Consider the following 57,089-nt stretch of genomic DNA (forward strand, 5'->3'; position numbering starts at 1 on the left):
GGCGAAGAGAATGAAGCAGCGCAGTGCCGGCAAGCCGGACATTGAGCTGGGCAAGCGAATCCGTCTGCGACGCGTCGAGATGAAGGTCTCGCAGGCCGAGCTCGGCGAGAAGCTCGGCGTCAGTTTCCAGCAGGTCCAGAAGTACGAGAAGGGCGTCAATCGCGTCGGCGCGGCCCGGCTTCAGCAGATCGCCACCGCCCTCGATGTGCCCGTGACCTTCTTCTATGACGGCGACAACAAGGCGCGCGAAGTCGAGAGCCTGCTCTTCCTGGACTCGGCCTTCAGCCTCCGCCTGCTGCGCGCCTACAGCAAGATCAAGGACCAGACGGTGCAGCGTCAGCTCGTCTCGCTGATGGAATCGATCGCAGCGAACGAAGCCTGAGCCGATCGGCGTTCGCGCCTTCCGCCCGATGTTCAATCCGCCGCGTCACGGGGCGCGGCTGGATTGAACGAGACCCGGACGAGATATATCCGGCCCGCGCTTGCGCGGACTTCTCGGGGCGGCATGACCGCCCCTTTTTGTTGACCATTTTTCCCGCCGTCGCCCGCGGTTTTCGCGAACCCATTCCTGCCCTGTCGCGACCCAATCCAGAGACCGCCGTCCGACGTGCCGGGCTCGTGATGCGCCGTGCTTAAGGGAGCCGCAACCGGGAGGCGCTAGCCTCCCGCCGATTTCTCGAATCAGCACGACGAACCGGGGAATTGCCGATGCGAGCGCCCGCCCGGGCCTCGCTCTCATGGGAAGATGGGACACATGTCGAAACGCCATGCGATGATCATTGCCGTCGGCATGCTTGCGAGCGCCTCTGCGCTTGCTCAGACCGAGACGATTGGACAGGCCGGGCCCAAGCCTGCGACTGCGGCTGGCACGGTGCCGGCCACCGCCAATCCGGCCCACGCAGCCGCACCGAAAACTGCCGCGCCAGCGTCCGCTTCGACGGCAGAGAGCCGCTCGGCCGCGGCGCTCGCGCTGACGCACGAGCCGACCTATGACGAGGGCTCCGCCCAGCGCATCAAGGATGCGGCGCTGAGCTATTCCGATCTTGCCGTGCGCGGCGGCTGGCCGGCGATCCCGGCAGACGCCAAATTCGCGCCCGGCGCCCAGGGCGCCAACGACGATATCCTGCGGAAGCGGCTGATCGTCTCCGGCGATCTTGCCGCCGACAAGGCGAGCGGCGCCTTCGACCAGGATCTCGCCGACGCCGTGAAACGCTTCCAGGCCCGCCACGGCCTCGCGCCGACCGGAACGATGACGCCGCGCACGATTGCGGCGATGAACGTGCCGGTGCAGAATCGCATCCGGCAGCTGGAGGCTTCGCTGCAGCGGCTCGAGAACATGAATTTCGGCTTCGGCCAGCGCTATGTCGTCGTCAACATCCCCGCCGCCTTCGCCGAAGCGGTCGAGAACGACGTCGTGGTAAGGCGTTATCGCGTGATCGTCGGCAAGACCGAAAAGCCCTCGCCGACGCTGACGGCCCAGATCAGCAGCGTCGTCCTCAATCCGACCTGGACGGTGCCCTCCTCGATCGCCAAGACCGAGATCTCCGCGCATATGCGCAAGGATCCCACCTATCTGTCGCGCATGCACATGGAAGTGCTCGACGCGCACGACAATCCGATCGACCCGAATTCGGTCGACTGGTCGGGCACGCATACGCCGAACTTCACCGTGCGCCAGCACAACGGCACGTTCAACGCGCTCGGCGCGGTCAAGATCGACATGCCGAATTCCTATTCGGTCTACATGCACGACACCAACCAGCGCAATCTGTTCAGCGATGATTACCACTTCGATTCCCATGGCTGCTCGCGCGTCGACAATGTGCGCGATCTCGCCGCCTGGCTCTTGAAGGACCAGCCGAAATGGAGCCGCGCCGCGATCGACGCGGAAATCGCCAGCGGCCAGCATCTCGACGTCGCCATGGTGAAGAAGGTACCGGTGGCCTGGATCTATCTCACGGCGTGGATGACCAAGGACCAGACCGTCCAGTTCCGCAACGACGTCTATCACCAGGACGAGCAGCTGCTGGAGGCGACCGCCGAAGAGGCGGCCTTCTTCAGCAACGCCGGCAGCCACCCGCTGACCGCGCACATGACGAGATAGATCGCGCCATGCAATCGCGGCACAGGCGGCTGCAAAGCCACGTCCGTTGCCGCGGTTGACCCTGGCCTCGCCCCGGACGAACATTGCGCCTCGCCAACGAAAATGAGCGCGATGTCCGACATGTCCAGCACGACCGAAATTCCCTACGCCGATGGCAAGATCCTCAAGCACACAGCCGGTGGCGTCGGCGTGATCACCTTCAACAATCCCGACAAGCGCAACGCGATGTCGCTGGAGATGTGGGAGGGATTTGGCGAGGCACTGACAGCCTTGCGCGACGACGCTGTCGTGCGCGTCGTGATCCTGCGCGGCGGCGGCGGCAAGGCCTTCGTATCGGGCGCCGACATCAGCCCGTTCGAGAAGAAGCGCCATAACGCCGCCGCTTCCGAGGAATATGGCAAGCGCAGCGCCGCCCAGCGCGCGCTGCTTGCCGATTATCCCAAGCCGACCATTGCCTGCATCCAGGGCTTTTGTCTTGGCGGCGGCATGCAGGTGGCGATGCTTGCCGACATCCGCATCGCCTCCCATGACAGCCAGTTCGGCATTCCCGCGGCGAAGCTCGGCATTGCCTATGGCTACGACGGCCTGAAGCACCTGGTGTCGCTGGTCGGACCGTCCTGGGCCCGACTCCTGATGTATACGGGCATGCGCATCGATGCGTCGGAAGCACTGCGCATCGGGTTGGTCGAGCGCGTGGTTCCAGAGGATCAGCTCTGGGGCGAGACCATGGGCATCGCCGAGACAATCTCGCAAAATGCGCCGCTCGCGATCAAGGCCGCCAAGCTCACCATTGCTCAGGTGCTGAAGGACGAAAGCGGGCGCGACATGGACGCGATCAGGGCGGCCGGCACGGCCTGCATGGACAGCGCGGATTTTCGCGAGGGCCGTCAGGCCTTCATGGAGAAGCGCAAGCCGCAGTTCCAGGGACGGTGATTCCGTTATTGCCACGAAGCGCAGCAACGACGGCAGCCAACGTGAACATGCATTCAGGAAGATTAAATTCCCACGCCCCTGCAACACCATAGCAACCAGCTGATTTGCTGGAGGTTCTCTCGCCATCAAACGAGGGAGATTGCGATGAAACTCAAATTAGCTGTTGTTGGTCTGGCTGCCCTGGGCGGCGCAGCGCTCATATCGGGACAGGCGCTCGCAGCGATGCCGAACGGCATTCCGCAGGCCGACCGTATCGCGAGCGGCCCGGCAGCCACCGTCGATCAGGTGCGCTGGGTGTGTAACCCGTGGGGTCGCTGCTTCTGGCGTCCGAACCATTATGGGGCCTACGGCTTTTACGGCGGTCCGCGACGCTTCTACGGTCCGCGTCCGTGGGGCTGGGGCGGCCACCGCCACTGGCGTCGCTGGTGAATTGCGAGGGGCCGGTGGCAAGGCGTTCGTGTCGGCGCCGACATCAGCCAGTTCGACAAGACACGCCATAACACGGCGCTTCAGAGGAATATGGCAAACGCAGCGCCGTCCAGTCTCATAGGGCCGTGGCTGTCGTCACGGCCCTGTGACTCGCCAACCGGGACTTCTGCAAGATCGCCTTCAAGGCCTGAATGTTTGCGGAGCCCGCTCCCCTGCGCCAGATGAGCACAGTCCACGCCCGATTCTCCGTTCGTCCCAACGGGTGGACGCTCAACAGCCTTTCGTCCGGAAATGTGGTCAGAACGCTTTTGGGGATCAGGGCAACACCCATGCCCGCAACGACGCAGCCCAGCATTGCGTGATACGAAGCCAGCTCGATCATGCGCTCCGGCATTTCGTTTCGCCTTGCGTACCAGTCTTCAAGCCGCTTGCGATGCGGGCATCCGTGTTCGAAGACGATGATGGTACCTGGTAGGTTGCTGCCTTTCTTGACGATCGGCGGATGATCGACAGCCGCAATAATCACCAACTCCTCCTCGAAGGCGGGCGCCTTCTCAAACGGCTCATCGGCGATGGGTTCGGCAACGAGCGCGGCGTCGAGATCGCCGGCGAGAATGGCGCTGGCGAGAACCTGCGGATTGCCGGTGCGAAGCTCCAGAACGACCCCCGGATGTCGCCGGTGGTATTCGCTGAGCAGTCCCGGCAACCTGACAGCCGCCGTGCTTTCCATCGCGCCGAGGCGGAACGTACCGCGTGGCTTTGCGTCTTGCAGGGCATCGCGTGCTTCATCCGCAAGCGCGAGCAAGCGGTTGGCGTAGCCAAACAGCACTTGCCCCTGGGGCGCCAGATGAAGACGCTTACCCTCTCGAATAAAGAGGGCGACGCCGAGATCCTCCTCCAACTGCCGGATACGGGTTGTGACATTGGACTGAACGCGGTGCAGCCGCTCGGCCGCGCGGGTCACGCCGCCTTCGCGCACGACAGCAACGAATATCCGCAGATCCGACAGGTCCATATATCTCTCGTTGAGATCAACTAAATCATATTTATTCATTATATGTGATGATACGCCCCTAGTAAAGGTCGTGCACGGACGACAGCGGTGAACAAGGTTCGTCCCACACAGGAGCTTGTCTGATGATCGTCACTGTCTTTCGCACGCGGATGAATCCCGGCATGCAGGATGAATATGGGCCGATGGCAAAACGCATGAGCGAAATTGCGCGAACAATACCCGGCTACATCTCGCACAAAGGTTTTGTTGCGGACGATGGAGAGCGGGTGACGATCGTCGAATTCGAGACCGAGGAAGCACTTCATCGTTGGCGGATCGATCCCGAGCACGCCAAGGCGAAGCGGCGCGGAGTCGAGGCCTTCTTCAGCGAATTCAAGTTCCAGATTTGCAGCGTGGTTCGGGAGCGAATGTGGACCGCAAAGGCGCCCCGCGAGGTTTGAGGCAGCCATCGACCAGAAAGGTAACGCTTGGAGGTGAAACCTAAAAGGCGGAGCGCAAGTCACGCTCGCTGGGTCGGGGCCACTTCCGCGATCGCGGTAAGAGTTCGACTCGCGGCGAGTCGCCTCGCCCGAATTCAACCTCTCCCCCGCCAGCGGCGGGGCTATCGCATATGACGTCTCAGCGACGCCTGAGCGAACGCCTCGTCCTTCGAGACGACCCCTTCGCGGCCTCCTCAGGATGAGGCTCAGCCCCGTCCGTCTGCGCTGAAATGCTGCCGCATACGCATCCCTCATCCTGCGGGCCCGCCGCAGGCGGGCGTCTCGAAGGATGGCTGCAGCCGAACTTCCAGCCATAAGTTTTCTTCATATGCGACAGCCCTGCCCCCAGCGGGGGCGAGGTGACGCGACCCCGGCGTCCGGTTGCTTCAGAGCGCCGCGAGCACCGCCTTCGTGATGTCGGCCGTGCCGTTGCTGAGCGCCGAACTCGATCGGCTTGAGACCGCCGGCATAGACCTTGTCCACGGCGCGCTCGATGGTCTCGCCGGCCTCTGCCGCGTCCTCGACGCCGTGCCAAGTGGGAAGCCTAGCATTTCGACCTCAAGTCGCTAACATTGTAGCCTTCCACCTATTTTGGCCGCTGGAAGGGCTGAGGACCATGGCATCAAACGAAGGCGATCGGTTCCGGGACGATGTGGCGGCATTCCTACGCGCGGCTTGGAAGGATGTCGATGTCGAGGTGCTAATCGGCCACAAGCGCGTCGACATAGTGTGGAACAGACAGGATTTCGGCAACAAGTCGCGCGTGATCGCCATCGAGTGCAAAAAATACGCACGCGCATTGTCGCTAGAGGAAGTCACCGTCATTTGGGCCGACTACAGTGCGCTCTATGACAACCGCCAAGTCGACGAGATCTGGCTGATCACGAGCAAGGATATCAGTCCAGCGGCAAAAAACTATGTGAACAGTGTTCGCGCGCTCACGTACCTGACGTTCCCTCAGTTGCAGAATTCGATCTTCAACGTTCGGGCCTATCTGCGCAACCTGAAAACGTCCTTCGAAGACGAGGGCATCGAGCGCTACTACGTTGCTTCGCATTGCGACACCGGCATCGAGGCGATCGAGCACATCTCGAACTGGATCAAGACGAAAGGAGGCCCCGCACTAGCCGTGCTGGCAAGCTATGGCATGGGCAAGACGACGACCGCGAGGAAGATCGCGGCGACCCTCGCGAAGGCTCACCTGGCTAACGAGGAGGGCCGAATCCCGATCTACGTGCAACTCCAGGAAATCGTTGGAGAACAGAGCCTGGAGGGCCTGCTGGGCAAGGTGCTCGCGGCGCGGGCACCAATCGACGGGTATCACTTCGATACGTTCATGACCCTCAATAAAAGTGGGCGCTTCCTGGTGATCCTGGATGGCTTCGACGAAATGAAGCACGCAATGACCTGGGATGATTTTCGCGCGACATTCAAGGAGCTGAATCGGCTGGTCACGCCCGAGGCCAAGGTCCTGCTTCTCGGCAGGCCGACGGCGTTCCTCTCCGACGACGAGGAGACGTTCGTGCTGAAGGGCCTTCGTACTTTGGCGGGACGTCAGATCCGCGAACCAGATTGGCCTTCTTACCAGACCATCAAGCTGCTTCCGTTCTCTGCCGAACAATCAGCCGACTTCGTGAAAAGCTATTCGGGATTTCGTATCCAGAACAGCGCCACCGACGACTACATCATCGACGCAGAGGAGCTGGAACGACGAACAGAAATACTCGAGAGCCATGATTTCGGCGACCTGCTTTCACGGCCGGTGCAGGCCAAGATGTTCTGCGAGATGTTCCTGGATAAGTTCGTCAGCCCGCGACCGTACCTAACCGGGGAACTCTACGAAATATTCGTGCAACGGATCATCGAGCGCGAGATCGACAAGCGCCCGGGATCCCCATTCGGGTACGCCGCGCGGCGAAAGTTCGCCGAGGCGATCGCATGGTGGTTGTGGACGACGGCGCAGACCATGAGCATCGACGAGAACCAGATCCCTGATGAGATCGTCAAGCCGTTCGCGCCGAATGCAGAGATCGAACCGGATGCGGTCAGACGGGACCTGGTGTCCGCCTGCTTTCTCGAAAGGAAGGGCAACAAGACTCTGTTCTTTCCTCACAGGTCATTTCAAGAATTTCTCGTCGCATGCTATATGGTGAAGAATGAAATCGATGACATGAACGTCATCTTCGCCGCGGCGACGCGGGACGTATCGAGGTTCGTATCCGAAATACCGGAGGGCGCCGCGACATTCGCGCGCTGGCATCGCGCTCTGCCTCATTACACCGGCACTATACCGCTCCATCTGCTACGGGACATCGTTCGATCTATGAAGGACCAGGGCAAGCAGAGGCCTCGCGTGCAATGCCCTTGGGACGTCGCCATCCAATTCCTGATCTCGTGTGGGGGCGACGACGAGCCGATCACGGTCAAGCTGATCGCGCTGGATGCGGCGTTCAAGGCGTCGAGTTTCTTTGAGGAATACTACAAACGTTCGATTTGCATAGATGTCCTTCTGGTAGCCATCGCTCACGCAACGAGCGACTTCCATTCCGTGATATCGGACCAAATCTTCGGATTTCTTGTCAATCACCTGCAATTGAGGCTGGGAAAGATGCCGGGCGCGGAAGCCGTGTCTCGATTTTCGCCAAGCAGGTATCTCAACAACAGCGATTCGGATCCCTATTGGCACGTCGTACGCAGGAGCTTCAGCCTGACGCCCGCTGAAGGCGGTTCGATCGAGGCGCGATATACGCCTCACGAATTGCTGGCTTTAATTCGGGCGCAATTCCCGCTGTTTCGAATCATAGATATTGAAGGCTTGGAGCGCGTACCGGAGCAGATCATAAGGATCTCCGCCGATCGCACCCGTCCCCACGTCGCCAAAAATCGATTGAATGAAGCCCTGGCCGCCCTCGGATCAACTGGCTGAAAGCTGATCTGGCCCTGGCGACTATAACGCTTCCAGCACCGCCTTCGTGATGTCGGCTGTGCCGTTGCTGCCGCCGAACTCCATCGGCTTGAGGCCGTCGGCATAGACCTTGTCCACCGCACGCTCGATTTGCTCGCCGGCTTCGGCCGCGCCCTCGACACCGTGCTTGTCGGCGAGCCAGTCCAGCATCAGCGCGGTCGACAGGATCATGCCGGTGGGATTGGCCTTGCCCTGCCCCATGATGTCGGGCGCTGTGCCGTGGCAGGGCTGGAACACGGCGTACTTGTCGCCGATGTCGGCCGACGGCGCCATGCCGAGGCCGCCGATCAGGCTCGCGGTGATGTCGGAGACGATGTCGCCGAACATGTTCTCCATCACCATCACGTCGAAATCCCAGGGACGCTTCACCAGCATCGCCGAACAGGCATCGACATAGAGCCGGTCGGTCTTCACCTCCGGATGGCGCTTGGCGATCTCGTCGAAGATGCCGCGGAAGAACGCAAAGGCCTTGAACACGTTCGCCTTGTCGACGCAGGCCAGCGCGCCGGGCTTGCCGCGCGCCTTGCGCCGCTCGGCGAGGCGAAACGAGAACTCGAACAGGCGCTCGGACGTCTTGCGCGTGATCACCATGGTCTCGCGCGCCTCCTCATGGGTGACGACGCCCTTGCCCATCGAGGCGAACAGGCCTTCGGTGGACTCCCTGATCACGACGAGATCGATGCCGCGCTGGTCGGCGCCGACGATCGGGCTCGGCACGCCCGGAATGAGCCGCGCGGGGCGCACACCGGCATAGAGATCGAAGATGAAGCGCAGCTCGATCTGCGGCGCGATCTCGGTGTTGTCAGGATAGCGCACCGACGGCAGGCCGCAGGCGCCGAGCAGGATCGCGTCCGCCTCCTCGCACAGCCTGATGGTGGTATCGGGCATCGATTTGCCGGTGGCCAGATAGTTGGTGGCGCCCGCCGGCGCCTCGGTGAAGCGGAAACTCAGGCCGGATATGGTCTCGATCTTGCGCAGGACTTCGATGGCCGGCGCCATGACTTCGGGACCGATGCCGTCACCGGCGAGCACGGCAATGTGGAAGGCGTTATTTGCGGACATGGGGGAAGCCTCGGGAAAGAGCGAGCCAAGTCGTCATTGCGAGCGAAGCGAAGCAATCCAGAACTGCATCTGCGGAGACATTCTGGATTGCTTCGTCGCTTCGCTCCTCGCAATGACGGAGGATGGAGCGGAAGTTACGGCGTCAGCACCGTGCGGCCGACCACCGCGCCCTGCTGCAACTGCACCAGCGCGTCGTTGGCCTTGGCGAGCGGCTGCCGCGTCACCGGGATCGGCGCTATGTTCTTCGCTCGCACGAGATCGAGCAGCTCCTGCGTCTCGCGCAAATTGCCGACATAGCTGCCCTGGATCGTCACCGCCTTGATCGGAATCAGCGGCAGCGCCCAGGTCGCCCCGCCGCCGAATAGGCCGACGATGACGAGCTTGCCGCCCTTGGTCAGGCAGTCGAAGCCGAGTTGCGTGGTGGCGGCGTTGCCGACCAGATCGAGCACCGCGCGGATGGGGCCACCGGCTTTCTTGGCAAGCTGCTCCAGCGCGTCGGGCGCCTTGGGATCGACGGTCGCGAGCGCGCCGGCTTGCTCCGCGGCTTCGCGTTTCTTCGCGTCGATGTCGACCATGATGGCGCCCTTGCCGCCCATCGCCTTCAGCAGCGACAGCGCCATCAGGCCAAGTCCGCCGGCACCGAACATCACGATCGGCGTGTCGAAGTGCTGCTCGAGCTTCTTCAGCGCGCTGTAGGTCGTGACGCCCGAGCAGGCGTAGGGTGCGGCCGACGCGGGATCGAGGCCTCTCAGATTGAGCAAATAGCGCGGATGCGGCACCAGCATGTGGTCGGAATAACCACCGTCGCAATAGACGCCGAGCGAGCGCGGCGTCAGGCACATGTTCTCGTCGCCGGCTAGACAGGTCGCGCATTTGCCGCAACCGATCCAGGGATAGACCAGCCCGACATCGCCGATCTTCACGTCGCCCTGATCCGACGACTTCACGTCCGGGCCGAAGGCGAGGACCTCGCCGACTGTCTCGTGTCCCATGGTCAGCGGCAAATTGATGCCGCGATCCTTCAGCGACAGCGGCTTGCGACCGTGGCCGAGATCGTAGCCGCCTTCCCAGATGTGGAGGTCGCTATGGCAGACGCCGGCGGCCTTCACCTTGATCAACACCTGCGTGCCCGACGGCTGCGGCGTCGCCTCGTCGAACTCCTGCAGCGGCGCCTTGAAATCGGCGACCTTGAAACTTTTCATTGGCGTCCTCCCGGATACTTTTCTTGTCGTCGCCACCATGGCATGGGCGGCAGGACGAGACAAACTCGGACCTGTCTAGTTGAGGCCGACGGATGATGGCAAGCCGGCCACGCGCAACGCCGCATTGCTCGCTGCACGAAGCTGTCCGTCAACCTTGCCGTCAGATTTGCGCAGCTGTTTTGGCTAACGGAGTTGGTCCACCGTCGGTGAGCCCGATCTCCGCGCGCAGCCGGTCGGTGTGCTCGCCAAGCACGGCCATCGTCTTGCCCGGTGTCGTGTCGGCACCCGTCATCCGGAACGGCAGATTGAGGACCTGGAACGAACCGCCTTCGTCCTCCACAGACGAGAGCGCCTGACGATGCGCGAGCTGCGGATCGGCCAGTGCCTCGGACACAGTGCGGTAGGCCGAGGCCGGCACGCCGGCCGCACCTAACGCGACAAGACAGACATCGGTCGAGAGCTGCCGCGACCAGACCTCGACACCGTCCATCAAGTCGGCCCAATGGTCCCGACGCGCGGCGTAGGTGGAGAAGCGCGGATCGGAGATCCACTCGGGGCGGCCGATCACGCCCATCAGTCCCTGAAACGTCTTCTCGCTGGCCACCGTGATCATGACATAACCGCTCGCCGTCTCGGTCGGCCCGAACATCGGGCGCGGCGGCGGCTTCACGGTGAACTGCGAGTTCTGCAACTCGATCAATGTCAGCGTCAGCATCGATTCCAGCATGGAGACGTCGATGTGCTGGCCGAGCCCAGTCAGGGTGCGCTGGTAGAGCGCCGACGCAATCGCGCCGAACCCGTAGGTGCCGGTGACGACGTCGGCATGGTAGATGCCGCAATAATCCGGGCGGCTGCGGCCGGGCTGGTAGGCGAGATGCGCCATGTCGTAGCCGGATGCCGCATGGATCACCGGCGCGTAGGCCGGCAGCTCGGCCGACGGGCCGCTCTGGCCGTAGCCGGAGATCGAGCAGTAGATCAGCTTCGGGTTGACGGCGCGCATTCTGTCATAGTCGAGCCGCAGCCGGTGCATCACGCCGGGGCGAAAATTCTCGACCAGGATGTCGGCCGTCGCGGCCAGCCGGCGGACCGCCTCGTTGCCCTCTTCGGACTTGAGGTCGAGCACGACGCTCTTCTTCCCGACATTGAGCTGGCCGAACACGGTGCTGCAGCCCTTGCGCAGCGGCGGCCGGGTTCGCATCGTCTCGCCGCCGTCGGTCTCGATCTTGATGACCTCGGCGCCCATGTCGGCGAGCATCCGCGCACAATGGGGACCGGCAATGGTGGTCGAAAAATCCAGGACCCGGAGGCCGGCGAAGGCCTTTGTCGTCGTCCCCTCATGCTTATCTGATAGCTGCATGCCTGCTTGCGTCCTCGGGTCAGTTAGGAACTTATCGAAGTTCTCTGTTGTTCGTGCGCCGACCCTAAAGGGCGGCGGCTGAGTAGGAAAGTCTTTACCGAACGGACGCGTCTGGCGGGCGGCTTTGGGAATTCCGGGGCAACTGGACCCGTTCTTGCATAGCAGCAATCGGGCTCCGGCAGAGGGCAGCAGTTCTTGAGGGTCTTGTTCGTTACGACAGAGATGGACGACTTTGTCCGCGTCGGCGGACTTGGAGCCGTTTCCGCTGCACTCCCCCGAGCCCTCCGTCCTTTCGCTGACATCCGGGTCATGTTGCCCGGCTATCGCGACATCATCGAACAACTCACGCATATTCAGATCGTTGGCCGCTGTCCGCCTTTTGCGGAGATGCCGGCCTGCTCGCTCGGCCGCGCCGCGACCAAGGACGGCCTGCCGGTCTATGTGCTGTTATGCTCGCAACTCTACGACCGGCCCGGCAACCCCTATGGCGACGAGTCCGGGCGCGACTGGCCCGACAACGACATCCGTTTCGCGCGCTTTGCCTCGGCCGCCGCTGAGCTCGCGATGGGCACGCTGGACAAGGATTGGGCAGCCGACCTGATCCATGCCAATGACTGGCAGGCCTCGCTCGTGCCGGCCTACCTCGCGTGGCGCGGCTCCAAGCTGCCGTCGATCCTGACCATCCACAACCTCGCCTATCAGGGCCTCTTCCCGAAGGACTCGCTGCGGCGGATCGGCGCACCGGAGAGCTCCTTCCACATCGACGGCGTCGAGTTCTACGACCAGCTCTCCTTCCTCAAGGCCGGGCTGGTCTACGCATCGCATCTCACCACCGTCAGCGGCACCTACGCGCGGGAGATCACCACGGATGAATTCGGCTGCGGTCTCGAAGGCCTGCTTCGAGTCCGCTCCGACGCGGCCGAGCTCACCGGCATCCTCAACGGGATCGACGAGAGCTGGGACCCGCGTTCCTGCGCCCAGCTTGCCCAGCAGTTCGGCGCCGGCGACTGGGTCGGCAAGAAGGCCAATGCGGATTATGTGCGCAAGCAGTTCGGGCTTGCGGTGTCGCGCGGCCCGATGTTCGGCATCGTCGCCCGGCTGGTGCACCAGAAGGGCATCGACCTCGTGCTGGCGGCGGCCGATGAGATCGTCGATGCCGGCGGGCAGATCGTGGTCACCGGCTCCGGCGAGCCGGCGCTCGAGCAGGCGCTGATCGACGCGCATCGCCGGCGCCCCGACGCGATCGGGGTCGTGATCGGCTTCAACGAGGCCCAGGCGCGCCGCATCTTCGCCGGTAGCGACTTCACCTTGATGCCGTCACGCTTCGAGCCCTGCGGGCTCAGCCAGATGTACGCCCAGCGCTTCGGCTCGCTGCCGATCGGTCACCAGACCGGCGGCCTCGCCGAGACCATTACCGACGGCGAAACCGGCTTCCTGTTCTCAAAACCCTCGCACGAATCCTTCCTCGGCGGCGTCCGCCGCGCCTTCTCCGCCTTCATGGCGCAAGACCAGCTCGACACCATGCGTCGCAGTGCGATGGGACGCTCGTTCTCCTGGAGCATCCCGGCCGGCAGCTACAACGCGCTGTACCGGAAGCTGGCGTCGGTGTGAGGCCTGCGTTTCCTCGTCATTGCGAGCGTAGCGAAGCAATCCAGACTGTTTCCGTGGTAGCAGCCTGGATTGCTTCGTCGCAAGAGCTCCTCGCAATGACGGTGGTTTGTGGCAACGGCGGAGGACTTCACCCCCTCCCGCGCACATCCATCTGCGACCGTCCGATCCAGGCACGGTTAAGACACCGTGTCATCCAGTCCGGCTGCGACTCGCCGCGCAGCCGCGCTTGCCCTTCCTGGTAGGGACCGACGTAGCGCAGCCGGTCTGGCAATCTTGGATAGACCCGCCGTATCCATCGCAGCGCCTTCTCGGCAGATCTGGTGTCGCGCTCATCAAGATCGAACCCGAATCCCACACGCAGGCGTTCCGGCAGCAGGCTTGCCGTGAGCGCGCGATACCAGCGCGGCGGATGCAACCACGGACGGGCGCCGCCAAAGATCTGCCCCGCAATCTCGCGCGCGGCCGGGCTGACGGTCAGCGTGTCCGACTGCGTCATTGCCGCGGTGTAGGCCGCAAAGCCCGACCAGTCCGCCGGCAGATCGTGCACCGTCAATCCGAACAGAGCACCGAACAAGCGGCTCTCGGTCCAGTAGCGTTCGCGATCCTCCGCCGAGAGCGGTGGCAAAACCAGATCATGCGCCATCAGCGCGGTCTCGACCAGCGTGGCATGAACCCAGCGCAGCGACGGGACGTCGTTGGCACAGTAGCGCGAGCCTGCCGCGAACGGACCGACGGTCTCGGGCATCTCGCCGACGATCATGCTGTGGCGCCGGTGCAATTGCCGCGACGACAACAGCGCACGGTCAAGCGAGCCGAACACCATGGCAAAGACGATGTCGAAGGTGCGGTGAAATCGTCCGATCGGATCGGCGAAGGTTTTCGAATGCTCGGCGATGGCGGCAGCGACCCAGGGATGCGCCAGCTGCAGCAACAGCGCACGACCGGCACCGAGAAAGATGACGGCCTCTCGGTCGATCTGCCATGTCACCGTGTCAGGACCAAACACGCCGGCAACCGGTCCTGCCGCATCGGCGCAGACGTGATCGAGCGCCAGCTCCAGATCGCTTCCCAATACCACTTGCAGGGCCTTTCAGCTGCGGACGAAGACCGACGATCCGCAAGGCCTGTGGCAATTCGATGAACGGGGATGATCGCCTGCGGCTCTACTCCGCCGCCATCGGCATCTCGTCCATATGCTCGTGCAGCACCACGCCCGCAAGCGGATCGAATTCGCCGATCCACGGTTTTCGCGCCAGCACCGACCTCGTGTGGGCATAGCCGGCATGCCAGCGCCGCGTGATCCCCGACGGGCTGAAGTCGATATCCTTGGTATGGGTCTGGCGGTCGAGCTGCGGCGCCAGCAGCCGCACGACATGCATACGGGTCGGACAGCCGTAGCTCATCAGCTCCCTCACCGCGGCATCGCCGCGTTCGCTCTCAGGCAGGCGTTCCGCAAGCTGGTTGATGACATGGCGCAGGCGATGGGCCTGCTGCTGGCGTTCGATCTGGCTCGCGATCCGACTCGAATACATCACATCCTTGTGCCGGTTCAGCACCTCCGCCATCGTGGTCGGCTCGGCGCCGACGGGATTCCACAGATGCACGGAGAAGATCAGCGAATTCTTGCGCGGATTGTCGTCGAACACCGCCTCCGTCGGCGTATTCGAGAGGATGCCTCCGTCCCAATAGAGTTCGCCATCGATCCGCACTGCCGGGAATGCCGGCGGCAATGCGCCTGAAGCCATGACATGCTTCACCGTCAGCACACCGTCGCGGCTGTCGAAATAGCGCATCTGGCTGGTGCCGACATGAGCCGCGCCGACCGTCAGCCGCGGCGCGCAGCGGTTGGCCAGATCGAAATCGACCAGCTCGCGCAGCGTCTTCTCCAGAGGCGCAGTGGAATAGAAGCCGGCATGGTCGGCGCCCAGCGGATAGGCATCCCCGGCATGCGCCAGCGGATTGGGTCGGAAGAACCCAGGAATGCCGTGGGTCACGGCCGACCAATAGGCCAGCTTCTCGTTGAAGCCGGGAAATGTGGTGCCCGAGTCCCAGACCGGCTTCTGCTCCATCCGCTTCCAGAACTCTCGCAGGCGCGCGAGCCGGTGCTCCGGCGCATTACCCGCAATAAGGCTGGCATTGATGGCACCGATCGAGGTGCCGATGATCCAGTCCGGCTCGATACCGGCCTCGTGCAGCGCCTGGTAGACGCCCGCCTGGTAGGAGCCTAACGCGCCGCCGCCTTGAAGCACGAGGACGACCTGCCCCGGCAGGTCCTTGCGCTGGATGTTACTCTGCGTGCCGTTCATGGTTCGCTCCTGATCAGCCTGCACTGCTCCGAGATTTGCTGCCGGCCGCGACTTGTTACGCCGGCTCATGTTAATGCGCGGTCCAGCCGCCGTCGACCGGCAGCGCGACGCCGGTGATCGAAGCCGCCGCGTCAGTCGAGAGGAATACCGTGAGCGCGCCGAGCTCCTCGACCGTAGCAAAGCGCTTGTTGGGCTGTTGCGCCAGCAGCACGTCTCGGATCACCTGATCGCGCGAGATGCCGTGCGCCTTGGCTTGCCCGTCGATCTGCGCCTCGACCAGCGGCGTATAGACATAGCCGGGACAGATCGCGTTGCAGGTAATGCCCTCTTCTGCGGTCTCCAGCGCGGTCACCTTGGTGAGCCCGACGATGCCGTGCTTGGCCGCGACGTAGGCCGCCTTGAACGGCGAGCCGACGAGACCATGCGCGGAGGCGATGTTGATGATCCGGCCGAACCCGTTCTGTCGCATTGCGGGCAGCGCGAGCCGCGTGGTGTGGAAGGCCGACGACAGATTGATCGCGAGGATCTGGTCCCATTTCTCGACCGGAAACTGCTCCAGCGGCGCGACGTGCTGGATGCCGGCATTGTTGATCAGGATATCCAGCCGGCCGGCCTGCGCGACCGTCGCCGCGATCATCTCGGCGATCGAATTCGGCCTCGTCATGTCGGCCGGCGAAAAGCTTGCCTTGACGCCGAACTCCGCCGCGATCTGCTCGCGCGTCCGGTCGAGCTCGGCCGCCACACCAAGGCCGTTCAGCACGATGTCGGCGCCGGCCGTGGCAAGTGCCCGCGCGATACCGAGGCCGATGCCACTGGTTGAGCCCGTGACGAGGGCAACCTTGCCCGCGAGCGCCCGGGCGGCGGACGTCTGCGGCTTCACGGACATATTCATTGGCAAAATGCTCCGACACGATGACTGATGTTGAGCCGACTCTGAGGGATCGCCTGGTTTGACGGAAATGCCCGTTGGCTTCCGAAACCATGCCCGTGCGCTATTGCGGCCGGGATGTCATTCTCCGCCCCGATCGGCTAGCTTCCGCCAGGTCTTGCTGGAGAGCCGATCCATGGAAATGCACCAGGTCCGCTATTTCCTCGCGGTGGCGCAGCTCTTGAACTTCACGCGCGCCGCCGAAGAATGCAACGTGACGCAGCCTTCGCTGACACGCGCGATCAAGCAGCTCGAGGCCGAGCTCGGCGGCGATCTGTTTCGCCGCGAACGGCCCGCAGCGCAATTGACCGAGCTCGGGCAGCGCATGCATCCTCTGCTGAAGCAGTGTTTCGAAGCGGCCACCGGCGCCCGATCGCTGGCCTCTCGTTCCGGAGCGGCGAGATCGGCGCGCTCCGCGTCGCGCTGACGCATTCGATCGACCTGTCGCTCCTCATTCCGCATCTCAACCAGATCAAGCGGCAGTTCAACCGGCTCGAATTCCGCTTCCTGCGCGGCTCGAGTCGTGAAGTGGCCGAGTTCCTGAAGAAGGGCGAGGCCGAGTTAGGGATTGCCGCGGACATCGACGAGGCCTGGGAGCGGCTCGATGTCTGGCCGCTATTCACCGAGAGCTTCGAGCTCGTGGTCAGCGACGGGCACCGCCTGGCCGGCCGCAGCAGCATCGCACTGGACGATCTGCGCGCGGAGCAGCTGCTGAGCCGGACATTTTGCGAGCATTCCGCCCGTATCTCGGCGAGCCTGCGCGAGCACGGCATCGCGGTCGAGCAGGGTCACGAAATCTCGAACGAGCGCGATTTGATCGAGCTGGTCGAGGCCGACATCGGCGTCGCCATGCTGCCGCACACCTCGCCCGTTCCGGAGACGCTGACGCGCGCTGCGGTCGCCGGGCTGGACGCCCGTCGCACCGTTAGCCTCTACGGGGTCGCCGGCCGGCAGCGCACGGCGGTGGCCAATGCCGTTATGCGCATGTTGCGCGGTGCGGATTGGCGGGAGATTGCGGGGTAGCAGCCACGCTCGCTCCTCACTCTTTTAGGCCTCCCTGCTCGCGCCTTCCAACGCTTCAAGCAGATCATCGATCTCCATGCGCTTGCGGAAATCCGGATCGACGAAGCGGGCTTTCACGAGACCGTCGCGACCAACGACAAACACGGCCGGGATCGGCAGCATCCAGCCATCATTGCCGTGGAACCTCGCCATGTCCTGATAGGACAACAGGTGCTGGATCTCGGCACCGAGCCAGATCGCGAGATTGAGCGACAACGCATAGCCGTTGTCGAGGTCGGTCAGGATCGGAAATGGGGCGCCAGCTTCCGCCTTGAGCTGCTGGGTGTATTCCTGCGTCTCCGGCATGATCGCGACAATCCGCGCACCCATGGACTCGATGCTATCAAGCGCCTGGACCACCGCGCGGACATTGAGCCGGCAATAGGGGCACCAATGGCCGCGGAAAAACATCACGGCGACTGGGCCGCTCTCGAGCAGTGAGGACAGCGCGACGAGACGCCCGCTCTCGTCAGGCAACATGAACGACGGCATTGCGTCGCCCGGACGCGGCGCGGTCTCGCCGCCGCCGCCTCCATTCAATCTGGTCACCAGACGATCGACTGCCTCGCCATAGGCCGGGAACACGTCGCGGCTGGCGTCGGCATAGGCGCGGAGTTGCTCGTTCAGCGTGCCATCCATGTCACGGCAGCGCTGGAAGGCGAGTTTGAGCAGCTCGGCATCGGCCGGCGAGAGAGAGGTCATCTTGCGCTCCAGCGTTCAGGGGACGAATATTAGGTGCCCGATCCGGCCGCCCGCAAGGGGCGGCCGTCATGCGCGCGCGATCAGTTCACGTAGAAATTGCCGGTCGGGTCCAGCCGCCCCGAGGTGGAATAAAGCGATCCGTTATCCATGAAGAAGACGGTATTGTCGGGGACCTTCTTGGCGCTCTTCATCATGGCCTCGTGGTTCTTCTCCGCCGGGGCCATCGCCATCGCCGACATCTTGCCGGGACCGCCATACATGTAGGCCATGCCGGCTTTGAAATCCCATGCGGCCTCCGAGAAGGCCGATGTGGCGATGACCGCGAACGCAGCCGTGGCAATCAAGGCCTTTGATAATTTCGTCATGAGATGCTCCTCCGGATTGACGTGAACGCCCGCCAATCGGGCGCCCCGCCATCGAACGCCAAGCGCTCGGGAAGCGGAAATGCCGATCCCCAATCGGTTCGATAGCGAGCGCGTATCGGGCCCGATAGCGCCGGTCTATCGCAGCGAGAGCGAAAGAGCATTTCAGAACGAGCGCCCTCTCGACGAAAGTCCCGACATAGCCGACGACCATTGCGGTTGCGGCCAACACAGGAGACATCCCGATGTTCAGGCATCACACATTGTCGCGCGCGGTCTGGCCCGGCCTTGCCATCCTCGGCGTATTGACACTCTCGGCGCAGCCGGTCTCCGCCGGTGAATGCCCGGCCGACAAGATCAAGCCGAACGCGCAGCAGATGGTCGACTACAAGCCGGTCGGCGTCACCGACGTCACGCTCGGCGCCATCGACCTCGGCAAGCAGCCGGCACACATCGAGGGCCGCGAGCTGCGCTTCCGCAAGCTGACCATCGAGCCCGGCGGCAGCGTGCCCTGGCACAGCCATGACGACCGCCCCGCCCTGATCTTCGTGCAGCAGGGCGAGATCGTCGAACACGCTTCCAACTGCGTCGATCCAATCGTGCACAAGGCCGGCGACATCCGCCCCGAGGTGTCGGGCACCTCGCACTGGTGGAAGAACCTCGGCAAGGAAACGGTCATCCTCTATGTCGGCGACGTCCGCAAGGACCCGCATGACCACAACATGTAACGGGTGCGCGACCCCAGCGCACGCGTGACGGAATGTGGCGCCCGTGATCCCCATGCTGCCCCGCATGCGGGCGCCACATTCATCACAAGGGAGGCCTGCCATGACCGATCTTTCCGCGTCGATCAAACCGACCGCGATGACGATGGACGCGCATTCACCAGGTCTCGCGCTTCGCTCCCTCGTGATCGGCCTCACTGCCTTCCTCACGGTCGTCGACCTGTTCGCGACACAGGCGATCCTGCCTTCGCTGACGCGCCATTACGGCGTCACACCGGCGGCGATGGGCTTTGCCGTCAATGCCAGCACCTTCGGCATGGCGATAGCCAGCCTCGTCGTCGGCTTCTTCAGCCCGCGCATCAACCGGCGGACCGGCATCCTGCTCAGCCTCGCGCTGCTGGCAGTCCCCACCAGCCTGCTGGCGACCGCGCCAAATCTCGCGGTTTTCACCGCTTTGCGGATCGCGCAGGGCCTGTGCATGGCATCCGCCTTCGCGCTAACCCTCGCCTATCTCGGCGAACAATGCAGCACGATGGATGCCGGCGGCGCCTTTGCCGCCTACATCACCGGCAATGTCGCCAGCAACCTGGTCGGCCGGCTGATCTCGGCGGCGGTCGCCGACGGCTTGGGCCTCGCCTGGAATTTTTATTTCTTCGCAGCCCTCAATCTGGCCGGCGCAGTGCTGGTCTGTTTCACCATCGGGCGCGTGCGGCCAATGCACGCGATGATGCCTGCGGGATCTCCCCTCGCCGCCACGATCGCGCACTGGCGCAATCCGCAGTTGCGCGCGGCCTTCGGCATCGGATTTTGCATCCTGTTCGCCTTCATCGGCACCTTCACCTTCGTGAATTTTGTGCTGGTCCAGCCGCCGCTCTCGCTCGGCATGATGGACCTGGGCCTTGTCTATTTCGTCTTCCTGCCGTCGATCGTCACGACCTTGCTGGCCGGCAAGGTGGCCACGCGGCTGGGAGCGCGGCCGACGATCTGGGGTTCGCTGGCCGTCGCCGGGCTGGGCCTGCCGCTGCTGCTGGCGCCGCATCTGGGCGAAGTCGTCACCGGCATGGTTCTGGTTGGCGTCGGCACCTTCTTCGCGCAAGCGGCTGCGACAGGATTCGTAGGACAGGCGGCGACCGACAGCCGCGGCATCGCCAGCGGGACCTATCTTGCCAGCTACTTCTGCGGCGGCCTGGTCGGGACGGCCGTGCTCGGCCGGCTGTTCGACGGGTTCGGCTGGCAGGCGTGCGTCGCGGGTGTCGGCGCTGCCCTTGCTGCGGCTGCCCTGCTGACGCTCGCCTTGAAGCGCTAGCGCTTGACCGGCACCTCCTGCGGCGGCTCGTCGTCGGCGATGGCGCGCCATGCGGCGCCGTCGAGATCGTCGTACTGGCCGCTCCGGAGCGACCAGAGGAAGGCGACCAGACCGGCGAGACCGAGCATCAGCGCCAGCGGCACCAGGATGACCAGGATTTCCATCACGTGATCTCCCGCGAGGCGCTGCGGGCGCGCAGCGAATTCAGCATCACCAGGATCGACGATCCGCTCATGGCGGCAGCCGCAATCAGGGGTGTCACGACGCCGCTGATCGCGACCGGCACCGCGAGGACATTGTAGCCGATCGCAAGCCAGAGATTCTGCCGCATCAGGTGCAGCGCCTTGCGCGAAGCGTCGATGGCGGCGACGACCGGGGCCAGCGGCCGGCCGAGGAAGACGAGATCCGCGGTCGCCTGGCTCAAATGCGCGGCCGAGATCGGCGACATCGAGACGTGCGCTGCCGCCAGCGACGGCGCATCGTTCATGCCGTCGCCGACCATCAGGACCTTCATGCCCCGCTGCTTCAAGACCTCAATCCGCGCGATCTTGTCGGCCGGGGTCACACCGGCCCGCCATTCCGAGATGCCCAGCGCGTGGGCCGCCGCGATCACCGCCGGTTCACGGTCGCCGGAGAGAATCTCGATGCCGATATTGCGCGCCTTCAGCGCCGCGATCACAGCCTGCGCATCGGGACGGAGGCCCTGGCGCACGGAGAGGATGAATTTTTCGCCGCCCTTGCTGAACGCCACGACGGAGGCTTCGGGATCGAGATTTGTCACGTCGGAGACCAGCGTCTCGGCGCCGCAGAAGGACGGATGACCGAGGCGAATCTCGATGCCATCGACCACAGCACGCACGCCCTGGCCGGCCTCCTCGACCGCGCTAACGATCGGCGATCTGGCGTCGGAGGCCTGCGCGACCGCGGCGGCGACCGGATGATGGCTCGACAGCGCGAGCCGCCCGGCAAGCTCGAAGATATCAGCGGGAATATCGGCCGCATTCATCACTTCGAGATCGGGCAGCGTCAGCGTGCCGGTCTTATCGAAGATGACGTGATCGGCTTCCGCGAGACGCTCGATGGCATCGCCGGAATTCAGCAGCACACCCGCCTTGAACATCGCGCCCGAAGCCACCGTCTGCACCGTTGGAATGGCGAGCCCGAGCGCGCAGGGACAGGTAATGATCAGCACCGCGACGCCGGTCACGATCGCATCATGCCAGCCGGCGCCCGCGATGACCCAGCCGAGGATGGTGACGAGCGCGGTGGCATGCACCACTGGCGCGTAGAGTCGCGAAGCGCGGTCGGCGAGCCGCATGTAGCGCGAGCGCGCCTGCAGCGCATTGTCGAGGAGCCGCGTGATCTCGGCAAGCAGCGTCGCCTCCGAGGCCGCGGAGACCCGCACCCGCAAGGTCCCTGAGATGTTCATCGATCCCGCATAGACCGGCGTGCCCTGTTCGGCGGTGACATAGAGCGTCTCGCCGGTGATCAGGCTCTGGTCGATCTCGGAACGGCCCTCGATCACGGTGCCGTCGACCGCGCAGCGCTCGCCGGGCCGCAGCAGCACGATGTCGCCGGGATAGATCGCGGCCACCGGCACTTGAGATATCTCGTCAGGCCCGACGAACTTGGCCGCGGTCTCCGCCTTGAGAGCGGCGAGATTGCCCGCGACCGCGCGGGTCCGTCGCCGCATGTTCTGGTCGAGGAAGCGACCGACCAGGAGGAAAGTGAGCAGCATGATCGCCGCGTCGAAATAGGCGTGCTCGGAGTGGTTGATAGTCTCGACCACGGACATGCCGAGCGCCAGCGTCACGCCGATCGAGATCGGAACGTCCATGTTCGTGGTCCTGGCCGACAGCGCGCGCCAGGCCGAGCGGAAGAACGGCTGGCCGGCATAGGCCGCCGCCGGCAGTGCGATCAGCGCCGACAGCCAGTGGAAGAAATCGCGCTGCTCCGGCAGCATGTCCGAGACGTTGCCGGACCACACCGGGATCGACAGCATCATCACGTTCATGGTGGCGAACGCGGCGACGCCGAGGCAGCGCAGCAGGAAGCGCGATTCGGCGACCTCGCTCGCCTCCGCGCTCTCGGTTTCGTAAGGATAGGCCTTGTAGCCGAGCTCCTCGAGGCGATCGATGAAGCGGCCCGGATCGAGCGTGCCCGCCTTCCATTCCAGTGCAACGCGCCGGTCGGTGAGGTTCACGCGCGCCAGCGTGACGTCGGGAATCGCGGATAGCCCGCGCTCGATCTTGGCCATGCAGCCGGCACAGTGGACACCCTCGACCGCGAGATCGATGTGCTGGACGCCCTCGCCCGCAGTCCGGACGTAATGCGAAAAGTCCCGCGAGACGTGCATGGCAAAATCCTTCAGTTCAGGATCACGCGGTTGCGCGACATGAACACGCGCGTTCCCCGCGCCTCGCCCTCGATCACCAGATCCCACTGGCCCGGCGCGACCGATGCGGCATTGCCGCGATAGAGGCCGATGCCGGCCTCCGAGAGCTCGATGGCGAGATCGGCGCGCTTGTCGGTCGGCCGCTCCAGGCGGCCGCCGAATTTCAGTCCGGCGATCGGCTGTCCGCTTGCATCGCGCGCCTCGACCTGAAGCACGGCGCCGCCATCGGCGCGGCGCTCGACATGCGCGTTGACCTTCCATTTTCGCGCGGTTTGGTCCTGGGCCGCGGAGATCTCACGGTCATAGGCGAGCCCCGCGGCATAGGGGCTGTCGACGTCCGTCCCTGGCAGCGTCGCGATCGCGAGCTTCATCATGGTCGCGTTGACGCCGATCACGACGCCGAAGAAGGCGACCAGCATCAGAAACACCTTGGTTCCGGTCAGCGGCTTGGTTGCCATGGCGAACTCCTGATCCTAAGGCGCGACGAAATTGTCGGTGGCGCTGGCGACTTCGCCGAGCCCGATATCGGTGACGTGAAAGCGAACCGGGATCGACTTTTCCGGATTGCCCTCCACCGGCGCGGTCACGAGCACTCGCAGCTCGCTGGTGGAGTCGCGCGGAACCACGATCATCGGCCGGTCCTGCGTCACTGAATCGATCCCGATGACATGGATCGTCGCATTGACCGGACCGTTCGCGTCGATCGCGATGACTCGGTCGTAGCCGCTCTTGTTGAGCAGCCGCACCGTGTAGGCGTTGCGGATCGATCCGTCGCTGAGCCTGACAGCGACCGGGTTGCGGTCGTGCAGCACGTTGATGTCGAGCAGGCTGCGGGTCGCCAGCGTATAGATCATGATGCCGCCGACCGCCGCGATGATCGCGCTGTAGGCGACGGTGCGAGCCCGGACAATGCGGTAGACCGGCGCCTTGCCTTCCTGGCGGCGCTGGATGTTGACGTCGTTGTCATAGCCGATCAGCCGCTTCGGCCGGCCGATTTTCGTCATCACGTTGTCGCAAGCGTCGATGCAGAGCCCGCACTGGATGCATTCGAGCTGCGGCCCATTGCGGATGTCGATGCCGGTCGGGCACACGGCGACGCATTGATAGCAGTCGACGCAGTCGCCGACTTGCTCGCCGAGCGCGCGCAGCTCAGCTGCCTTCTTCACCGAGGTACGCTTCTCGCCGCGATCGTAACGATAGGTCACGTTGAGCGCCCATTCGTCGGTGAGCGCGGCCTGGATCCGCGGCCACGGACACATATAGGTGCAGACCTGCTCGCGCATGAAGCCGGCGAGCACGTAAGTCGTCGCGGTGAGAATGCCGATCCAGATATAGGCGATCATCGGCGCCTGGAAGGTGACGAGTTCCCTAACCAGCGTCGGTGCGTCGTTGAAATAGAGCACCCAGGCGCCACCGGTCCACCACCCAATCAAAAGCCAGATCGAATGCTTGAGCACGATCTCGGAGATGCGCTCCAGCTTCATCGGGTCGGACGATTTGTCCTTCTTCATCCGCTCGCGCCGGTCGCCCTCGATCAGGCGCTCGACCGCATAGAACAGGTCGGTCCACACCGTCTGCGGACAGAGATAACCGCACCAGATGCGGCCGCCGATCGAGTTCATCAGGAATAGTGCCACCGCGGCGACGATCAGCAGGCCGGTGAAGTAGTAGACCTCCTGCGGCCACAGCTCGATGAAGAAGAAATAAAAGCGACTGTTGGGAAGATCGATCAGCACCGCCTGGCTCGGAGCACCGAGGCCGCGGTTCCAGCGCACGAACGGCAGGAAATAATAGACGCCGAGGCAGAACGCCATCAGGCCCCATTTGATCCGGCGGAAGGTGCCGGAGATGCTCTGGGGATAGACTTTCTTCTGGGCCACATAGAGCGGCCCGTTGTCATCGTCTAATGGGAGCTCTTTTGGGTTCACGGTCCTGTTCATCGCCTGGAGCTTTTCGAGAGGTGCGATAAAACCTAGACCCGACGCCGCCGCGTCAGTTGATCCAGCGCAAGCGGGGGCTTTTTTTATTCGCCCCCGCCTGTGCCGGATTGGCTATTTTCCGCCGCCCAGCGAGTGGACGTAAACTGCCATTGCCTTGATGGTGGCGGGATCGAGCCGCCCTTCCCAGGCCGGCATCACGCCCGCGCGGCCCTGGCTGATGGTCTCGATCAGCGACGCCTCGTCCGAACCATAGAGCCAAATCTTGTCGGTCAGGTTGGGAGCGCCCATCTCCGGGTTGCCCTTGCCGCCGTCGCCATGGCAGGCGACGCAATTCTCCGTGAAGATCTTCTCGCCCTTGGCCGCGTCATAGCCCTTGCGAGTCGGAAGGCCCGACAGTGCCCGAACATAATTGGCGGCCGTGACGATCTCGTCCGGCTTCAGCACGCCGTCCTTGCCGAAGGCGAGCATCTGGCCTTCGTGCCCCTTGGCGTGACCGGAACGTGCGCCGAACTGGATGGTCTGCATGATCTGGTCGAGCGATCCGCCCCACAGCCAGTCGTCGTCGTTGAGGTTCGGATAGCCCTTGGCGCCGGCGCCGCCTGAGCCATGGCACGGCGCGCAATTGTCGCCGAACACGGTCTTGCCCTTGGCTCGCGCGAGCGCCAGCAGGGCTGGATCCTTCTCGATGTCGGCGAGTGAGGCCGCGCCCAGCGCAACCATCTTGGCCCCGCGGATCTTCTCGAGATTGGCGAGCTCGACCGCGACGTCGGCGCGTGTCGAGTAGCCGAACAGGCCGGTGGTATTGCTGGAGATCAGCGGCCAGGCCGGATACACGATCCAGTAGCCGATCGACCAGACGATGGTGAGGTAGAAGCTGATCACCCACCAGCGCGGCAGCGGCGTGTTGAGCTCCTTGATGCCGTCCCACTCATGTCCGGTCGTGGACCTGCCGGAGACGGGATCGATGTCGCTATGATGATCGGTCATGATCTCTTACTCCTCCCGCAACGGCAGGTGTGCCGCTTCGTCGAAAGCTGCCTTGTTACGGGGCCAGAATGCGTAGGCGATGATCGCGACAAAGATCGCGACGAACACCGGCGTCCAGATGGTGGTCACGAGACCGGACGCGAGATTGTCGAGGGTCAGGATGGCTTTCATCGTTGGTGCCTTCTCAGCGAAGATTGGCTTTCTCGTTGTAGATCTTGAAGTCGACCAGCGTGCCGAGCATCTGGAGATACGCGATCAGCGCGTCCATCTCGGTCGGCGTGCCGGCCTTGCCGTCGAAGTTGCGCACCACGGCCTTGGCGTAGCGCTTGGTGAAAGCGTCGGAGCCTGCATTGTCAGGATCGGCCTGGGCCTTCATGTCGGCGCCCGCATTGGCGATCTGGTCGTCGGTGTAGGGCGTGCCGACGGTCCGCAGCGTGCGCATGTGGTCGGCGATCGTGTCCGGATCGACCTCGGTCTGGCTGAGGAACGGATAGCCGGGCATTACCGACTGCGGCACGATTGCGCGCGGGTTGGTCAGATGAGTGACGTGCCAGTCGTCGGAATATTTGGCGCCGACGCGGGCAAGATCGGGACCGGTGCGCTTCGAGCCCCACTGGAACGGATGGTCGTACATGCTCTCGGCGGCCAGCGAGAAATGGCCGTAGCGCTCGACCTCGTCGCGCAAGGGCCGGATCATCTGCGAATGGCAGAGATAGCAGCCCTCGCGAATGTAGACGTTGCGCCCGGCGAGCTCCAGCGGCGTATACGGCCGGATCCCGTCGACTGCCTCGATCGTGCTCTTGAGGTAGAACAGCGGGGTGATCTCGACGAGCCCCCCGATCGCGATCACCAGCAGGATGCCGACGATCAGGATGATCGAGTTCTTTTCGAAGACTTGGTGGCGTGTCCAGAACGACATGGAAAACTCCTCATTCCGCCGGCTGGAGAGCGACGGGCATCTGGACTTCCTGTTCGCCGACGCGAACCGTCATCCAGAGATTATAGGCCATGATCAACGCGCCGATCAGGAACAGCCCGCCGCCGGCAGCGCGGATGATGTAGAAGGGATGCATCGCCTCGACGGTCTCGATGAAGGAATATTCGAGGAAGCCGAGCGAGGTGTAAGCGCGCCACATCAGGCCCTGGAGGATGCCGGACACCCACATCGCCGAGATGTAGAGGACGATGCCGAGCGTCGCGATCCAGAAGTGCCAGTTGACGAGCTTGAGGCTGTAGAGGCCCTTGCGATTCCAGATCCAGGGCACGAGGCAGTAGAGCGCGCCAAAGGAGACGAAGCCGACCCAACCGAGCGCGCCGGAGTGCACGTGGCCGATGGTCCAGTCGGTGTAGTGGCTGAGCGAGTTGACCACCTTGATCGACATCATCGGGCCTTCGAAGGTCGACATGCCGTAAAAGGCGACGGAGACCACGAGCATGCGCAGCACGGGATCGGTGCGCAGCTTGTCCCAGGCGCCCGACAGCGTCATCAGGCCGTTGATCATGCCGCCCCAGGAGGGCATCCACAGCATGATGGAGAAGGTCATGCCGAGCGTCTGGGTCCAGTCCGGCAGCGCCGTGTAGTGCAGATGGTGCGGGCCGGCCCAGATGTAGAGGAAGATCAGCGCCCAGAAGTGGATGATCGAGAGACGGTAGGAGTAAATCGGCCGCTCGGCCCGCTTCGGGATGAAGTAGTACATGATGGCGAGGAAGCCGGCGGTCAGGAAGAAGCCGACCGCGTTGTGGCCGTACCACCACTGGAACATGGCATCCTGGATGCCGCCCCAGGCGATGTAGGATTTCGAGCCGAACACCGAGACCGGCAGCGCGGGGTTGTTGCCGAGATGCAAGACCGCAATCGTCACGATGAAAGCGAGATAGAACCAGTTCGCGACGAAAATGTGCGGCTCCTTGCGCTTGATGATCGTGGCAAGGAAGACCAGAAGATAGGTGACCCAGACGATGGTCAGCCACAGATCGGCGTACCATTCCGGCTCGGCATATTCCTTCGACTGGGTGACGCCGAGCAGATAGCCGGTGCCGGCGATCAGGATGAAGAAATTGTAGCCTACGACGACGAACCAGGGCGCGAGATCGCCTGCAAGGCGAACGCGGCAGCTCTTCTGCACGACGTAGAAGGACGTCGCGATCAGGACGTTGCCGCCAAAGGCGAAGATCACTGCGGACGTGTGCAGCGGACGCAGGCGCCCGAAGCTGGTCCAGGGCAGATCGAAGTTCAGCGCCGGCCACGCCAGTTGCGAGGCGATGATGAGGCCGACGAGAAAGCCGGCAATGCCCCAGAACATCGCCATGACGGAGGAGAACTTGATGGGCCCCATGTTGTAATTGGGGCGCCCATTGATCTCCGCAGGCGGCAGCGCCGCCGGCCGGTCGAGGTAGCGGTTGATGATGCAGAAGACCGCGGCGAGGCTCGCTGCCGCGCTCAGCGCGGCGTGGAAGGCGAAGGGCGCATCGAGCGCCTTGGCCGAGGCAATCACGCAGAGGAAGGCGGTGACCGCGAACACGACAGCCAGGCCGCTTTCACCTGACGTCATGGACTTGGAGATGGAGGGCTGGCTCATGCGGATTCTCTCTGAAAGAACACAGGGCCAGAAACCACATTCATCCTCGCGGGGAATTGATTGAAATCAAGCTATGTGGATTTCTGTTAATGTGAGAGTTGCGCCACCGCCAGTTGATGTGCCCTCTCCCCTTGCGGGAGAGGGCAGCGAGGACCGTGCGGCGGACTCATTTGGGTGAGGGGTCGCCTCCTCGGCAAAAGTCTGCCCGAGGAAAGAGACCCCTCATCCGGCGCCATAGCCGAAGCTTCGCTTCGGCGTTCTTAAGAACGGCGGCCGAAGGCCGCCTATGCCACCTTCTCCCACAAGGGGAGAAGGGGAAACGTCACTCGCGTGCCGTCGCCTTGAGCGCCGCGATGACGTCCTCGCGGGCGATGATTCCGACCAGCTTCTGCGCTCCGTCGAGCACGATGATGCTCCTGATGCGGTGCTCGACCATGATCTGGAGCACGCGCGTCAGCCGCGTGTCGGGGCTGACATAGATAAAGTCGGGCGTCATGACGTCGCCGATTTTGCGGCTCATCAGGTCGTGGTAGCGCGGCAACATCTGGCTCGGCGTGAAGGCGAAGCACTTCAGGATGTCGAACTTGGTGACGATGCCGACGACCTGCCCGTCGTCCTCGACGGGATAGGAATTGAAATCGTCGCGTTCGAACATCTCGCTGAGCGCGAGCAGGTCGAGGTCGCGCCTCACCGTCCTGACGTCGTGCGTCATGTAGCCGTCGACGGTCTGCTCAAGGAATCTGTACACGGCGCGTCCTCTTTGATTCGTCTTGCACCGCTCCCGCGTCAGTGCGACAGCAGCACACAGCGGGCAGATTGAGTGACCAGATATTGGGTGACGCCGCCGAGGATCAGCTCGCGGAAGCGCGAATGACCGTAGGCACCGGCGACGATCAGGCTGGCGCCGACATCGCCGGCAATCTTCTCCAGTTGCCCGGCGACAGTTTCGTTGCGGGCCGCTTCGGAAACGCGCGCGATCGCGGTCACGCCATGGCGGGCAAGCCACGCCGTCACGTCGGTCACGCCAGCGACCGCGGCGGGGCGATCGTCGTCGCCTTCGGGAATTGCAAGGACGGTGACATCCCTGGCCTTGCGCAGGATCGGCAGTGCATCGGCCAGCGCCCGCCGGGCTTCCGGCGTATCCTTCCACGCCACCAGGACGCTGCGCAGGTCGAGCCAGTTGACGCCGTCAGGCACGACCAGGATCGGCCGGCCGGCTTGCATCACCAGATCCTTTGGGCTCGCGAGCGCGAAGGCGTCGGAGAAGGCCGGGCTCTGCCCGCCGGTGACGATGATGTCGGCGCAACGCGCCTGGGTGAACATAAAGCGCGCCGGGAAATCCATGGCGCTGCGCCATTCTACATGTCCGCCGCGATTCCTGATCGCGGCGCGGAATTGCGCCTCGAGCTCGCCTAGGCGTCGCTTGACCGAGGCTTCTCCCTCATCGATCAGTCCCTGCGCTGCGGCGCCATCGCTGAAATAGATCGGCGGGGCGAACTGCGCCGCAGCAAGGCCAATGATCGACGCCTCAAATCGTTCGGCAAGCTCGCCCGCGACCTGAAGCCGCGCCTCGTTGGGCTGATCGAGCGCCAGGCTGACCATCACGGTCGCGTATGTCATCGGAGTCTCCGGGGCAATGAGTCTTTGATCCGATCGTAAGCCGGCCGCCGGCTGGCAGGATGAGATAGATCAAAACCTTGGATCACCGCGCGCGCGCGAAATCTGCCAATGGTATAAGACATCGGAACTTGCCTCTGGCCCCTCCTTGGGTACATTGCCGACGGCAACGCTGTGCGGTTCCCCGCATCAGAATGGGAGTGATCGTGTGGCGCCGACCCGTGTGATTCATCCGCAAGATGACGGCCGGGGCGAACATTTCCGCGTTCGAATCGAGGGATTTGGCGTCGGGACCTGGGATCTCGATCTCAAGACACTGGAATTGGAGTGGTCGGAGACGGCCAGAATCCTGTTCGGAATCGAATCCGGCCAATCGGTGAGTTATGCGCTGTTCCTGTCCCGGCTGGAGCCGAACGACCGCGAGCGGATCGAGAGTGCGATCCGGCGCGTCTCCGAACGGGGCGGCAGCTTCGACGTGTCGTTCAAGGTCGCGGGCGGCTCAGGCAGAGCGCAGTGGATCCGCGCCCGCGCGGGGCTAATTCGGGACGACGCCGGCGCCGCCCGACATCTCAGCGGCATCTTTCTTGACGTCGATGAGGAAAAGCAGGTCGAGGAGACCCTGCGCACCCGCGAGAGTCACCTCCGCTCGATTCTCCAGACGATTCCCGATGCGATGATCGTCATCGACGGCCATGGCATCATCCAGCTCTTTAGCGCGGCGGCCGAGCGCCTGTTCGGCTGGGTCGAGTCGGAGGCGATCGGCCAGAACGTCCGCATCCTGATGCCGGAGCCCGACAGCTCACGTCACGACGGCTACATCGCGCGCTATCGCACCACCGGCGACCCGCACATCATCGGCATCGGCCGGATCGTGACCGGCAAGCGCCGCGACGGCACGACCTTTCCGATGCACCTGTCGATCGGCGAGATGCAGTCGGGCGGCGAGCCCTATTTTACCGGTTTCGTCCGCGATCTTACCGAGCATCAGAAAACCCAGGCGCGGCTCCAGGAACTGCAGTCCGAACTTGTCCACGTCTCGCGGCTGAGCGCGATGGGCGAAATGGCGTCCGCGCTCGCTCACGAGCTCAACCAGCCGCTGGCAGCGATCAGCAACTACATGAAGGGGTCGCGGCGGCTGCTCGCCGGAAGCCAGGATCCGAATACGCCGAAGATCGAGAGCGCGCTGGACCGCGCCGCCGAGCAGGCGCTGCGCGCCGGCCAGATCATCCGCCGCTTGCGCGACTTCGTCTCCCGCGGCGAATCGGAGAAAAGGATCGAGAGCCTGTCCAAGCTGATCGAAGAGGCCGGCGCCCTCGGGCTGGCAGGCGCGCGCGAGCAGGACGTGCAGCTTCGCTTCAGCCTCAATCCCAATGCCGATCTCGTGCTCGCCGACCGGGTGCAAATCCAGCAGGTGCTGGTCAACCTCTTCCGCAACGCGCTGGAAGCGATGGCGCAGTCGCCTCGGCGCGAGCTCGTCGTCACCAACACCCGCGTCGCCGACGACATGATCGAGATCGAGGTCTCCGATTCCGGCTCCGGCTTCCAGGACGACGTCATGCCGAACCTGTTTCAGACTTTTTTCACCACCAAGGACACCGGCATGGGCGTGGGACTATCCATCAGCCGCTCGATCATCGAGGCTCACGGCGGCCGGATGTGGGCCGAGAGCAACGCATCGGGTGGAGCGACATTCCGCTTCACGTTGCCGGCAGCCGACGAGAACTGATCCATGACGACCAAGGGAATCATCTACGTCATTGACGACGACGAGGCGATGCGGGATTCGCTGAATTTCCTGCTGGATTCGGCTGGCTTCGGCGTCACACTGTTCGACAACGCGCAGGGTTTTCTCGACGCCCTGCCCGGCCTCGCCTTCGGTTGCGTCGTCTCCGACGTGCGGATGCCCGGCATCGACGGGATCGAGCTTCTCAAGCGCCTGAAGGCGCAGCGCAGCCGGTTTCCAATCCTGATCATGACCGGCCATGGCGACGTGCCGCTCGCGGTCGAGGCGATGAAGCTCGGTGCCATGGATTTCCTGGAAAAGCCGTTCGAAGATGACCGCCTCGTCGCCATGATCGAATCCGCGATCCGCGAGGGCGAGCCGGCGGCCAAGAACGAGGCCATCGCCCAGGATGTCGCCGCTCGCGTCGCTTCCCTGAGCCCTAGGGAACGCCAGGTCATGGAGGGGCTGATCGCGGGCCTCTCCAACAAGCTGATCGCCCGCGAGTACGACATCAGCCCACGCACCATCGAGGTCTACCGGGCCAATGTGATGACCAAGATGCAGGCCAACAGCCTGTCGGAACTGGTTCGGCTGGCAATGCGGGCCGGAATGCTCAACGATTGAAGTCACCAGGATTGAGGCAAGTCAAAACCGTCCGCCCGCCCTGTGCTACCAGATCGGAATGATTGCGATCAGCTCCCATCCTGAGCGGCTCCCGATGTCGTCACCCGCGAAATTAACCGTCTATGTGGTGGACGACGACGACGCCGTGCTGGGTTCCCTGCGCTTCCTGTTGGAAACCGACGGTTTTGCCGTGCGGACCTTCAGGAACGCCACGGCGCTGCTCAATGCGGCGAGCCCGTCCGGTGCAGACTGTTACCTGATCGACTACAAGATGCCCGACATCAACGGCATCGAGCTGGCCGGGCGACTGCGCCAGTCCGAGGGCGACACCCCGGTGATCCTGATCACCGGCTATCCCGACTCGAATATCTCGGCCCGGGCGGCGGCCGCAGGCGTGAATGAAGTGATTCTGAAGCCGCTTCTGGACGAAAACCTGGTCAAACGCATTCGCCACGCCATCCAGAACCGGGTCCACGCTGACCTACGGGATTCTACGTAAGGCACCCCCCTTAAGATATCTCGCGAAATTTTCGAGGCACCCGATACCGCGTACCAAGGCGTCATCACAACGGAGATGGCGCAGATGCTGACCCAGACGATCAACACCCAGGCGATCAAGACCCAGATCAACGGCAGCAAGATCGCCCCGGGCCATCCCGTCTCCGACCAGTTCGGTGCGATCGCTGGCCATGTCGGCCTCGTTGCCACCGAGTTCTCCTACCGCAAGGAAGAGGAGATCTATGGCGAGGACGAGCCGGCCGAGTACGTCTATCAGGTCGTCACCGGCGCCGTGCGCAGCTACAAGCTTCTCTCCGACGGCCGTCGCCAGATCGGCTCCTTCCACCTTCCCGGCGACGTGTTCGGCCTCGAATCCGGCACCACCCATCGCCTCGCTGCTGAAGCCATCATCGACACCACGGTGCGCCTCGTGAAGCGCGCGAGCCTCGAGAAGGCCGCAGCCACCGACGTCCAGGTCGCCCGCAAGCTCTGGGCCATGACCGCTGGTGAGCTTCGCCATGCCGAAGACCACATGCTGCTGCTGGGCCGCAAGACCGCGATGGAGCGCGTCGCAACCTTCCTGCTCGAAATGGACCGCCGCCTCGCAGTTGCCGGCATGATGGCGCTGCCGATGTGCCGCCGTGACATCGGCGACTATCTCGGTCTCACGCTCGAGACCGTCTCGCGCGCGCTGTCGCAGCTTCACGCCCAGGGCATTCTCGGCTTCTCCGGCGCCCGGCAGATCGTGTTGCGCAACCGGGCACGCCTGCACAATCTGGACGCCTGATCTCCCCTCTCCCACCCCCTCATGGCCGGCTGATTGATTCAGCCGGCCATTTCTTTTGCTGCGATCATGCCCTTGCGCCGCGTCTCCGGCATCACAAGCAGAATGAGCAGAAGTCCCGTCGCCGCGACGCCGGACAGTCCGGTGAACGCCATGGCATTGCCGAATTTATCGCTGACATAGCCGCCGAGCGCGGTGCTCAGCGACGCGCCGATGCCCATGGCCGTGCCGACGATGCCCTGCGCAAGGTTGAAATGGCCGCTGCCGAAGGCGACGTCGGCCACGATCAGCGGGATCATCACCGCGAACACCGCCGCGGTGAGGCCGTCGAACACCTGCACGAGCACCAGCAGATACGGATCGCGCACGGTCGCGAACAGTAGACCGCGAATCGTCAGCGCCGCGAATCCGATCAGCAGTAGCGGCCTGCGACCCCATGCTTGCGCCTTGCGCCCGACGCTCGGCGACAGCAGTGCCACGATCGCCTGCGGCACGACGATGCAAAAAGCGACGAGCACCGTCGCCCACTCGCTCGATCGCGCCGTCACCGCGCTTGCCATCAGCGGCATCATCGACGCGTTCGCGAGCTGTAACAAGAGCACGCTGACCGCGAAGACAACGAGCGGCCGCTGCCGGATCAGATGCCAGATATTGGTGTCGCCGCGATCCTCCGCCTCGCGCGGCATCTCGCCGTGACAGCGCGCGATGTCGACCTCGTGCTCGCGGATGCGAGAGAGCGCGATCAAAGTGGGGATTGCGAGAAGGAAGGTCACCAGGAATACCGAGCGGCTCGACAGCAGATAGCCGGCCGTTCCCATCACCGCGGCCGCAACGCCGTTACCAAGCGAAGCAAATCGCGCATTGCGGCCGAGACGCTCGCCGATCGCGAGCGGGCCGACCAGACCGAGGCTGATCGCCGCGATCGCCGGACCGAGCACGCAGCTCGCTGCCGCATGCAAGGTGGCCGCAGCCACCACCACGGGGAAGATCGGCATCGCCGCATAGGCGAGCGCGCAGCAGCCGATCGTGGCGATCGCGAGGCCGGCGACCAGCCGCTCGGATTTCGCGGCATCGATGATGGCGCCGCCCGGCATCTGGCCGATCAGGGCAACGATGCCGCCGATCGACAGCACGAGGCCAATCTCGACCTGGGTCCATTTCTGGGTCGTCAGATAGACCGCGATGAACGGTCCGAATCCGGTCTGCACGTCGGCGAGGAAGAAGATGAACCAGTCGAGGCCGCGCAGGCTCTGGCGCGACGGCGCCGGAATGCCGGCCGGCGACGGCGCCGAGACGTTATCCTGCTCAACGCGGCCCTCGCGATCCGCATGATTCGGCTTCCTCGACAACAGCACCGGCTGCCATCCCTCCCCGCGCCTCACTGAACAGCTTGCAGCGGCTGCAGGCTGCCGGACGCGCCGAGCACCACCATCGGCGTGTCCTCCTTGTATTCTGGCGCGGCTGCGACCTGTGCCTTGGTCAATTCCAGCGTGATGCTGTCCTTCTTGTTGACGATCTTGCCGAACCGCATCGCGTTCCAGTCCACCACGATCTTGCGGCTGCCGACGCCGAGGAAGCCGCCGAAATCGATCACGGCAGCGCGCACGTGCCCGCTCCGATCGACGACGACGTCGACGATGCGGCCCATGTCCTCGTTCGCCGCGCTGAGCACGTCACGGCCAAGCACACCGTGCGCATCGCTCGCGCCGATGATCGTGACCGACGGCGGTGGCGCGGCATTCTTTGGCGTGACGGGGACCGATGACGCCGGCGGCTGCGCCGTCGGCGGTGCATTCGCTTCAGTCGCAGGTGCGGGCGACTCCTCCGCGGCACGTGACACGGCGAGCGTCATTCCGCCGACGATCACGACGCCCAAGGCCAACCATCCGGCGGTACGCATGCACCCTCCTTCCGGCGCGCCGTCAGCGCGCCAGCACGATCGAGACCTGAATCTGGCCACGCGTGCGCAACACCTCCAGCGCCACGTCGTCGCCATGGCGGCTGACGCGCAGGTCCACGCTGGAGTCGCCAAGACGCAGATCGCGCAAGATCACCTCATGCAGAAACGCCGGCAGATGCGGATTGCGCAGCCGGATCTCGCCGCGCGCCACGTCGAACTCGATGCCCAGCGCCGCCTCCAATAGCGTGAACGCCGTTGCGCTGGCCCAGGCCTGCGGCGCGCAGGCGACCGGATAGAGCGTCGGGCCGCGCCGCTTTTCGCGCCGGAAGCCGCAGAACAATTCGGGCAACCGGCGCAGGTCCATGTAGGTCGCGGCGTCGAACAGTCCCTTGAAGACATGCGCGACCGAATGCTTGAGCCCGTAGCGCGCGAGCCCGAGCGCGATCAGCGCATTGTCGTGCGGCCAGATCGACCCATCATGATAGGACATCGGGTTGTAACGCACCTCGCCGACAGCGACGGTGCGGATACCCCAGCCCGAGAAGAAATGCGGCCGCATCAAATCGGCGGCGACGAGGCGCGCGCGGTCCTCGCGGATCATGCCGCTGAACAGGACCTGGCCGGCGTTGGAGGTCCGCACCTTGCAGGGCCGCTTCTTGCCGTCGAGTGCAAGCGCATAGGTGCCGAGCTCCTCGCACCAGAACGCGGCCTCGAAACGCTCGGCCAGCGTCTTGGCCTCGGCCTCGAGCTTCCTGGCGAGATCGGGCTTGCCGAGCCGAAGCGCGCAGCGCGCGGCGAGCCGCTTGGCGGCAAAGACGTAACCTTGCACCTCGGCCAGCGCGAGATTGCCTTCCGCAAGCTTGCCATCGGCATGGAAGATCGCGTCGTAGGAATCCTTCCAGCCCTGATTGGCGAGGCCCTTTTCCGTAGCGCGCTGATATTCGACGAAGCCGTCCTTGTCGGGGTCACCGGGGCCGTCGATCCAGGCCAACCCCGCCTCGATGGCCGGCCACAGCTCGGTCAACGTCGTCTCGTCGCCGGTGCGCTCGAAATAGCTTCCCGCCAGCAGGACGAACAAGGCCGTGGAATCGACGCTGCCGTAATATTGCGCGAACGGTACCTCGCGCAGCGCCGCCATCTCGCCGCCGCGCATCTCGTGCAGGATCTTGCCCGGCGCGGCATCGGCGAGCGGATCGACCGCCTTGGCCTGGAAATGGGCGAGCCGCCGCAGCACACCCTTGGCGATTCGCGGATCGACCCACAGCATCTGCAGCGCCGTGATCAGCCCGTCGCGGCCGAATGTCGTCGAGTACCAGGGAATCCCCGCATAGGGATAGCGGCCCTGCGGCGTCTCCGTCATCAACATGTTGAGGTCGGCCATGGCCTGGCACAGCACCTCATTGAAGATGTTGTTGGAGGTCTCGATGCTGGTGGCGCCCATCGTCGATTGCCGCATCTCGCGGCGATGGGCGAGCAAACTCTGGAAAAAGCGCGCCGGCTTCTCCGCGATCGGCCGGTTGCAGGACACCGCCACGAACAGGGATTTGGACTCATGCGGGTCGAGTTCGAGCTGCCAGGTCGCGGCATTCACCGACAGCTTCGTCGGGCGCGGGTCGAAATGCAGGCCCGTGGTGCGCTCGGCGTCATCGAGACCGCGGTAGTCGAACAGCACGTCGGTTGGTCCCAACAGCCGGCTCGAGCCGATGCCGCGGCGCGGGCGCCGCTCGCCGCGGACTTCGAACAGATCGGCGAAATCGTTGTCGAACAGCAGCGTCAGCGCGAAGCCGGCCGGGCGGTCGCCGTGGTTCTGCACGCCGATGCGCTGATAAGCGGTGCCACGCCACAGGAAGATCGTGCGCACGATGTGCAGCAGATCCTTTTGCAGCACGAGGCTGCCCTGCCGGTAGATGTCCGGATTGGTGAGATCGACGGTCAGGGCTGAATTGTCGTCGCGCAGGTTCGAGCCCAGCAGCAACGGCTGGAGATCGTCGAGCACGAGCTCGAGCCTCGCGAGGTAGCGCGTGTCGTGATGAAACAGCCCATCGGGCCCGCCGGCCGAAGCGCCGATGTCGCCATGGCTGTCGAGCACGATAAAGGTGTCGTCGTGCTTGAGCGAACGCCGCGGCCGCGCCGACGGTCCTGTCATCGGAATATAGAAAGGCTGCTCCGCGACCTGGTCCACGGTCCGCGTCACGGAGACGAATTGGGTAACGGCTTCAGCCGACATCAGCAGCTCCCCTGCGCTTGTTTCGACACGCAACCGACTCGAACGCGACTGTTGGTTTACGCTGCGGCCTGGGCGAGCCGGCTCATTTCCTGCGTGACCAGCTCACGATAGGGCCCGTGGCCCTGCATCAGACGCTCAGGCGACCCGTCCTCGATGATCCTACCACCCCTCAACACGACCACGCGATCGAAATTGCGCAGGGTAGCGAGGCGATGCGCGATCGCGATGACCGTGCGGCCGCGCATCAGCCGCGACAACGCCTCGCGGATCGCCTCCTCGGATTCGCTGTCGAGCGCGGCGGTCGCCTCGTCCAGCAGCAGGATCGGCGCGTCCTTCAGGAAGGCGCGCGCAATCGCGATGCGCTGGCGCTGGCCGCCGGACATCTTGACGCCGCGGTCGCCGACCATGGTGTCGAGACCACCAGGCAGGCTTTCGACGAAATCGCAGCGCGCCGCAATTGCGGCACGCAGCACCTCGTCGTCGGTCGCGTTCGGGCGACCATAGCGGATGTTCTCGCGAATTGAGCGGTGGAACAAAGAAATGTCCTGCGGCACGACCGAGATCGCTTCGCGCAGGCTCTGCTGCGTCACCTTGGAAATGTCCTGGCCGTCGATGGTGATGCTGCCCTCGTCGGTATCGTAGAAGCGCTGCAGCAGCGTGAACAACGTCGACTTGCCGCCGCCGGACTGGCCCACCAGACCGACGCGCTGGCCGGGTTGCAGGCGCAGGCTGAAGCGCTCGAAGATCTTCTCAGCTGCGGGATAGCCGAAGGTGACATTGTTGAACGCGATCGCGGCGCCGCTCTTCACCAGCGGCTCGGCCTCGGGATGGTCGCGCAATTCATGCGGCACCAGCAGCGTGGCGATCGCCTCGGTCAGCCGGGCAACGTGCTGGGTGACGTCGACCAGCGCCACCGCGAGATCGCGCGTCGCATTCAAAATGGAGAGACCGAGGGTGCAGACCAGCACGACATCGCCGGTGGTCGCCCGGCCATCCTGCCAGAGCATGATCGCCCAGGCCATCAGGGCGATCGTGAGCACGACAGTGACGCCGGCATGGATAAGCCGCAGCTTCTCCAGATAGCGCAGGCTGCGGCCGCGTGCGGTGAGCTCCCGGTTCACAGTCGCGTCGAACCGCTCATGCTCGTGCCCGATGCCGCAGAAGGCGCGCACCAGCGGCATGTTGCTGATGACGTCGATCATCTCGCCGTCGACGACGGCGGCCTTGTCGGCGAAGTCGTCATGCAGCGGTTTTCCTGCGGCGGCGAGGCGGAACATCGCAAGCACCATGCCGCCGGCAATCACGATCAGGCCGAGCGCCATATAGGGACTGACGGTTCCAATCAGCGCGATGGCCGCAACCGTTGCGATGCACGGCGGCAGCACATTCCAGACGAACATGTTCTCGACCGTGAACACCGCATTCGACGTCGCCGTGATGCGGCTGGTCAGCATGCCGGGCATGCGGTCGGAGAAGTAGCTCGGCGCGTGGCCGGTCAGATGGCGAAAGATGTCACGGCGCAGATCACCCGTGACACGCACGAAGGTGAAGCTGGCCGTCCAGCTCGCGATCCGCCAAAGGAAATTGTCGGCGGCGATCAGCGTCATGAGGAAAATGAATGCCAGCCATACGCTCCCACCATGCGCAGCGCCGGCCGACAGACTGTCGACGAGGGATTTGACGCCATACTGCGTGCCTACGGAGCAGGCAACGGCCGCGACGACTGCGGTCAGGATCACGAGATGCGACGCGAGCCGACGCCGAAGATAGCGCAAAACAAAGGCAAACGGTCGGTGCGCATACCCAGAAAGATGATCCATGTGATTATCGACCCCGTCGTGATATTTTCAATTTTTCTGTTAGTCGACTGAACATCGACCACTTCGCCTCGGTTCCCGGGCACACTGATCACGACATGCGGATGCGGGCGTTCTGCGATGATGTGATGGCAGCATCGCGACGAGCATCCGACGTGTCGAATAAGTAACGTTCGGAAGGAGGAACTTCGCAAGTGCGGGAACGTTCCCTTGATTGGCATGCCGGTGCTGAACAGGCGGGGGCTTTCTACAATCATGATCGCACAGAGGAGATGGTGAGATGCGCATCGCGCAGGTTGCTCCGTTGACGGAGGCAGTTCCACCCAAGCTTTATGGCGGCACCGAGCGGGTGGTGCACTGGTTGACGGAAGAGCTGGTGGCTCTTGGCCACGACGTGACGCTGTTCGCCAGCGGCGATTCGCAAACCTCGGCGAAGCTGGACGCGTTATGGCCGCGGGCGCTCCGCCTCGACGGTTCCGTGCGCGATCCCAATGCTCTGCACATGGTGATGCTGGAGCGGGTGCGGCAGAAATGTGACGACGAGGAGTTCGACTTCCTCCATTTCCATCTCGATTATTATCCGTGGTCGCTGTTCTACCGGCAGCCGACGCCGTTCCTGACCACGCTGCACGGCCGGCTCGATCTGCCGGAGCATCAACCGGTTTTCAATACCTTCTCGAAGGTCCCCGTCGTCTCGATTTCGAACGCGCAGCGCCGGCCGGTGCCGCAGGCGAACTGGGTGAGGACGATCCACCACGGCCTGCCCGAGAATCTGCTGACGCCGAAGCAGGCGAAGCAGGAATACCTCGCCGTGCTCGGCCGTATCGCGCCGGAAAAGGGCGTCGATCGCGCCATCAAGATCGCGACGCATTGCGGCATTCCGCTCAAGATCGCAGCCAAGGTCGATCGTGCCGACCAGGATTACTATGACGAGCTGATCCGGCCGATGATCGAGAACAATCCGCTGGTGGAATTCATCGGCGAGATCAGCGATCACGAGAAGTCGGACTTCTTGAGCGGCGCGCTGGGCCTTTTGCTGCCGATCGACTGGCCGGAGCCGTTTGGCCTGGTGATGATCGAAGCGATGGCCTGCGGAACGCCGGTCATCGCCTTCAACCGCGGCTCGGTGCCGGAGATCATCGACGAGGGCCTCACCGGCTTCGTCGTCGAGGACGTCCTCAGCGCCGCCGGCGTCGTCGGCCGCCTGCAGCAACTCGACCGCTCCGTCATCCGCAAGCAGTTCGAGACGCGCTTCACGGCGCGGCGCATGGCGCTGGATTATCTCGCGGCCTATCGCAGCCTTGGCGAGGAACAGGCGCCGCGGATCAAGCTGGTGAGCAGCGCAGAGTAGCAGGAGCACGCGCCCATCCCATCGCGACCGTCATGGCCGGGGCATATCCCGGCCATCGACATTTGTGGGGCGCGCTCCTCTCTATCAACCGTCATTGCGAGCGCAGCGAAGCAATCCAGACCGTCCCCGCGGAGAGATTCTGGATTGCTTCGCTGCGCTCGCGATGACGGAAGAAGGCTTAGCGCTACCTCACCACCGCCCGCTTCGGCTCGACGATCTCGAACATGCGCGGGAATTCGTCCATCAGGCCCATCAGCTCGGCGAGGCGCATCGGGTTGCCGGCGAACTTGACCTTGCCGCCGGCCACGGCCTCCGGGAAGCTGGTCAGTTTCGCGATCACCTCGTCGAGCGTCGACCGCGCCAGCGTGAAGCTGGCATCGGCGCTTTCCGCCTGCATGCCCTCTGTGTAAGTCAGTGCGCAGTTCTCCAGATTGAGCACAAAGGTCTCGCCGGTGTCGGAAAAGCTCCAGTTCAGCACGATGTGCTTTCCTTCCGCCTCCGGTCCGTTGAGGCGGATGCCGAGCACGTCCCAGAGCTGTGAGGTGCGCAGCGCCGCCAGCGTCTCGCGCGGCATCGGCGGCCGCGCCGGCACTTTCGGCATGCCCTGGCGCAATTCCTGCGCGCCGAACAGATAGGCATTGCGCCAGGTAGCGCTTTCGGCGGCGTAGCCGAGCTGCTCCAGCGTATCCGCCAGCAACCCACGCGCAGCCTGATTGTCCGGCTCGGCAAAGACGAGATGGCCGAGCGCCTGCGCCACGAAACGGAATTCGCCCTTGTCGAAATCGGCACGCGCCCGCGCGAGGATGGCGTCGGCGCCGCCCATGTACTCCACATATTTCTTGCCCGACTCAACCGGCGGCAGCGGATCGAGATTGACCGGATTGGCGTCGTACCAGCCCAGGTACTTTTGATAGATCGCCTTCACATTGTGCCGGATGTGGCCGTAATAGCCGCGGCCGTGCCAGGCGCCCTCCAGGCTCTCGGGCAGCTGGATAGTCTCGGCGATCTCGGCCGCGGTGAGACCGTGGTTCATCAGGCGGATGGTCTGGTCATGCGCGAACTTATAGAGGTCGCGCTGCTGCCGGATCATCGTGCCGATGCGTTCGCGTCCCCACACCGGCCAGTGATGCTGGCCGCACATCGCGTCCGCCTTGCCATCCCAGAGCTGCAAGGCCTCGCCCAGATATTTCGACCAGGCCAGCGCGTCGCGCACGTCGGCGCCGCGGAACGGCAGCAGATTATGGAAATTGTGGGTGCAGTTCTCGGCGAGGTTCAACAGCTTGTAGCGCGGCATGAAGAAATGCATTTCCGCCGGCGCTTCGCTGTTCGGCGCCATCTGGAATTCGAATTCGACGCCGTCGATCACGCGCCGGTCGCCGGTCGCCATGATCAAATCGGTCGGCCGCAGCAGCGCCACCGAACCTGCCGCCATCGACTTGCCGAGGCCGCAATCGACCTGCCCGCGCGCGCCCTTGGCGAGGAGCGGCCCGAACTGGTACTGCGCCCGGCGCAACATCGCAGGTCCCGCGATGATGTTCTCGGAGACGGCATGCTCCATGAACAAGTTCGGCGCGATGACCGGCACGCGGCCGGTCGCGAGTGCATCCTCCTCCAGCACGCCGCGCGCGCCGCCCCAATGGTCGGTGTGGGTATGGGTGAAGATCACGGCCGCAACCGGTCGCTGGCCGCGATGCTTGTAGTAGAGTTCGAGCGCGGCGCGCGCGCCCTCGATCGAGGTCAGGGTGTCGACGACGATGACGCCGCTGTCGCCTTCGATCAGCGTCATGTTGGCGATGTCGAGCCCGCGCACCTGGTAGATTCCGGGCACGACCTCGAACAGGCCGTGCTGCATGTTGAGCCGCGACTGCCGCCACAGGCTCGGATTGACCGTGGCCGGCGCCTCTTCAGTCGACAGGAAGCCGTAAGGCTTGAGGCTCCAGACCGTCCGCCCTTGCGGATTGGTGATCTCCGCGTTCTCGATCGTGCCGAGGAAGCCGCGCGCGGAATCGTCGAAATCCCGGGTGTCGGAGAACGGCAACGCATTCAGCATCGCCGTTTGCTGCGCGATAACGGACGGTGTTGCGCCCTTCGGCTCGTTGCTGGACGTGTCCGTCATCTTGATCTCCTCCCCGCCTGCGTGCGGCATCTAACCGCATCTCGCGGTCGATTGCCATGGTGGGGACGGAGTGATGCGTTTCCCCGCGCCCACAGGTGGAGAGGATGCAGCGTGTTCGCGGGCTACATGCCCAGCAATCTTGGCAGCCACAGCGACAGACCCGGCCAGTAGGTCACGACCACCAGGAATCCCAGCATCGTCAGCAGCCACGGCCACACTGCGACCGTGAGCTCGGTGATACCCATCTTGGCGATGCCCGAGGCGACGTAGAGATTGAGGCCGACCGGCGGATGGCACAGCCCGACCTCCATGTTCACCGTCATCAGGATGCCGAAATGGATCGGATCGATGCCGAGCTTGATCGCAACCGGAAACAGGATCGGCGCCATGATCAGGATGATCGAGGACGGCTCCATCACGTTGCCGGCCAACAGCAGCAGGAGATTGACGACGAGGAGGAAGCCGATCCAGCCGAGGCCCTGGTCGATCATCCACTGCGCGAGCGCCTGCGGCACGTTCTCGTAAGTCATCAGGAACGAAAACAGGACGGCGTTGGTGATGATGTAGAGCAGCATCGCCGAAAGATTTGCCGACGACAGCAGCACCCGCGGCACGTCTCGCAGCTTCAGATCCTTGTAGATGAACACGGCGACGATGAAGGCGTACACCGCGCTGACGGCGGCAGCTTCGGTCGGCGTGAACAGGCCGCTGTAGATGCCGCCGATCACGATCACGATCAGCAGGATACCCCAGATCGACTTGCGGAACGCATCGAAGCGCTCGTAGAGGGTTGCTTTCGGCATCCTCGGATAGTCGTTACGCCAGGCCCGATAGAACGTCGTGGCGCCGAGCAGCATGGCGAGCACGAGTCCCGGCACGATGCCGGCGATGAACAGCTTGCCGACGGAGGTGTTGGTGGAAACGGCAAAAAGAACCATGGGAATCGACGGTGGAATGAGAATTCCCAGCGAGCCGGAGGTCGTGATCACGCCCGCCCCGAACCTCTTCGGAAATCCCTGCGCGACCATCGCGGGCAGGATCACCGATCCGATCGCAACCACGGTGGCCGGCGACGAGCCGGAAATCGCGGCGAACAGCGCACAGGCGACCACGCCCGAGAGCGCAAGGCCGCCGTACCAATGACCGACCAGCGAAGTCGCGAATGTGATCATCCGGCGCGCCACGCCGCCATGGGTCAGGAAGTTGCCGGCAAGGATGAAGAACGGGATCGCCATGATCTCGAAGCTCTCGATGCCGGTGAACAGCTTCAGCGCCACCGATTCCGTCCGCACGTCGGTCAACGTGAACATGAAGCTGAGCACGGTCAGGCCGAGCGCGATCGAGATCGGCATGCCCGTGAGCATCAACGACAGCAGGAGGCCGAAGACGACGGCGACACGCAGGCCTTGCGGCAGCGTGATCACGTGCGCCGAATGGGCGAAGCACACGGCGACGATCAGGACCGGCAACAACATCAGGACCCAGCCGAGCGGGCTGCGTTCGTCGCGGACGACCTGACTGCGTGTGACCGGGGCCGGATGGACCGGGTCTATTTCGACGCCCTCGACGCCCGCCATGTCGTGATGCGGCAACTCGCCGGTGCGATAGAACGACCAGGCGACCTGCAGGAAGCGGAAGCACATCAGCCCGGAGCCGAGCGGGATGGTGAGATACACCAGCCACATCGGCGCTTCCAAATCGTTGGATTGCTGGCCGGTCTGCCACATCTGGCTGACGAACGCGGCCCCGAAATAGCACACGATGGCCGTAAAAAGGGCGCCGCACATCAGGCCGAACGTGATGACGCGGCGGCGCGATCCGCCGGGAAGGACATTGACCAGGACGTCGACGCCGACATGGATGCCGGTGCGCACGCCGTAGGCCGCACCGAACTTCGCCATCCAGATGAACATGTAGATGCAGAGTTCCTGCGCCCAGGACAGGTCGAGAGCGGCAAGCCAGACGAACGCGGCTCGCGCGGGGACGGCCAGCAAGGCCAGGTTGCGCGCCTCCGCCCATTTGGCGATGTCGATCGACAGCCCGGCGCCATATCGGTGCAGCACGGCAACGAAGATGAGCGATGTCGCGGCCGCGATCATCGTCGCGATCAGCCATTCCTCGAGATGATCGAGCACACGATTCAATGCACGCAGCAACTTGGTCCCCTCAGCTTGGCTCATCATTCAAGAGCAACGGCCGGGAGTGCGATCACCCCCGACCGTTCATGGTTGTTCTCAAAGCGCGCCGGCGTCAGTTCATCTTGACGTCGAGTTCCTTGGCGACGAGATCGAGCACCTCCTGCCCAACCCGCCCCTTTGCCCATTTGTAGGTCGGCTGCATCGCTTCCTGCCACGCCTTGCGATCGGCGTCAGTCAGATAATGCAGCGTGGTCTTGCCCGTCTTCTTAATCTCGGCCAGCGCGTCCTCGTTTTCCTGGTGCGCGATCTGGTTGGTGTAGTCGGTCGCCTCGTTCATCGCCTTCTCGAGCTGGGCGCGGATATCGGGCGGCAGGCCGGACCAGAATTTCGAGTTGACGATGACGGCATATTGCAGGTGCGCGTGATAGGACACGGTGATGTCCTTCTGCACCTCGTAGAACTTCTGCGTCAGGTAGTTGGACGCGGTGTTCTCGCAGCCGTCGACCACGCCCGTCTGCAAAGCCTGGTAGACTTCGGAAAACGCCATGATCTGCGGGATCGAGCCCATGATCCGGAGATATTGGTCGGCGACCTTCGATCCGGAGATGCGGAATTTGAGACCCTGGAAATCGGCCGGCTTCATCAGGGCGCGGTTGGCGGAGAGCATGTGGAAGCCGTTGTCCCAGTAAGCGAGCCCGGTGATGCCCTTGGTCTCCAGCTTATCGAACAGCCACTTGCCGATCGTGCCCTTCATCGCGTTGGAATAGGTCTGGTCGTCCTTGAACAGCCAGGGCAGGTCGAGCGCCTCGAACTCCTTGATACCGAGCGGGGCGAACTTCGCGGTCGAAGGGGCGAGCATGTGCACCGAGCCGAGCTGCAGCGCCTCGATCTCCTCCTTGTCCTTGTACAGCGTGGAGTTCGGGTAGATTTCGACCTTTACCTTGCCGTCGGTGTATTTCTCCGCAAGTTCCTTGAACTTCAGGGCGCCCTTGCCTTTGGGCGTGTCGTTGGCGACGACGTGGCTGAATTTGATGACGATCGGGCTCTGGGCCTCGACAACGGCTGGCGCCAAAAGAATGGCTGCGGCCGCGACCGCAAGAAGCAGCTTGCGCATGAACGAACCTCCCAACAACCTCTAAAACCGGGTCTTTTTGTTTTCCGATTTCAGTACTGACAGCAATCCGCCACCCGAACAACTAGACCTAAGCCCAATTTGCCGCAGCCAAGCTATCTTGCGCAACCCGGCTCCTGCTGCCGTTCCGGAAGCGAGCGCTTATGTCGCATTGCGGCAGTGCGATCAGCCGTTGCGCTGGGCAACCATGAACAGACGCCGGAACGGAAACAGCGTCTGTCCCGCGGCGTTCTTCGGATAGGCTTTCGCGACCCGCATCCCATAGGCAGCTTCGAACGCGGCCTTCTCGTCGCCCTGCAAGATGTCGAGATAGCGCGTCAGCCAGGTCCCCTTGGTCCATTCCTTCACGGGATTCTCGCCTTCCAGCACCTGCAGATATTCGGTCTCCCAGATGTCGATATTGGCCGACATCGGAGCAAGAAGACCGTGATAGTAGGCCGGCGCTTCGACCGGCGGCGGCGTGACGAGATGCTCGACCTTGGACCGCCAGGGGCCGTTCAGCGCGGTCTCGCCGATCAGCACATGCGAGGGCGCCAGAAAGTTGCGCGGCATCTGCACGGCGAGCATTCCGCCGGGCGTCACCTTCTCCATGATCGATGGAAACAGGGCCGCATGATTGGGCAGCCAGTGCAGTGCGGCATTGGAATAGACGACGTCATATTGCTTCGTCGGGCGCCAGTGGCCGAGGTCCTCGTGTGACCATTCCACATCCGGCGCCGCCTTGCGGCCGGCGGCGACCATCTCGGCCGAACCCTCGACACCGGTCACCGTCGCGTCCGGCCAACGCTCCTTGATCAGCTTGGTGACGTTGCCGGCGCCGGCGCCGAGATCGGCAATCGCACGCGGACCAGCATCCGGAATCCGCATCAAGAGGTCGACGGCGGGTCGGAGCCGGTGGCCGGAGAATTTCAGATATTGCTGCGGATCCCAGACCATCGCTCGGGGCCTTTTCTATTTCGTGTTTCCTTCAACGCGGCTCTTGGTTACCACTGCTCGTCCCGGTCGGGCAAATCAGGCTGGCGGGGACACGGCAGGAAACGAACAGAAAAACGAACAGCGACAAGCTGAAAAGAAAACAAGAGGGCGTGTCACCATGGATCTCGGGCTCACATCGAAAACCGCCGTCGTCACCGGAGCCAGCGTCGGCATCGGCCGTGCCATCGCCAAGGGCTTGGCTGCCGAAGGCGTGCGCGTCGTCGGCGTGGCACGGCGGACCGACCTGCTCGCCGAGCTGGTGAAAGAAGTCGGCTCCGGTCTGATCACGCCCTTCGAGCAGGACGTGATGGCCACGGACGCGGCCGAGAAGATTTCGGCCTTCGCGCTCAAAGAGCTCGGCCATGTCGACATCCTCATCAACAATGCCGGTGGCAGCCGCCCCCTCCCCGTCGATGCCCCCGACAGCCAATGGGACGAAGCGATCGCACTGAATTTCACCAGCTATCGCCGCATCGCGCATGCGCTGCTGCCGCAGATGATCGAGCGCAAATGGGGCCGCATCGTCAACATCACCGGCAAGTCAGAGCCGGAAGGCCTCAACGCCGCGTTCGCCGCCAAAGCCGCCGTGCACGCCTGGGCCAAGGGCCTGTCGCGCGAGATCGGCGAGCACGGCATCACCATCAACTGCATCCCGCCCGGCCGCATCATGAGCGAACAGATCCGCCGCAACTACGCGCCTGATTATCGCGAGCGCTTCGCGGAGGAAGAGATCCCGGTCGGCTATTGGGGCGAGCCGGAGGACCTAGCGGCGTTGGCGGTGTTCTTGGCGTCACCGGTGGCGCGGTACATCACGGGCACGGTGATCCCGGTGGATGGGGGGCTGCGGAGGTATCAGTTCTAGAACCGATTGGACTTCGTAGGATGGGTAGAGCGCAGCGAAACCCATCGACAGCATACGACGTGAAACCTGATGGGTTTCGCAAGTGCTCTACCCATCCTACGGCCTACCGCCTTACTCATGCAGCAGCGTTTGCCAGTCCGGAGGCACCGCGCCGTCCGGTCCGGGCACCGGCTGATCCAACGGATGCGCGTGAGGACCTTGAAGCTTCGGGCCGGCGAAAGCCTCTCCCGTGCGATAGTCGTAAAACCATCGTTCGCCCGGCTCGAAGCTCGTGATGATCGGATGACCTGTCGCCGCGCTGTGTTTCGTTGCGTGCTGATTTGGTGACGCATCACAGCAGCCGATGTGACCGCATTCGACACATCTGCGAAGGTGAAACCACCACCCGCCCGCAGCCGAGCATTCCACGCACCCCGTTCCGCTTGGTTTGGCCGCGAGATTGATGCCACCCCTCTCAGACTTCATAGGTCAGCTCACTGAAATTGCCCGCGGCCACCACCGATGCATTCACGCCGCGATCTCCGCCACGATCGCATTTTGCCAGTGTTTTGCCCGACGGGTCAACGTCATGGCGGCGGCGAATGTCGTCGTGACGCGGTTCGAAAATCCCTTATCGATCAAGGGGCGCTCTACTGTGCATGGGGTTGTTTTCGCGTTTTTTGTTTCGGGCCCTCAAAAAAACCTCGCAAGCCCCCGCGTGACCACTCACCCCGCCTGCAGGATCTCCGCGATCGCGGCCCCCGCTGCGATCGTGCCGAGCTTGCCGCCGACGTCGCGTGTCGCCCTGCCCTCGCCGATCGCCTTCGCGACCGCCGCCTCGATCGCACGTGCGGCTTCCTCGTAACGCACCGCGCCGCTGTTCTCGCCGTGCCATCCGAGCAGCAGGGCCGTCGACAGGATCAACGAGACCGGGTTGGCAACATCCTGTCCGGCGATGTCAGGCGCCGAGCCATGCGCGGCCTGCGCCATGGCGTGGCTGTCGCCGACATTGAGCGAGCCGCCGAGCCCGAGGCTGCCGGAGAGCTCGGCGGTGAGATCGGACAGGATGTCGCCAAACATGTTGGTGGCGACGATGACGTCGAAGCGGTCGGGGTTGCGCACCACATGCGCCATCATGGCGTCGACGAGGATGTCGTCGACCCCAAGACCGGGATAGGCCTTCGCCGTCTCGCGGCAGATCTCGAGGAACATGCCGTCGCCAAGCTTGAGCACATTGGCCTTATGCACGATGGTCAAATGCTTGCGCCGCTTCATCGCCAGCCGGCACGCCGCATGCGCGATGCGCTCGCAGCACAGGCGCGTGATCCGGCGTAGCGAGATCACGACGTCCGATGTGACCAGCATCTCGCCATTGCCCTGCTCCATGTTGCGATCGGCGTAAAACCCTTCCGTGTTCTCGCGCACCACGACGAGGTCGAAATCGCCGACCCGGCCGGACAGCCCCGCATAGGTGCGTGCCGGCCGGACATTGGCGTAGAGGTCGAGGTTCTTGCGAAAATGCCGCGACGGGTTGATCTCGCCATGGGCCTCGTCCTTGAAATCGAAGGTCGCGGTCGGCCCGAGCACCAGGCCGTCGGCGGCGCGGACGATGTCGAGCAGCTCGGGGCGCACGGTCGTGCCAAATTGTTTCAGGCTCGCATGCCCGACTGCGTGCTCCTCCAGGCGCAGATCGAGATGGAAGCGTTCGGAGGCCGCGCGCAACACGCCTGATGTCGCGGTCGTGATCTCGGGCCCGATGCCGTCACCGGGCAAAACGACGATGTGCATGGCGGTCCCCTGAGATTGCAGCAGTTCGCGCGATCATACGCCGGCGCCCGATATCATCGCCCAGCCTTCGCGCATACACAGCATGCAAGCATATGCCTGTGGAAGGCGGCCGCGCCGTAGTACATGCCAAGTCCCCTGTAGCCGGCCGCCGGAGCCACGCGCCCACGCAATGACAATCACGTTACCTGCCGGCGCGCGCGAGCCCGACCACACCATTTCCGACGGCCTTCCAGCCGCACAGCGGCGCTGGGCCATTGCGGCGATCTTCACCGCGCTGGCGATGGCCTCGCTCGACACCGCGATCGCCAACATCGCGCTGCCCGCCATCGCCGGCGACCTGCATGTGACCCCGGAGCAATCGGTCTGGGTGGTCAACGTCTACCAGATCGCGCTGGTGGCGACGCTGCTGCCGCTCGGAGCACTCGGCGAGATCGTCGGGCACCAGCGCATTTATCTCGGCGGCCTGATCCTGTTCACCATCGCCTCGCTGTTCTGCGCGGTGGCCTGGTCGCTGGAGAGCCTGCTGGTTGCGCGCACGCTGCAAGGGCTGGGTGCGAGCGGCATCATGAGCGTCAACACGGCGCTGGTGCGCTTCGTCTATCCCGGCCGGATGCTCGGCCGCGGCTTCGGCCATAACGCGCTGGTGGTCGCGACCGCCTTCACCTTCGGTCCCTCGATCGCCTCCGCCATCCTCGCGCTCGGCCCGTGGCCATGGCTGTTCGCCGTCAACATCCCGTTCGGCCTCGTCGCGCTCGGCATCGGATTTGCGATGCTGCCGAAGACGCCGCGCGCCGATCACGGCTTTGACTTTCTCGGCGCGGCCCTGGCGTCGGCCTGCCTCGGCCTGTTCATCACGGGCATCGGCAGTGCTGCGCATAATCTCTCACCGGTGGTCGTGGGCATCGAGCTGGTCACGGCTCTCGCGCTCGGCTTCATCCTGACGCGCCGCCATGCCGACCATCCGGCGCCGATGCTGCCGATCGACCTGTTCAGCCGGCCGATGTTCGCGCTGTCGGCGGCGACGGCGGTGTGTTCCTTTGCGGTGCAGGGCCTCGCCTTCGTCTCGCTGCCGTTCTATTTCGAGGACGTGCTGGGGCGTTCGCAGGTCGAGACCGGCTTCTTCATGACGCCGTGGCCGCTGGTGGTCGGCATCATGGCGCCGATTGCCGGGCGCCTCTCCGACCGGCACGCGGTCGGACTGCTCGGCGGCATCGGCCTCGTGCTGCTCGGCCTCGGCATGGCGCTGCTCGCGATGCTGCCGGCCAATCCTGCGATCCCCGACATCATCTGGCGGATGGTGATCTGCGGCATGGGATTCGGCTTCTTCCAGGCGCCAAACATGAAGGCGGTGATGTCGAGCGCGCCACCGCATCGCAGCGGCAGCGCCTCGGGCATCGTCGCCACCGCGCGCCTGACCGGGCAGACGACGGGGGCGGCGCTCGCCGCAGCCTGCTTCTCGCTCGCCGGTCACGACGGCGCAGTCGTGGCCTTGGCACTCGGCGCCGGGTTCGCGGCACTCGGTAGCGTGATGAGCTTTTTGCGGCTGGCGGTGAAGTAGACCGTCAGGCCAGATGTCGGGCCGCCGTCACCTCGACGGTCGCGACCGGAATGACCGTCTCCTCGTCGAGTGCAGCGAGGCGCGTATCGATGGCAGCGATGACCTTGCGCGAGAACGGCCCGAGATGCGCATAGGCGGCGATCATCTGCACGGCAATCCGCGCCGACGTGGTGTCGCGCTTGGCGCAGTTCATGAAGGTCTGCCACAGCGGCCCGCGCGCCTCGGGAAGGGCTGTGACGACCTTGTGCACCGTTTCCATCGCGCCGATCCGGGCGCGGATATCGCCTTCCGCGAGCTCCTGGCGCTGGCGAGAGCGGTCGAGCAGCGTCATCAGACGGTCGATGCGCCTTGCATAGGCCGCCGGGCTGTAGATGTGCTCCAGCACGCGCTTGTAGTCCGTCAAGATGTCGCGCAATGGACGCACCGGATCGAAGTTGATCCCGGCGGTGCACTGATCCGCGCCGATGGTCGGCGCCAAATCGTGGCCCGGATGCAGCCGGCCTTCGCGCTCGAGGCGACGCGTCAGCTGGGTGTTCGGCAGGGCATAGAGCAGGCCGACCATGCTGACAGGGATCGCCGCCTCTTCGATGAAGTCGATCATGGCATCCGCCATCGAGAGCTTCTCATTGTCGAAGCCGACGATGAAACCCGCGGTGACGAGCATGCCCGCGGCGTAGATCTTGTGGATGCTCTCGGCGATGTTGCGCCGCGTGTTCTGCTTCTTCCGCATCGCGACCAGCGTCGCCGGATCCGGACTTTCGATACCGACGAAGATGGCGAAGAAATTCGCCTGGCCCATCAGGTCCAATAGCTCGGGATCGTCGGCCAGATTGACAGAGGCTTCAGTGGACAATTCGAAGGGATAGCCGTGGGCACGCTGCCATTCGGCGAGCTGGGGCAGGAACAGCCGGAGCGACTTCTTGTTGCCGATGAAATTATCGTCGACGAAGTCGAGATGGCCGCGGTAGCCCATGGCGTAGAGCCTGTCGAGCTCGACCAACATCTGCTCGTTCGTCTTGGTTCGCGGCACCCGGCCATAGAGCTCGATGATGTCGCAGAACTCGCAGGTGAACGGGCAGCCGCGGGAATACTGCACACCGAGATAAAGGTAGTCCTCGAACTTGAGCAGGTCGAAGCGCGGCACCGGCGTCTTGGTGACGTCGGCCTGGAATTTCGGCGCGATGAAGACGCCGGAGCGTGCGCCACTGTCCCACGCGGCGACGAATTCGTGGAGAACGCTTTCGGCCTCGCCGAGCACCTGGAAGTCGGCCCTCTCATAGATATGGGGGCTCGAGGTGGGATCGGGACCGCCGACGACCACCGGCTTGCCCGCGGCACGGCAAATTTCGATCAGGCGCAGCGTGTCGGCCTGCTGCGGCATCATTCCGCCGGTGAAGACGACGTCGGCCCAGGAAAGATCCTCGTCGCTGAAGGCTTCCGTGTTGCAATCGATCAGCCGGACCGTCCAGCTCTCGGGCAGCATCGCGGCAACGGTGATCAGCCCCAAAGGGGCCGCGGGGCGCTTTACGCCCAACACTTTGCAGGATTCGCCAAAGCTCCAGAAGGACTCTGCCGAGAACAGCGGATAGAGCATCAGGACTTTGCAAGGCTGCGATACGTTCATGGAACCCCTTTTTGGCTGATTCCACTGTAGCAGAGCATTGTCGACTTGCACCCCGGCAAAAGGGACAAACTGTCGCTCTCGGTTCCAATGGGGGCGGCGCAGAAGCCGGTAAACGTCGCCCCAAGCCGTGCCCAGAGCCGGCCGGGAGGAAATCTCCGGCGGCTACCCCTCGGACTATTGATTTGAACGTTTCCAATTTGCCGGACACATTGCGCCGCTGAGTCCAGTCGGTGGATTGGACCAATCAGGGGACTGCGATGGCAAACCTAACAATCAACGGAAAAACCTTCACGCTCGACGTCGAGCCGGATACGCCCCTGCTGTGGGCGATCCGCGAGAATGCCGGCCTGACCGGCACGAAATATGGCTGCGGCATTGCACAATGCGGCGCCTGCACCGTTCACATCGACGGCGTCGCCACCCGCTCCTGCGGCGTTTCAGTTGGCGAGGCCGCAGGCAAGAAGATCACGACCATCGAAGGGCTCGCCTCCGGCAACGCACTGCACAAGGTGCAGGAAGCCTGGATCGCCCAGGATGTTCCGCAATGCGGCTATTGCCAGAGCGGCATGATCATGGCGGTGGCGGCGCTGCTGAGCGAGAAGCCGAAGCCGACCGACGCCGACATCGACGAGGCCATCACCAATATCTGCCGCTGCGGCACCTTCCAGCAGGTGCGCGAAGCGATCCACACGATCGCGAGCGCGTAAGGAGCCGCCACATGAACAAGCATGTCTCTCCCAGGATGAACCGCCGTGCCTTCGTCGTCGGCACCGCCGCGGTCGGCGCGGGTCTCGCAATCGGCCTCGATATCCCCTTCGGCGGCCCCGCCGTGGTCCGCGCGGCCGACGGCTCCCCCGAGATCGGCGCCTGGGTCGTGGTCAGGCCCGACGACACCGTCGTCATCCGCATCGCCCGCTCGGAAATGGGCCAGGGCTCGCTCACCGGACTTGCCCAGCTGGTCGCCGAGGAACTCGAATGCGATTGGTCGAAGGTCTCGACCGAATATCCGACACCGGGCCAAAGCGTCGCCCGCAAGCGCGTCTGGGGCGATTTCTCGACCGGCGGCAGCCGCGGCATCCGCTCTTCGCAAGACTATGTCCGCAAGGGCGGTGCCACCGCGCGCGTGATGCTGATCCAGGCCGCCGCCGAGGCGTGGAAAGTGCCGGCATCGGAATGCGCGGCCGCCAACAGCGTCATTACCCACACGCCGTCCGGCAAGGCCACCACCTACGGCAAGGTGGCCGAGGCCGCGGCCAAGTTGACGCCACCGGCCGACGTCAAGCTTAAGGACCCCAAGGACTGGAAGCTGATCGGCAAGGGCGTGAAGCGGCTGGACACCGCAGAGAAGACCACCGGCACCATGATCTACGGCATCGACGTCAAGCTGCCGGGCATGCTGAACGCCGCGATCAAGGACTGCCCGGTGTTCGGCGGCAAGCTGAAGAGCTATGACGAAGCCAAGATCACCGGCATGAAGGGCGTCAAGAAGGTCGTCAAGGTCGGCGACACCGCGGTCGCGGTCGTTGCCGACACCTGGTGGCACGCCAAGACCGCGCTGGAGGCGCTGCCGATCGTCTGGGACGAGGGCGACAATGCCAAGGTCTCCAGCGAGTCGATCGCGAAATGGCTGACCGAGGGTCTCGACAACGGGCAGCCGGCCTATGTCGGCAACAAGAACGGCGACGCCAAGGCGGCGATTGCCGGTGCCGCCAAAAAGATCGAGGCCGTCTACAGCTATCCCTACCAGAACCACGCCACCATGGAGCCGATGAACGCCACGGCGCTCTACACGGTGGACAAATGCGAGGTCTGGTGCGGCACGCAGAATGGCGAGGCGGCCTTCGCGGCCACGTTGGAAGCGTCGGGCCTGCCGGCGGAGAAGTGCGACGTGCACAAGGTGATGCCCGGCGGCGGCTTCGGCCGGCGCGGCCAGACCGACTACGTCCGCCAAGCCGTCTTGATCGCCAAGGAGATGCCGGGCACGCCGATCAAGCTGTTGTGGTCGCGCGAAGAGGACATGGCGCACGGCCGATATCACCCGATCACCCAGTGCAAAATGACCGGCGCGTTCGATGCGGACAACAATCTGGTCGCGCTGCACTACCGCCTGTCTGGGCAATCGATCCTGTTCTCGCTCCGCCCCGAAGCGCTGCAGAACGGCATGGATCCGGCCGCGTTCCAGGGCGTCGCCCAGTCCGGCGAAGCCGCGTTCGGTTACTCCGTGCCAAACCTCCTGGTCGAGCATGCGATGCGCAACCCGCACGTTCCGCCCGGCTTCTGGCGCGGCGTCAACGTCAATCACAACGCGATCTACATGGAATGCTTCATGGACGAGCTGGCCCAGGCCGCAGGCCAGGACCCGCTCGAATTCCGCCGCAAGCTGATGGGCAATCATCCCAAGCATCTGGCGGTGCTCAACGCCGTGGCCGAGAAGATCGGCTGGAGCACCCCGGCGCCGCAGGGCATCTATCGGGGCATTGCGCAGGTGATGGGCTATGGCAGCTATGTCGCCGGCGCCGCCGAAATCTCGGTGACCGACGGCAACAAGATCAAGGTGCATCGCATCGTCGCCTCCACCGATCCCGGCTACGTCGTCAATCCGGCACAGGTGGAGCGGCAGATCGCGGGCTCCTTCGTCTATGGCCTTAGTGCCTTGTTCTACGGCGGCTGCACCGTCAAGGACGGCAAGATCGAGCAGACCAACTTCGACACCTACAATTCGATGCGCATCAACGAGATGCCGAAGGTCGAATCGGTGATGGTGCCGAGCGGCGGGTTCTGGGGCGGTGTCGGCGAGCCGACCATCGGCGTCGCGGCACCGGCGGTGCTCAATGCGTACTTCGCGGCGACGGGCAAACGCATCCGCTCGGTGCCACTACGCGACCAGAACATCACCTTCGCCTGAAAAATGCCGCGGCGGACGTAACGGCCGCCGCGGCCCACTTTCCGGACAAGACTCATGAATGCGCCGGTGACACGGCGGGATGCCGTCCTCGGCTTCGCCGCCGCGGCCACATCATTCGCCGTCCCTTCGATCCTGCGCGCGCAATCGGCGGGCCGCCTCGTCGTGGTCGGCGGCGGCTTTGGCGGCGCCGCGTGCGCCCGCGCGCTGAAGCGCGCGCAGGCAAACTTGCAAGTCATCCTGATCGAACCCAATACGGTCTTCACCTCCTGCCCCTTCAGCAACGAGGTAATTGCCGGCCTGCGCGACATCGAAGCTCAGCAATTTGGCTATGACGGGCTCGGTGCCGAAGGCGTGACGGTGATCAGCCAGGCCGTGACCACAATCGAGCCGCAGCTGCGCAGCGTCGTGACGGCAGATGGCGTTGCGCTGCCCTATGATCGTCTCGTGCTCTCTCCCGGCATCGACTTCCATTTCGACGCTCTGCCTGGCTACGACGACGCGGCATCAGAAAAGATGCCGCATGCCTGGAAGGCTGGCGCGCAGACGCTGCTGCTGCGTCGCCAGTTGGAGGCCATGCCGGACGGCGGCACTGTCGCCATTGCGATCCCCGCCAATCCCTCGCGCTGTCCGCCGGCGCCTTACGAGCGCGCCAGCCTGATCGCGCATTACCTGAAAACGAAGAAGCCGCGCTCAAAGATCCTGGTCCTCGATGCCAAGGACAATTTCTCCCAGCAGCGACTGTTCGAAAGGGCGTGGAAGGAGCTTTACGGTGACATGATCGAACGCATCGGGCTGTCGCAAGGCGGCCGCGTGACCTCGGTCGATCCCGCGACCAGGACCATCGTCACCGAGTTCGGCAACTACACCCCTGACGTCGCCAACGTCATCCCGCCGCAGCGTGCCGGACGCATCGCCGAGGTCGCGGGCGCTGCGGATGCCACCGGCTGGTGCCCGATCGATCCTGTCACCTTCGAGTCGAAACTCGTCCCGAACATCCACGTCATCGGCGATGCCTGCCTCGG

49 protein-coding genes and 3 pseudogenes (1 of these 52 cut by a window edge) are annotated in these 57,089 nt (G+C 64.0%); 20 read left to right on the forward strand and 32 right to left on the reverse strand.

The window, feature by feature from the left end:
• Positions 1-10: 10 nt before the first annotated feature.
• The 4 genes from IVB40_RS26140 to IVB40_RS26155 all read left to right on the forward strand — a co-directional run bounded on the left by IVB40_RS26140 (position 11) and on the right by IVB40_RS26155 (position 3,466).
• Positions 11-382 (forward strand): helix-turn-helix transcriptional regulator, encoded by a 372-nt coding sequence (locus tag IVB40_RS26140; RefSeq protein WP_026233304.1) that lies wholly within the window; start codon positions 11-13, stop codon positions 380-382.
• Positions 383-754: 372 nt separating this feature from the next.
• Entirely contained in the window at positions 755-2,104 is a 1,350-nt protein-coding gene (locus IVB40_RS26145; protein WP_247816731.1) for a L,D-transpeptidase family protein, read from the forward strand.
• A 111-nt stretch (positions 2,105-2,215) separates the two neighbouring features.
• Positions 2,216-3,037 (forward strand): enoyl-CoA hydratase, encoded by an 822-nt coding sequence (locus IVB40_RS26150; RefSeq protein ID WP_247816732.1) that lies wholly within the window; start codon positions 2,216-2,218, stop codon positions 3,035-3,037.
• A 144-nt stretch (positions 3,038-3,181) separates the two neighbouring features.
• A complete protein-coding gene (locus IVB40_RS26155) occupies positions 3,182-3,466 on the forward strand; it encodes a hypothetical protein (protein WP_247816733.1) in 285 nt (94 codons plus the stop codon).
• A gap of 115 nt (positions 3,467-3,581) precedes the next feature.
• Here the strand turns inward: IVB40_RS26155 and IVB40_RS26160 are convergent, their stop codons facing one another.
• Positions 3,582-4,481 carry a LysR family transcriptional regulator gene (locus IVB40_RS26160; RefSeq protein WP_247816734.1) on the reverse strand — a complete coding sequence of 300 codons (900 nt, stop codon included), beginning with the start codon at positions 4,479-4,481 and terminating at the stop codon, positions 3,582-3,584.
• A gap of 122 nt (positions 4,482-4,603) precedes the next feature.
• Between IVB40_RS26160 and IVB40_RS26165 the strand changes: the two genes are divergently transcribed.
• The gene (locus tag IVB40_RS26165; RefSeq protein ID WP_247816735.1) at positions 4,604-4,921 is read left to right on the forward strand and encodes an antibiotic biosynthesis monooxygenase; all 318 of its coding nucleotides are present in this window, start codon (positions 4,604-4,606) and stop codon (positions 4,919-4,921) included.
• Between the two features lie 425 nt (positions 4,922-5,346).
• Here the strand turns inward: IVB40_RS26165 and IVB40_RS35910 are convergent.
• Positions 5,347-5,491: pseudogene (locus tag IVB40_RS35910) on the reverse strand (isocitrate/isopropylmalate dehydrogenase family protein); the annotation flags it as partial.
• 85 nt (positions 5,492-5,576) lie between these two features.
• On the opposite strand from IVB40_RS35910, the gene IVB40_RS26170 reads away from it, so the two are divergent.
• Positions 5,577-7,886: an NACHT domain-containing protein gene (locus IVB40_RS26170; protein WP_247816736.1), complete on the forward strand. Its 2,310-nt coding sequence runs from the start codon at positions 5,577-5,579 to the stop codon at positions 7,884-7,886.
• Positions 7,887-7,907: 21 nt separating this feature from the next.
• Here IVB40_RS26170 and IVB40_RS26175 read toward each other — a convergent pair whose 3' ends face one another.
• The 3 genes from IVB40_RS26175 to IVB40_RS26185 all read right to left on the reverse strand — a co-directional run bounded on the left by IVB40_RS26175 (position 7,908) and on the right by IVB40_RS26185 (position 11,546).
• On the reverse strand, positions 7,908-8,987 hold the full coding sequence (locus IVB40_RS26175) for an isocitrate/isopropylmalate dehydrogenase family protein (RefSeq protein ID WP_247816737.1): 1,080 nt from the start codon (positions 8,985-8,987) through the stop codon (positions 7,908-7,910).
• A gap of 134 nt (positions 8,988-9,121) precedes the next feature.
• Positions 9,122-10,189, reverse strand: a complete 1,068-nt coding sequence (locus IVB40_RS26180) for an alcohol dehydrogenase (protein WP_027568815.1) — start codon at positions 10,187-10,189, stop codon at positions 9,122-9,124.
• 160 nt (positions 10,190-10,349) lie between these two features.
• Positions 10,350-11,546, reverse strand: a complete 1,197-nt coding sequence (locus tag IVB40_RS26185) for a CoA transferase (RefSeq protein ID WP_247816738.1) — start codon at positions 11,544-11,546, stop codon at positions 10,350-10,352.
• A gap of 195 nt (positions 11,547-11,741) precedes the next feature.
• On the opposite strand from IVB40_RS26185, the gene glgA reads away from it, so the two are divergent.
• Positions 11,742-13,157: a glycogen synthase GlgA gene (gene glgA / locus IVB40_RS26190; RefSeq protein WP_035961758.1), complete on the forward strand. Its 1,416-nt coding sequence runs from the start codon at positions 11,742-11,744 to the stop codon at positions 13,155-13,157.
• Positions 13,158-13,284: 127 nt separating this feature from the next.
• Here glgA and IVB40_RS26195 read toward each other — a convergent pair whose 3' ends face one another.
• From IVB40_RS26195 to IVB40_RS26205, 3 genes are all read right to left on the reverse strand, one after another.
• Positions 13,285-14,235: an oxygenase MpaB family protein gene (locus IVB40_RS26195; protein ID WP_247816739.1), complete on the reverse strand. Its 951-nt coding sequence runs from the start codon at positions 14,233-14,235 to the stop codon at positions 13,285-13,287.
• 85 nt (positions 14,236-14,320) lie between these two features.
• Entirely contained in the window at positions 14,321-15,463 is a 1,143-nt protein-coding gene (locus IVB40_RS26200; protein ID WP_247816740.1) for a patatin-like phospholipase family protein, read from the reverse strand.
• Positions 15,464-15,533: 70 nt separating this feature from the next.
• Positions 15,534-16,355, reverse strand: coding sequence for a 3-hydroxybutyrate dehydrogenase (locus tag IVB40_RS26205; protein WP_247816741.1), 822 nt, complete (start codon positions 16,353-16,355; stop codon positions 15,534-15,536).
• Between the two features lie 172 nt (positions 16,356-16,527).
• Between IVB40_RS26205 and IVB40_RS26210 the strand changes: the two are divergent.
• A pseudogene (locus tag IVB40_RS26210) lies at positions 16,528-17,414 on the forward strand (LysR family transcriptional regulator).
• A gap of 24 nt (positions 17,415-17,438) precedes the next feature.
• Here the strand turns inward: IVB40_RS26210 and IVB40_RS26215 are convergent.
• Positions 17,439-18,155: a peroxiredoxin-like family protein gene (locus IVB40_RS26215; protein ID WP_247816742.1), complete on the reverse strand. Its 717-nt coding sequence runs from the start codon at positions 18,153-18,155 to the stop codon at positions 17,439-17,441.
• A gap of 80 nt (positions 18,156-18,235) precedes the next feature.
• Positions 18,236-18,520 (reverse strand): hypothetical protein, encoded by a 285-nt coding sequence (locus IVB40_RS26220; RefSeq protein WP_247816743.1) that lies wholly within the window; start codon positions 18,518-18,520, stop codon positions 18,236-18,238.
• Positions 18,521-18,762: 242 nt separating this feature from the next.
• Here IVB40_RS26220 and IVB40_RS26225 point away from each other — a divergent pair, with 242 nt between their 5' ends.
• Positions 18,763-19,245 carry a cupin domain-containing protein gene (locus tag IVB40_RS26225; protein WP_247816744.1) on the forward strand — a complete coding sequence of 161 codons (483 nt, stop codon included), beginning with the start codon at positions 18,763-18,765 and terminating at the stop codon, positions 19,243-19,245.
• Between the two features lie 100 nt (positions 19,246-19,345).
• A complete protein-coding gene (locus IVB40_RS26230; RefSeq protein ID WP_247816745.1) occupies positions 19,346-20,548 on the forward strand; it encodes an MFS transporter in 1,203 nt (400 codons plus the stop codon).
• Here the strand turns inward: IVB40_RS26230 and ccoS are convergent.
• The 10 genes from ccoS to IVB40_RS26280 all read right to left on the reverse strand — a co-directional run bounded on the left by ccoS (position 20,545) and on the right by IVB40_RS26280 (position 30,069).
• Positions 20,545-20,712 carry a cbb3-type cytochrome oxidase assembly protein CcoS gene (ccoS, locus tag IVB40_RS26235; RefSeq protein WP_027568806.1) on the reverse strand — a complete coding sequence of 56 codons (168 nt, stop codon included), beginning with the start codon at positions 20,710-20,712 and terminating at the stop codon, positions 20,545-20,547. The genes IVB40_RS26230 and ccoS overlap by 4 nt on opposite strands.
• Positions 20,712-22,904, reverse strand: a complete 2,193-nt coding sequence (locus IVB40_RS26240; protein ID WP_247816746.1) for a cation-translocating P-type ATPase — start codon at positions 22,902-22,904, stop codon at positions 20,712-20,714. The genes ccoS and IVB40_RS26240 overlap by 1 nt, the downstream gene beginning before the upstream one ends.
• A gap of 11 nt (positions 22,905-22,915) precedes the next feature.
• Complete coding sequence (locus IVB40_RS26245; RefSeq protein ID WP_247467030.1) at positions 22,916-23,401, reverse strand: FixH family protein; 486 nt, start codon at positions 23,399-23,401, stop codon at positions 22,916-22,918.
• Between the two features lie 15 nt (positions 23,402-23,416).
• Positions 23,417-24,883, reverse strand: a complete 1,467-nt coding sequence (gene ccoG, locus IVB40_RS26250) for a cytochrome c oxidase accessory protein CcoG (RefSeq protein WP_247816747.1) — start codon at positions 24,881-24,883, stop codon at positions 23,417-23,419.
• A 111-nt stretch (positions 24,884-24,994) separates the two neighbouring features.
• On the reverse strand, positions 24,995-25,870 hold the full coding sequence (ccoP, locus tag IVB40_RS26255) for a cytochrome-c oxidase, cbb3-type subunit III (RefSeq protein ID WP_027568802.1): 876 nt from the start codon (positions 25,868-25,870) through the stop codon (positions 24,995-24,997).
• A gap of 6 nt (positions 25,871-25,876) precedes the next feature.
• Positions 25,877-26,041, reverse strand: coding sequence for a CcoQ/FixQ family Cbb3-type cytochrome c oxidase assembly chaperone (locus IVB40_RS26260; RefSeq protein ID WP_007594016.1), 165 nt, complete (start codon positions 26,039-26,041; stop codon positions 25,877-25,879).
• A 13-nt stretch (positions 26,042-26,054) separates the two neighbouring features.
• Positions 26,055-26,789, reverse strand: coding sequence for a cytochrome-c oxidase, cbb3-type subunit II (gene ccoO / locus IVB40_RS26265; RefSeq protein WP_247467025.1), 735 nt, complete (start codon positions 26,787-26,789; stop codon positions 26,055-26,057).
• 10 nt (positions 26,790-26,799) lie between these two features.
• The gene (ccoN, locus tag IVB40_RS26270) at positions 26,800-28,449 is read right to left on the reverse strand and encodes a cytochrome-c oxidase, cbb3-type subunit I (protein WP_007607681.1); all 1,650 of its coding nucleotides are present in this window, start codon (positions 28,447-28,449) and stop codon (positions 26,800-26,802) included.
• A gap of 322 nt (positions 28,450-28,771) precedes the next feature.
• Positions 28,772-29,197 carry a CBS domain-containing protein gene (locus tag IVB40_RS26275; RefSeq protein ID WP_247288467.1) on the reverse strand — a complete coding sequence of 142 codons (426 nt, stop codon included), beginning with the start codon at positions 29,195-29,197 and terminating at the stop codon, positions 28,772-28,774.
• Positions 29,198-29,235: 38 nt separating this feature from the next.
• A complete protein-coding gene (locus tag IVB40_RS26280) occupies positions 29,236-30,069 on the reverse strand; it encodes a universal stress protein (RefSeq protein ID WP_247467023.1) in 834 nt (277 codons plus the stop codon).
• A 205-nt stretch (positions 30,070-30,274) separates the two neighbouring features.
• Here IVB40_RS26280 and fixL point away from each other — a divergent pair, with 205 nt between their 5' ends.
• From fixL to IVB40_RS26300, 4 genes are all read left to right on the forward strand, one after another.
• A complete protein-coding gene (gene fixL, locus IVB40_RS26285; RefSeq protein ID WP_247816748.1) occupies positions 30,275-31,792 on the forward strand; it encodes a sensor protein FixL in 1,518 nt (505 codons plus the stop codon).
• Positions 31,793-31,795: 3 nt separating this feature from the next.
• Positions 31,796-32,413, forward strand: a complete 618-nt coding sequence (gene fixJ / locus IVB40_RS26290; RefSeq protein WP_247467019.1) for a response regulator FixJ — start codon at positions 31,796-31,798, stop codon at positions 32,411-32,413.
• Between the two features lie 58 nt (positions 32,414-32,471).
• Positions 32,472-32,912 (forward strand): response regulator, encoded by a 441-nt coding sequence (locus IVB40_RS26295; protein ID WP_247425787.1) that lies wholly within the window; start codon positions 32,472-32,474, stop codon positions 32,910-32,912.
• A gap of 84 nt (positions 32,913-32,996) precedes the next feature.
• A complete protein-coding gene (locus tag IVB40_RS26300; RefSeq protein WP_007594028.1) occupies positions 32,997-33,698 on the forward strand; it encodes a helix-turn-helix domain-containing protein in 702 nt (233 codons plus the stop codon).
• 38 nt (positions 33,699-33,736) lie between these two features.
• On the opposite strand, the gene IVB40_RS26305 is transcribed toward IVB40_RS26300, so the two are convergent.
• The 4 genes from IVB40_RS26305 to IVB40_RS26320 are packed head-to-tail and all read right to left on the reverse strand — an operon-like array spanning position 33,737 to position 39,642.
• On the reverse strand, positions 33,737-35,050 hold the full coding sequence (locus IVB40_RS26305; RefSeq protein WP_247425785.1) for an MFS transporter: 1,314 nt from the start codon (positions 35,048-35,050) through the stop codon (positions 33,737-33,739).
• Between the two features lie 23 nt (positions 35,051-35,073).
• Positions 35,074-35,595 carry a PRC-barrel domain-containing protein gene (locus tag IVB40_RS26310; RefSeq protein WP_247816749.1) on the reverse strand — a complete coding sequence of 174 codons (522 nt, stop codon included), beginning with the start codon at positions 35,593-35,595 and terminating at the stop codon, positions 35,074-35,076.
• Between the two features lie 22 nt (positions 35,596-35,617).
• A complete protein-coding gene (locus IVB40_RS26315; protein ID WP_247816750.1) occupies positions 35,618-37,822 on the reverse strand; it encodes an amylo-alpha-1,6-glucosidase in 2,205 nt (734 codons plus the stop codon).
• 56 nt (positions 37,823-37,878) lie between these two features.
• Positions 37,879-39,642 carry an ABC transporter ATP-binding protein gene (locus IVB40_RS26320; RefSeq protein ID WP_247816751.1) on the reverse strand — a complete coding sequence of 588 codons (1,764 nt, stop codon included), beginning with the start codon at positions 39,640-39,642 and terminating at the stop codon, positions 37,879-37,881.
• A 277-nt stretch (positions 39,643-39,919) separates the two neighbouring features.
• On the opposite strand from IVB40_RS26320, the gene IVB40_RS26325 reads away from it, so the two are divergent.
• Positions 39,920-40,990 carry a glycosyltransferase family 4 protein gene (locus tag IVB40_RS26325; RefSeq protein WP_247360063.1) on the forward strand — a complete coding sequence of 357 codons (1,071 nt, stop codon included), beginning with the start codon at positions 39,920-39,922 and terminating at the stop codon, positions 40,988-40,990.
• Between the two features lie 184 nt (positions 40,991-41,174).
• On the opposite strand, the gene IVB40_RS26330 is transcribed toward IVB40_RS26325, so the two are convergent.
• From IVB40_RS26330 to IVB40_RS26350, 5 genes and pseudogenes are all read right to left on the reverse strand, one after another.
• Positions 41,175-43,106: an alkyl sulfatase dimerization domain-containing protein gene (locus IVB40_RS26330; RefSeq protein ID WP_247816752.1), complete on the reverse strand. Its 1,932-nt coding sequence runs from the start codon at positions 43,104-43,106 to the stop codon at positions 41,175-41,177.
• A gap of 122 nt (positions 43,107-43,228) precedes the next feature.
• The gene (locus IVB40_RS35915; protein ID WP_247819598.1) at positions 43,229-44,509 is read right to left on the reverse strand and encodes a TRAP transporter large permease subunit; all 1,281 of its coding nucleotides are present in this window, start codon (positions 44,507-44,509) and stop codon (positions 43,229-43,231) included.
• 219 nt (positions 44,510-44,728) lie between these two features.
• Positions 44,729-45,289, reverse strand: a pseudogene (locus IVB40_RS35920) (TRAP transporter small permease); the annotation flags it as partial.
• Between the two features lie 67 nt (positions 45,290-45,356).
• A complete protein-coding gene (locus tag IVB40_RS26345) occupies positions 45,357-46,358 on the reverse strand; it encodes a DctP family TRAP transporter solute-binding subunit (RefSeq protein ID WP_247360065.1) in 1,002 nt (333 codons plus the stop codon).
• Positions 46,359-46,541: 183 nt separating this feature from the next.
• Positions 46,542-47,312, reverse strand: coding sequence for a methyltransferase domain-containing protein (locus IVB40_RS26350; RefSeq protein ID WP_247425777.1), 771 nt, complete (start codon positions 47,310-47,312; stop codon positions 46,542-46,544).
• A gap of 157 nt (positions 47,313-47,469) precedes the next feature.
• Here IVB40_RS26350 and IVB40_RS26355 point away from each other — a divergent pair, with 157 nt between their 5' ends.
• Entirely contained in the window at positions 47,470-48,213 is a 744-nt protein-coding gene (locus tag IVB40_RS26355; RefSeq protein ID WP_247816753.1) for an SDR family oxidoreductase, read from the forward strand.
• 111 nt (positions 48,214-48,324) lie between these two features.
• Here IVB40_RS26355 and IVB40_RS26360 read toward each other — a convergent pair whose 3' ends face one another.
• Positions 48,325-48,678: a UBP-type zinc finger domain-containing protein gene (locus tag IVB40_RS26360; RefSeq protein WP_081747934.1), complete on the reverse strand. Its 354-nt coding sequence runs from the start codon at positions 48,676-48,678 to the stop codon at positions 48,325-48,327.
• A 240-nt stretch (positions 48,679-48,918) separates the two neighbouring features.
• On the reverse strand, positions 48,919-49,980 hold the full coding sequence (locus IVB40_RS26365) for an isocitrate/isopropylmalate family dehydrogenase (protein WP_247816754.1): 1,062 nt from the start codon (positions 49,978-49,980) through the stop codon (positions 48,919-48,921).
• Positions 49,981-50,149: 169 nt separating this feature from the next.
• Between IVB40_RS26365 and IVB40_RS26370 the strand changes: the two genes are divergently transcribed.
• A complete protein-coding gene (locus IVB40_RS26370) occupies positions 50,150-51,538 on the forward strand; it encodes an MFS transporter (RefSeq protein ID WP_247816755.1) in 1,389 nt (462 codons plus the stop codon).
• 4 nt (positions 51,539-51,542) lie between these two features.
• On the opposite strand, the gene IVB40_RS26375 is transcribed toward IVB40_RS26370, so the two are convergent.
• On the reverse strand, positions 51,543-53,162 hold the full coding sequence (locus IVB40_RS26375) for a B12-binding domain-containing radical SAM protein (protein ID WP_247467001.1): 1,620 nt from the start codon (positions 53,160-53,162) through the stop codon (positions 51,543-51,545).
• 257 nt (positions 53,163-53,419) lie between these two features.
• On the opposite strand from IVB40_RS26375, the gene IVB40_RS26380 reads away from it, so the two are divergent.
• The 3 genes in view from IVB40_RS26380 to IVB40_RS26390 are tightly spaced (at most 54 nt apart) and all read left to right on the forward strand, a layout consistent with a single transcriptional unit that may run on beyond the window.
• The gene (locus IVB40_RS26380; protein WP_007594050.1) at positions 53,420-53,869 is read left to right on the forward strand and encodes a (2Fe-2S)-binding protein; all 450 of its coding nucleotides are present in this window, start codon (positions 53,420-53,422) and stop codon (positions 53,867-53,869) included.
• 11 nt (positions 53,870-53,880) lie between these two features.
• On the forward strand, positions 53,881-56,067 hold the full coding sequence (locus IVB40_RS26385; RefSeq protein WP_247816756.1) for a molybdopterin cofactor-binding domain-containing protein: 2,187 nt from the start codon (positions 53,881-53,883) through the stop codon (positions 56,065-56,067).
• Between the two features lie 54 nt (positions 56,068-56,121).
• Positions 56,122-57,089, forward strand: the 5' portion of a protein-coding gene (locus IVB40_RS26390) for an NAD(P)/FAD-dependent oxidoreductase (protein ID WP_247816757.1). It continues 304 nt past the right edge of the window; 968 of the gene's 1,272 nt are visible here — the first part of the coding sequence; the start codon lies at positions 56,122-56,124; its stop codon lies beyond the right edge, outside the window.

The sequence above is a fragment of the Bradyrhizobium sp. 40 genome (assembly GCF_023100925.1).
Lineage (GTDB): Bacteria > Pseudomonadota > Alphaproteobacteria > Rhizobiales > Xanthobacteraceae > Bradyrhizobium.

What these genes read in the sequence shown, in the direction of transcription:
- IVB40_RS26180 (WP_027568815.1), bottom strand. Translation starts at nt 10,189, where the DNA reads ATGAAAAGTTTCAAGGTCGCCGATTTCAAGGCGCCGCTGCAGGAGTTC.
- IVB40_RS26345 (WP_247360065.1), bottom strand. Translation starts at nt 46,358, where the DNA reads ATGCGCAAGCTGCTTCTTGCGGTCGCGGCCGCAGCCATTCTTTTGGCG.
- IVB40_RS26280 (WP_247467023.1), bottom strand. Translation starts at nt 30,069, where the DNA reads ATGACATACGCGACCGTGATGGTCAGCCTGGCGCTCGATCAGCCCAAC.
- IVB40_RS26225 (WP_247816744.1), top strand. Translation starts at nt 18,763, where the DNA reads ATGTTCAGGCATCACACATTGTCGCGCGCGGTCTGGCCCGGCCTTGCC.
- IVB40_RS26245 (WP_247467030.1), bottom strand. Translation starts at nt 23,401, where the DNA reads ATGGCAACCAAGCCGCTGACCGGAACCAAGGTGTTTCTGATGCTGGTC.
- IVB40_RS26215 (WP_247816742.1), bottom strand. Translation starts at nt 18,155, where the DNA reads ATGACCTCTCTCTCGCCGGCCGATGCCGAGCTGCTCAAACTCGCCTTC.
- IVB40_RS26220 (WP_247816743.1), bottom strand. Translation starts at nt 18,520, where the DNA reads ATGACGAAATTATCAAAGGCCTTGATTGCCACGGCTGCGTTCGCGGTC.
- IVB40_RS26350 (WP_247425777.1), bottom strand. Translation starts at nt 47,312, where the DNA reads ATGGTCTGGGATCCGCAGCAATATCTGAAATTCTCCGGCCACCGGCTC.
- IVB40_RS26310 (WP_247816749.1), bottom strand. Translation starts at nt 35,595, where the DNA reads ATGCGTACCGCCGGATGGTTGGCCTTGGGCGTCGTGATCGTCGGCGGA.
- IVB40_RS26150 (WP_247816732.1), top strand. Translation starts at nt 2,216, where the DNA reads ATGTCCGACATGTCCAGCACGACCGAAATTCCCTACGCCGATGGCAAG.
- IVB40_RS26240 (WP_247816746.1), bottom strand. Translation starts at nt 22,904, where the DNA reads ATGCACGTCTCGCGGGACTTTTCGCATTACGTCCGGACTGCGGGCGAG.
- IVB40_RS26175 (WP_247816737.1), bottom strand. Translation starts at nt 8,987, where the DNA reads ATGTCCGCAAATAACGCCTTCCACATTGCCGTGCTCGCCGGTGACGGC.
- IVB40_RS26380 (WP_007594050.1), top strand. Translation starts at nt 53,420, where the DNA reads ATGGCAAACCTAACAATCAACGGAAAAACCTTCACGCTCGACGTCGAG.
- ccoO (WP_247467025.1), bottom strand. Translation starts at nt 26,789, where the DNA reads ATGTCGTTCTGGACACGCCACCAAGTCTTCGAAAAGAACTCGATCATC.
- IVB40_RS26360 (WP_081747934.1), bottom strand. Translation starts at nt 48,678, where the DNA reads ATGAAGTCTGAGAGGGGTGGCATCAATCTCGCGGCCAAACCAAGCGGA.
- IVB40_RS26165 (WP_247816735.1), top strand. Translation starts at nt 4,604, where the DNA reads ATGATCGTCACTGTCTTTCGCACGCGGATGAATCCCGGCATGCAGGAT.
- IVB40_RS26370 (WP_247816755.1), top strand. Translation starts at nt 50,150, where the DNA reads ATGACAATCACGTTACCTGCCGGCGCGCGCGAGCCCGACCACACCATT.
- IVB40_RS26155 (WP_247816733.1), top strand. Translation starts at nt 3,182, where the DNA reads ATGAAACTCAAATTAGCTGTTGTTGGTCTGGCTGCCCTGGGCGGCGCA.
- IVB40_RS26385 (WP_247816756.1), top strand. Translation starts at nt 53,881, where the DNA reads ATGAACAAGCATGTCTCTCCCAGGATGAACCGCCGTGCCTTCGTCGTC.
- IVB40_RS26160 (WP_247816734.1), bottom strand. Translation starts at nt 4,481, where the DNA reads ATGGACCTGTCGGATCTGCGGATATTCGTTGCTGTCGTGCGCGAAGGC.
- IVB40_RS26145 (WP_247816731.1), top strand. Translation starts at nt 755, where the DNA reads ATGTCGAAACGCCATGCGATGATCATTGCCGTCGGCATGCTTGCGAGC.
- fixJ (WP_247467019.1), top strand. Translation starts at nt 31,796, where the DNA reads ATGACGACCAAGGGAATCATCTACGTCATTGACGACGACGAGGCGATG.
- IVB40_RS26200 (WP_247816740.1), bottom strand. Translation starts at nt 15,463, where the DNA reads ATGAACGGCACGCAGAGTAACATCCAGCGCAAGGACCTGCCGGGGCAG.
- IVB40_RS26375 (WP_247467001.1), bottom strand. Translation starts at nt 53,162, where the DNA reads ATGAACGTATCGCAGCCTTGCAAAGTCCTGATGCTCTATCCGCTGTTC.
- ccoP (WP_027568802.1), bottom strand. Translation starts at nt 25,870, where the DNA reads ATGACCGATCATCATAGCGACATCGATCCCGTCTCCGGCAGGTCCACG.
- ccoS (WP_027568806.1), bottom strand. Translation starts at nt 20,712, where the DNA reads ATGGAAATCCTGGTCATCCTGGTGCCGCTGGCGCTGATGCTCGGTCTC.
- IVB40_RS26365 (WP_247816754.1), bottom strand. Translation starts at nt 49,980, where the DNA reads ATGCACATCGTCGTTTTGCCCGGTGACGGCATCGGGCCCGAGATCACG.
- IVB40_RS26230 (WP_247816745.1), top strand. Translation starts at nt 19,346, where the DNA reads ATGACCGATCTTTCCGCGTCGATCAAACCGACCGCGATGACGATGGAC.
- IVB40_RS26325 (WP_247360063.1), top strand. Translation starts at nt 39,920, where the DNA reads ATGCGCATCGCGCAGGTTGCTCCGTTGACGGAGGCAGTTCCACCCAAG.
- IVB40_RS26185 (WP_247816738.1), bottom strand. Translation starts at nt 11,546, where the DNA reads ATGCAGCTATCAGATAAGCATGAGGGGACGACGACAAAGGCCTTCGCC.
- IVB40_RS26330 (WP_247816752.1), bottom strand. Translation starts at nt 43,106, where the DNA reads ATGACGGACACGTCCAGCAACGAGCCGAAGGGCGCAACACCGTCCGTT.
- IVB40_RS26295 (WP_247425787.1), top strand. Translation starts at nt 32,472, where the DNA reads ATGATTGCGATCAGCTCCCATCCTGAGCGGCTCCCGATGTCGTCACCC.
- IVB40_RS26315 (WP_247816750.1), bottom strand. Translation starts at nt 37,822, where the DNA reads ATGTCGGCTGAAGCCGTTACCCAATTCGTCTCCGTGACGCGGACCGTG.
- ccoG (WP_247816747.1), bottom strand. Translation starts at nt 24,883, where the DNA reads ATGAACAGGACCGTGAACCCAAAAGAGCTCCCATTAGACGATGACAAC.
- IVB40_RS26320 (WP_247816751.1), bottom strand. Translation starts at nt 39,642, where the DNA reads ATGGATCATCTTTCTGGGTATGCGCACCGACCGTTTGCCTTTGTTTTG.
- IVB40_RS26205 (WP_247816741.1), bottom strand. Translation starts at nt 16,355, where the DNA reads ATGAATATGTCCGTGAAGCCGCAGACGTCCGCCGCCCGGGCGCTCGCG.
- ccoN (WP_007607681.1), bottom strand. Translation starts at nt 28,449, where the DNA reads ATGAGCCAGCCCTCCATCTCCAAGTCCATGACGTCAGGTGAAAGCGGC.
- IVB40_RS26355 (WP_247816753.1), top strand. Translation starts at nt 47,470, where the DNA reads ATGGATCTCGGGCTCACATCGAAAACCGCCGTCGTCACCGGAGCCAGC.
- IVB40_RS26260 (WP_007594016.1), bottom strand. Translation starts at nt 26,041, where the DNA reads ATGAAAGCCATCCTGACCCTCGACAATCTCGCGTCCGGTCTCGTGACC.
- IVB40_RS26170 (WP_247816736.1), top strand. Translation starts at nt 5,577, where the DNA reads ATGGCATCAAACGAAGGCGATCGGTTCCGGGACGATGTGGCGGCATTC.
- IVB40_RS26140 (WP_026233304.1), top strand. Translation starts at nt 11, where the DNA reads ATGAAGCAGCGCAGTGCCGGCAAGCCGGACATTGAGCTGGGCAAGCGA.
- IVB40_RS26300 (WP_007594028.1), top strand. Translation starts at nt 32,997, where the DNA reads ATGCTGACCCAGACGATCAACACCCAGGCGATCAAGACCCAGATCAAC.